This is a genomic window from Pseudomonas sp. QLc11A, assembly GCF_052112305.1.
GTDB lineage: Bacteria > Pseudomonadota > Gammaproteobacteria > Pseudomonadales > Pseudomonadaceae > Aquipseudomonas > Aquipseudomonas laurylsulfatiphila.
In genome coordinates, this window is the sequence record NZ_JAVAJJ010000005.1 from 230,687 (window position 1) to 286,331 (window position 55,645).

The following is a 55,645-nucleotide window of genomic DNA, read 5'->3' on the forward strand; positions in this document are numbered from 1 at the left end:
TCTGCCTGTCGCCGGAACGTGGCAGGACCCGCGTTCACCGCTGGTAACTCCGGACAACGGCACGCTGTCGCTCACCGGACAAATCCCCGATGGCCCGTTACAGATCCGCTATCGTGAAGGGGGAGAGGTCATGGCTTTGCCAGGCCGCGGCCATCGGGACCTGAAACGTTTGCTCAATGAAAGCGCTGTACCGTCCTTCGTGCGCGGCAGATTGCCGCTGCTCTACAAAGACGGGCAATTGCTGGCGGTAGCGAACCTCAACGGGCTCGATGGCGGTGCGATCGGTAACTGGCATTTGCATTGGCAGCCACTGAACGAAGATCAAGGTTTGAGCTGAAAGGGGCTTTCCGGTAGACTACGCTCCCTTCTTGATACAACTTCTGTGGATTCGCCTGAATTGCAGGAGTTGCCGATTACCAAGCAGTCTTTGCTGGGCGATTCCAAAAAATGTGTAGCGAGCAACGAACCGGTGATTCATTTCCCGGTCTGTCCCAACGCGGCGGTTTTTTTGAAAGGTGCACTGTGATTAATGCAGGTGATCGGGGGCTTCGGCCTTCCTTCGCTTTCCCCGGCGGCTCGGACCGCTTTAACGCAGACTTCTAGGGTTTTTCATGACGCGCTACATATTCGTCACGGGCGGTGTTGTTTCTTCATTGGGGAAAGGCATTGCATCGGCATCATTGGCGGCCATCCTGGAGGCGCGGGGACTTAAGGTCACCATGCTGAAGCTGGACCCGTACATCAACGTCGACCCGGGCACCATGAGCCCGTTCCAGCACGGTGAAGTGTTCGTCACACACGACGGCGCCGAGACCGACCTGGACCTGGGTCACTACGAGCGGTTCATCCGCACGACCATGACCCAGAACAACAACTTCACCACCGGCCGTGTCTACGAACACGTCCTGCGCAAAGAGCGCCGTGGTGACTACCTGGGTGCAACCATCCAGGTGATTCCGCACATCACCGACGAAATCAAGCGCCGCATCATCAAGGGTGCCGGCGACGCTGACGTGGCAATGGTCGAGATCGGTGGCACCGTGGGTGACATCGAGTCGCAACCGTTCCTCGAAGCGATCCGCCAACTGCGTTTCGAAGTCGGCGCCAAGCGCGCGATGCTGATGCACCTGACACTGGTGCCGTACATCGCCACTGCCGGTGAAACCAAAACCAAGCCAACCCAGCACTCGGTGAAGGAACTGCGTTCCATCGGCCTGCAACCAGACGTGCTGGTCTGCCGCTCCGACCACCCGATCGATGTGTCGTCGCGTCGCAAGATCGCGCAGTTCACCAACGTTGAAGAGCGTGCGGTGATCGCGCTGGAAGACGCCGATACCATCTACAAGATCCCGGGCATCCTGCACTCCCAGGGCCTGGACGATTTCGTCGTCGAGCGCTTCGGCCTGCAATGCGGCGGTGCCGATCTGTCCGAGTGGGAAGCCGTGGTCGACGCCAAGCTCAACCCTGAGCACGAAGTCACCATCGCCATGGTCGGCAAGTACATGGAGCTGCTGGACGCCTACAAGTCGCTGATCGAAGCGATGAGTCACGCCGGCATCAGCAACCGTACCAAGGTCAACCTGCGCTACATCGATTCCGAAGACATCGAGAACCAGGGCACTGCGCTGCTGGAAGGCGTCGACGCGATCCTGGTGCCTGGCGGCTTCGGTCTGCGTGGCGTTGAAGGCAAGATCACTGCCGTTCAATACGCTCGCGAAAAAAAGGTTCCATACCTGGGCATCTGCCTGGGCATGCAAGTGGCCGTAATCGAGTTCGCACGTAACGTGATGGGCTGGAAAGACGCCAACTCCACCGAGTTCGATCGTGCAAGCGGTCACCCGGTCGTGGGCCTGATCACCGAGTGGGAAGATGCCACCGGCGCGGTCGAAACCCGTACCGAAGCTTCCGATCTGGGCGGTACCATGCGCCTGGGCGCGCAGGATTGCCTGCTGGAGCCGGGTTCCCTGGTTCACGGCTGCTACGGCAAGGACGTGATTGTCGAGCGTCACCGTCATCGCTACGAAGTGAACAACAACCTGCTGCCGCAAATCATGGAAGCCGGTTTGAAAATCTCCGGTCGATCCGGGGATGGCGCACTGGTTGAAGTGGTTGAAGCACCGGATCATCCATGGTTCGTCGCTTGCCAGTTCCACCCTGAGTTCACCTCGACGCCACGCGACGGTCATCCGCTGTTCAGCGGTTTCGTCAAGGCCGCGTTGGCTCAACACCAGAAGAAGGCGTAACCCCGATGGCACAGAAGATCATCCGCGTCGGCGACATCGAGATTGCCAACGACAAACCCATGGTGCTGTTCGGCGGCATGAACGTGCTGGAAAGCCGTGACATGGCCATGCAGGTTTGCGAAGAGTATGTGAAGGTCACCGAAAAGCTCGGTATCCCTTACGTGTTCAAGGCCAGTTTCGACAAGGCCAACCGGTCTTCTGTGACCTCCTATCGTGGTCCGGGCCTGGAAGAAGGCATGCGCATCTTCCAGGACATCAAGCAAGCCTTCGGCGTGCCGGTCATCACCGACGTTCACGAGCCTGACCAGGCCGCCGTCGTCGCTGAAGTCTGCGACATCATCCAGTTGCCGGCCTTCCTGTCGCGCCAGACCGACCTCGTGGTCGCGATGGCCAAAACGGGCGCCGTGATCAACATCAAGAAAGCCCAGTTCCTCGCGCCTCAGGAAATGAAGCACATCCTGAACAAGTGCGTGGAAGCGGGAAATGATCAGTTGATTCTCTGCGAGCGTGGTTCGAGCTTCGGCTACAACAACCTGGTCGTCGACATGCTCGGCTTCGGCATCATGAAGCAGTTCGAATACCCGGTGTTCTTCGACGTGACCCATGCGCTGCAAATGCCTGGCGGTCGCTCCGATTCCGCCGGCGGTCGTCGCGCCCAGGTCACCGACCTGGCGAAGGCCGGTATGAGCCAGTCGCTGGCCGGCCTGTTCCTGGAAGCCCACCCGGATCCGGACAACGCCAAATGTGACGGTCCTTGCGCCTTGCGCCTGGACAAACTGGAGCCATTCCTGGCCCAGCTCAAAGCCCTGGACGAACTGGTGAAGAGTTTTCCGACGGTAGAAACCGCGTAATCCTCAATTCTCCGGTAAAGTACCGCACGATTTAATGCTCAGGCCCTCGAGCCTGAGCCTTGTCGTCTGCAAGACTGCCCGCTGCACCTCGCTTGCCGACGACCAAAGATTTCCTACAGCTGCGTCGTTTTCGTCAACTTTGGAGTGTTTACAACAATGGCTAAAATCGTCGACATCAAAGGTCGTGAAGTTCTCGACTCCCGTGGCAATCCCACCGTGGAAGCGGATGTGCTTCTCGATAACGGCATCATCGGCAGCGCCTGCGCGCCGTCCGGTGCTTCCACTGGCTCGCGTGAAGCGCTCGAGCTGCGTGATGGCGACAAGAGCCGTTACCTGGGCAAGGGTGTTCTGAAGGCCGTAGCCAACATCAATGGTCCGATCAAGGACCTGTTGAAAGGCATGGACCCAAGCGACCAGAAAGCGCTCGATCTGGCAATGATCAAGCTCGACGGTACTGAAAACAAAGGTTCCCTGGGCGCCAACGCGATCCTCGCCGTTTCCCTGGCTGCCGCCAAGGCCGCCGCACAGGACCAGGACCTGCCGCTGTACGCTCACATCGCCAACCTGAACGGCACCCCGGGTGTCTACTCGATGCCGGTTCCGATGATGAACATCATCAACGGCGGCGAGCACGCCGATAACAACGTCGACATCCAGGAATTCATGGTTCAGCCGGTTGGCGCCAAGTCTTTCTCGGAAGGTCTGCGCATGGGCACCGAGATTTTCCACCACCTCAAAGCCGTACTGAAGGCCCGTGGCCTGAGCACTGCCGTCGGTGACGAAGGTGGTTTCGCGCCGAACCTGGCTTCCAACGAAGACGCTTTGAAAGTGATCTCCGAAGCCGTGGCCAATGCCGGTTACAAGCTGGGCACCGACGTGACCCTGGCCCTGGACTGCGCGGCCAGCGAATTCTACGAAGACGGCAAGTACAACCTGTCCGGCGAAGGCCAGGTGTTCACCGCCGAAGGTTTCGCTGACTACCTCAAAGGCCTGACCGAGCGTTACCCGATCATCTCCATCGAAGATGGCCTGGACGAGTCCGACTGGGCTGGCTGGAAGATCCTCACCGACAAGATCGGCGAGAAGACCCAACTGGTAGGCGACGACCTGTTCGTGACCAACACCAAGATCCTGAAAGAAGGCATCGACAAGAAGATTGCCAACTCGATCCTGATCAAGTTCAACCAGATCGGCACCCTGACCGAAACCCTGGAAGCCATCCAGATGGCCAAGGCTGCCGGTTACACCGCCGTGATCTCGCACCGCTCCGGCGAAACCGAAGACTCGACCATTGCCGACCTGGCCGTGGGCACCTCGGCTGGCCAGATCAAGACCGGTTCCCTGTGCCGTTCCGATCGCGTATCCAAGTACAACCAACTGCTGCGTATCGAAGAGCAGTTGAATGGCAAGGCCAAGTACAACGGTCGTGGCGAATTCCGCGGCTGAGTAGGTACATGGTAAAAAAGACACCGGATTGTGTCGGAAAAATCGCTACAGCGACGTTTTTGCCACTAATCTGATGCCTTATATGCACAAGCCTGGTTCTTCCAGGCTTCGTGCTATCAGAAGCTTCACGTTTGGCATGGCTGTCTTTTTTCACTGGATACCTGATATTCGATGCGCAGTCCCAATTGGTTGTTCCTCATTCTGCTTTTGTTGCTGGCTGGCTTGCAGTACCGCCTGTGGGTGGGAAACGGCAGTCTGGCGCAAGTGGCCGAGTTGACGCAGCAGATCGCGGATCAGCAAGCTGAGAACCAGGCATTGCTGGAGCGCAATCGGGTAATGGACGCCGAAGTCAGTGAGTTGAAAAAGGGCATGGAGACCGTTGAAGAACGGGCTCGCCATGAGTTGGGCATGGTCAAGGATGGTGAAACCCTTTACCAGTTGGCGCAATGAGCCAGACGTTACCGGCCTTCTGGGCCGTGATTCCTGCCGCGGGCGTCGGTGCCCGTATGGCCGCGGACCGTCCCAAGCAATACTTGCAATTGGGCGGGCGCACTATTCTCGAACACAGCCTCGGCTGTTTCCTTGATCATCCTTGCCTTAAAGGCCTGGTGGTCAGTCTTGCTGTCGACGATCCTTATTGGCCGAACCTGGCGTGTGCCAGTGACCCGCGTATTGTCCGGGTCGAGGGCGGTTCCGAACGTTCCGGATCGGTGCTCAATGCCTTGCTGCACCTGCATGCGCAGGGCGCTGATAATGAGGATTGGGTACTGGTTCACGATGCCGCACGGCCGAACCTCAGTCGTGACGACCTGGACAAGTTGTTGGCTGAACTGGCTGACGACCCTGTCGGCGGACTGCTGGCGGTTCCGGCACGGGATACGCTCAAGCGGGTCGACAAGCACGGTCGTGTGCTCGAAACCGTGGATCGCAGTGTGATCTGGCAGGCCTACACGCCGCAGATGTTTCGCCTTGGGGCATTGCATCGGGCGTTGGCTGACAGCCTGGTGGCGGATGCCGTCATTACCGACGAAGCTTCGGCCATGGAGTGGGCCGGTTCGGCACCACGCCTTATCGAAGGGCGGTCTGACAATCTCAAGGTCACGCGTCCTGAAGATCTTGAGTGGTTGAGACAGCGGTGGGCCAATCGTCACTGATTGACATTGGTTTTGTGCTGCCCCCAATCGCGAGCAAGCTCGCTCCCACAGTGGACGGGGGTCGAACACAAATCTTGTAAACGCCAGCAAAACCTGTGGGAGCGAGCTTGCTCGCGATAGCGGTAGTCTGGGCACCGGCATCTTGTTGACACGCCAGTTAGCTTCGGTATTCCGGCCTTTCAGCCAACCCCTCCTTCAAAAAATCCACCAACTTGCGCACCTTCGGCGACAAATGCCGTTGCTGTGGATAAAGCGCCCAAACCGCGGTGTTCGGCGGTTGATGCGCCTCCAGCAACGAAATCAATGCGCCGCTCTTCAAATGCTCCAGCACGTAATAGTCCGGCAGCTGACACAACCCCACGCCCTGTAGCGCCGCGTCCAGTACGGCTTGCCCACTATTGCAGCGCCAATTTCCCTGGACTCGCTGGGAAAATTCCCGCCCGTTCTGCTCCAGTTGCCAGAGATCCGAACTGCCGATAAGGCAGTTGTGGCGACTGAGTTCCGACAGGCTGTGCGGCCGGCCGTAGCGCTCAATGTAGGAGGGTGATGCGCAGAGAAACATGCGCCGTGGCGCGAGGCGGGTGGCAACCAGCCGTGAATCCTGCAAGCGCCCGAGGCGGATCGCCAGATCGAGGCCATCATGTACCAGGTCGAGTTGCCGATTGGTCAATTCGATATCGATGCGCAGTTGCGGATACAGCCCCATGAAACGGGTCACCAACGGCACGATGAAGCGTTCACCGTAAGCCACGGCGCACGTCATGCGCAGCATGCCTTTGGGCTCGCTGGTCAAGTCACCCACCGCGCGCAGTGCCTCTTCGCGGCCGTCCTGCAAGCGTTGGCAATGCTGCAGGAAAGTTTGCCCGGCCTCGGTCAGCGCGACCCGGCGGGTACTGCGGTAGAGCAAACGGGTTTGCAGGCGCTCTTCGAGGCGTACGATTTGTCGACTGATATGGGAGGAAGAAACCCCCAGGCGCTCCGCCGCAGCGGTGAACTGGTTGCACTCGGCGACAGCGACAAACTCGTCGATCCCTTCCCAGCGGTTTTCGGACATCGATGATTATCCCTGTATGGCAATAATATTTTGCATTTGCGTCGATTATTCATCGGTTGGCCATGTATTACACTCCTTGTCTCGTTTTTATTCACTGGAGAGTCATCATGATCAAGTCGCGCGCCGCCGTTGCCTTCGAGGCCAAGAAGCCCCTCGAAATCGTTGAAGTCGATGTCGCCATGCCCAAGGCCGGCGAAGTCTTGCTGCGCGTGGTGGCCTCCGGTGTCTGCCATACCGATGCCTACACCTTGTCCGGCGCTGATCCGGAAGGCATCTTCCCGTCGATCCTCGGTCACGAAGGCGGGGCGATCGTTGAAGCCGTCGGCGAGGGTGTGACCTCCGTGGCGGTAGGCGACCATGTGATCCCGCTGTACACCCCGGAATGTCGCCAGTGCAAATTCTGCCTGTCAGGCAAGACCAACCTCTGCCAGGCGATTCGCGCGACCCAGGGCAAAGGCTTGATGCCAGACGGCACTTCGCGTTTTTCCTACAAGGGCGAAACGATTTTCCACTACATGGGTACTTCGACCTTCTCCGAGTACACCGTGCTTCCGGAGATTTCCGTTGCGAAAATCGCCAAGGAAGCGCCACTGGAAAAAGTCTGCCTGCTGGGCTGCGGCGTCACTACCGGTATCGGCGCCGTGCTCAACACAGCCAAGGTCAAACCGGGTGATACCGTGGCCATTTTCGGCCTCGGCGGCATCGGTCTGTCGGCCGTCATCGGCGCGGTCAAAGCCAAGGCTGCCCGCATCATCGCCATCGACATCAACCCGGCGAAGTTCGAGATCGCAAAACAGCTGGGTGCAACCGATTGCGTGAACCCTAAAGACTTCGATCGTCCGATCCAGGAAGTCATCGTCGACATGACCGACGGTGGCGTCGACTTTTCCTTCGAGTGCATCGGCAATGTGCAACTGATGCGCGCGGCACTGGAGTGCTGCCACAAGGGCTGGGGCGAGTCGGTCATCATCGGTGTTGCCGGTGCCGGCCAGGAAATCTCCACCCGTCCGTTCCAGCTGGTCACCGGCCGCGTCTGGCGCGGTTCGGCGTTCGGTGGTGTGCGTGGCCGTACCGAGTTGCCAAGCTATGTGGAAATGGCCGAGACCGGTGAGATCCCGCTGGATACCTTCATCACCCACACCATGGGCCTGGAAGATATCAATAAGGCGTTTGACCTGATGCATGAAGGAAAAAGCATCCGCTCCGTCATTCATTTCTGAGGTCTGTCATGAGCCTGGAAAACATCTCCTGCCAGAAAAGCTTCGGCGGCTGGCACAAGCGCTATCGCCATCGCTCCGACGTGCTCGGCTGCGACATGGTGTTCGCCGTCTATCTGCCGCCGCAGGCGGAGCGGGGCGGCAAGCTGCCGGTGTTGTACTGGTTGTCCGGCCTGACCTGCACCGACGAGAACTTCATGCAGAAGGCCGGCGCCATGCGCATGGCCGCCGAGTTGGGGCTGATCATCGTCGCACCGGACACCAGCCCTCGCGGTCCTGATGTGCCGGGCGATCCGGATGGTGCCTGGGACTTCGGCCTCGGCGCCGGGTTTTACCTGAACGCCACCCAGGAACCCTGGTCGCGACACTATCGGATGCATGACTACGTTGTGCAGGAATTGCCGACATTGGTTGAAGCCCATTTCCCGGCGTCGGACAAGCGCGGCATCAGTGGACATTCCATGGGCGGCCACGGCGCGCTGGTCTGTGCTTTGCGCAACCCGGGACGTTATCGTTCGGTATCGGCGTTCTCACCCATCAACAATCCGATGGATTGCCCGTGGGGGCACAAAGCCTTCTCCCGCTACCTGGGAGAGGACCGTTCGAAATGGCGTGAATGGGATGCCTGCGCGTTGATTGTCGAGGCCGATGAAAAGCTGCCGCTGCTGGTCGACCAGGGAGATCGCGACGATTTTCTTGCCACCCAGCTCAAGCCGGAAGCCTTGCAGCAGGCGACCAAACTGGTCGGTCATCCGCTGACGTTGCGCCTGCAACCGGGCTATGACCACAGCTATTTCTTCATCGCCAGTTTCATCGATGAGCACTTGCGGCATCACGCGCATGCTCTGGTTGGCTAATGCAGGTAGAATCACGCCCTGACAAAAATCGGGGCGTTTTTTTTATGCGTATTGGCCACGGCTATGATGTGCACCGTTTCGCTGAAGGCGATTTCATCACTCTGGGCGGTGTGCGCATTGCACACAGCTTCGGGCTGCTCGCCCACTCAGACGGTGACGTCCTCTTGCACGCCTTGAGCGATGCCTTGCTCGGCGCTGCGGCGCTGGGTGACATCGGCAAGCATTTCCCGGATACCGACCCGCAATTCAAGGGCGCCGACAGCCGTGCGCTGTTGCGTCACGTCGTCGCACTGGTCCATGCCAAGGGCTGGAAAGTCGGCAACGTCGACAACACCATCGTCGCCCAGGCGCCGAAAATGGCCCCGCATATCGAATCGATGCGCGCGCTGATTGCCGCGGATCTTCAAGTAGAGTTGGATCAAGTGAACGTGAAAGCTACCACCACCGAAAAGCTCGGCTTTGTCGGTCGCGAAGAAGGCATTGCCGTGCACTCTGTTGCCTTGTTGCTGCGCGCATGAACGAAATGCAATTGCTCGGCCCGAGGGCTTACGGTGAGGCTCTCGGCACGGCGGTCCTCAAGGCGATCGCGGAAGACTTCCAGGTCGACGAAGTCCTCGACATTCCCCTCAGTGGCGAAGGCGAACACCTGTGGATATGGGTGGAAAAGCGCGGCCTGAATACTGAAGAAGCGGCGCGCCGGATTGCCAAGGCTGCGGGTGTGCCCTTGCGTACCGTCAGTTATGCCGGGCTCAAGGACCGTCAGGCGTTGACTCGCCAGTGGTTCAGCGTGCAGCTGCCGGGCAAGGCCGACCCTGATTTGACAGCCGCGGAAAACGATACGCTGAAGATCCTCAAGACCGCCCGCCACAAGCGCAAGCTGCAACGTGGCGCGCACTCGGCCAACGGCTTTACCTTGCGCCTGACGCAGTTCGCCGGTGACAAGGCTGCGCTTGAAGAGCGCCTGCAACTAATCGCCAAACAAGGCATCCCCAATTATTTCGGCGCCCAGCGTTTCGGCCATGACGGCGGTAACGTCGTCGATGCTCGCGCCTGGGCCGCGCGCAAGGCCCTGCCGGAGCAGCGTAACGTACGCTCGCGGCTGCTCTCCACGGCGCGCAGTTTTCTGTTCAACCAGGTATTGGCTGCACGTGTCGCCGACGGCACCTGGCAGCGTGCCCAGGTGGGCGATCTGCTGGCATTTACCGACAGCCGCAGCTTTTTCCCGGCAGGTGAAGCCGAGTGCAGCGACCCGCGCCTGGCAATTCTCGATCTGCACCCGACCGGTCCGCAGTGGGGCGAAGGTGACTCGCCGGCCCTGGGGGTTGTCCATGAACTGGAACAGGCCATCGCCGAACGCGAAGCGGATTTGCGTGATTGGCTGATCAACGCCGGTATGAGCCACGAACGTCGCATCCTGCGGCTGCCCATTGGCGGTTTGACGTGGCATTATCCCTCGCTGGACATTCTGCAACTGGAATTCGTCCTGCCGGCCGGATGCTTCGCCACCGTATTGGTGCGCGAGCTTGTTGATCTGGTGCCGGTGGGGCAGACGGACAGCCCATGCGTATTCTGATTTCTAACGACGATGGGGTAACAGCACCCGGTCTCGCCGCGCTTTATGCTGCGCTGGCGGATTACACCGAGTGCGTGGTTATCGCCCCGGACCAGGACAAGAGCGGCGCCAGCAGTTCGCTGACGCTCGACCGTCCGTTGCACCCGCAAACCCTGGCCAACGGCTTTATCAGCCTCAACGGCACGCCAACCGATTGTGTGCACCTGGGCCTCAACGGCCTGCTGGAGCGCGAAGCGGACATGGTGGTTTCCGGTATCAACCTGGGCGCGAACCTGGGGGACGATGTCCTGTATTCCGGCACGGTGGCGGCGGCCCTTGAGGGGCGTTTCCTGAAACACCCTTCGTTTGCCTTTTCGCTGGTCTCACGCCAGGTAGAGAACCTTCCCACAGCTGCCCATTTCGCGCGCAAACTGGTTGAAGCCCATGCTGACCTGGATCTGCCACCGCGTACGGTACTGAACGTGAACATTCCGAATTTGCCGCTCGATCGCATCCGCGGTATCCAGTTGACCCGCCTGGGCCATCGAGCCCGTGCCGCGGCACCGATTAAAGTGGTAGATCCGCGAGGCAAGTCCGGTTACTGGATCGCCGCGGCCGGAGATGCCGAGGACGGTGGACCGGGTACCGATTTCCATGCAGTGATGCAGGGTTATGTGTCGATCACGCCGTTGCAACTGGATCGCACCTTCAATGATGCCTTCAGAAGTCTGGACGGCTGGCTGGAGGGGCTGCGCTGATGGGTCGCGAACAAGACGATATGCTGCGTCGCGGCATCGGCATGACCTCCCAGCGAACCCGGGAGCGGCTGATTCAGCGCCTGTACGAAGAAGGCATTTCCAACGCCAGGGTGCTGGAGGTCATTCGCCGGACCCCGCGTCACCTGTTCGTCGACGAAGCGCTGGCGCACCGTGCCTATGAAGACACTGCGCTGCCGATTGGCAACAACCAGACCATCTCCCAGCCTTATATGGTGGCGCGCATGAGCGAGCTGCTGCTGGAGGCCGGTCCCCTCGACAAGGTGCTGGAAATCGGCACCGGGTCGGGTTATCAGACGGCAGTGCTGTCGCAACTGGTCGAGCGTGTGTTCTCGGTCGAGCGCATCAAGGTTCTGCAGGATCGGGCAAAGGAACGTCTGGTCGAACTGAACCTGCGCAACGTGGTGTTCCGCTGGGGCGATGGTTGGGAAGGCTGGCCGGCGCTGGCGCCGTACAACGGGATTATCGTCACCGCCGTGGCGACTGACGTGCCCCAGGCATTGCTTGACCAGTTGGCTCCGGGAGGCCGAATGGTGATCCCGGTCGGGGCCGGCGAAGTCCAGCAATTGATGCTGATCATCCGCGAGGAACAAGGTTTTTCCAGGCATGTTCTGGGAGCTGTGCGCTTCGTGCCATTGCTCAATGGGCCATTGGCCTGAGCATTTGTTTCGGCGCGCTGAATTCTCTTCGATTGCCTTTGTCTTACAGCGGTATCGATTGTTTCAACGGGATTCATCTTCAGGCAGCAAACGTGTGCGCGACAGCGATTCGCCACATTAAAGGTAAAGCGTGCACGGCCCGTTATACTTGCGACAGTTCATGCCGGACTCCGGTATTTAACATTTTCAGCCACCACAGAGGGAGCGGCGGGTGAGTCTCACAGTCATTGCGCAGCGTATGAGTAAAACGAGCTTTCAGCGCCTGGTGACTGGCCTTGTATTGAGTACATTGCTGGTCGGTTGTTCCAGCAACAAATCCAGTGATGTTCGTGTCGTGGACCGCAACAATGCGGCGGCTCAGCGTCCAGCCGTGACCACCGGGCAATACGTGGTGCGTCCCAAGGACACCCTGTTTTCCATTGCTTTCCGTTACGGCTGGGACTACAAGGCCCTTGCAGCCCGAAACAATATTCCCGCGCCCTACACCATCCGTCCGGGTCAGACGATTCGCTTTGATGGTCGTACCGGTTCAACGTCGACGGCTGTGGTCAGTTCGTCCAGTTCAACGCCTTCGTCGTCGAGTAAAACCACGGTCATCCGTCGTTCGGCAAACGGTACGACTACCAGCACAACGACAGTTGTACCGTCCGTCGCGAACAAACCTGCCCCCGCTCCGTTACCTCCTCCGGGGCCAGCCCCGACCGGCTGGGGATGGCCATCTAATGGCATTCTGATTGGAAAATTCTCTTCAAACGGTAGTTTGAATAAAGGAATTGATATCGCCGGAGATTTGGGACAGCCTGTTTTAGCTGCGTCTGATGGGACGGTGGTATATGCCGGGAGTGGCTTAAGGGGCTACGGCGAATTAGTGATCATCAAGCACAGTGAAACCTACGTTAGTGCCTACGGACATAACCGCAGGCTGTTGGTTCGGGAGGGGCAGCAGGTCAAGGTCGGACAGACAATTGCCGAAATGGGGTCAACGGGTACAGACCGGGTGAAACTGCATTTTGAGATTCGCCGCCAGGGTAAACCTGTAGATCCGCTGCAATTCCTGCCACGTCGTTGATCGCTTACCAGCCTGTTCCGTCGCGTAGAGGGGACAGGCTCCAGCGTTGCCAGGGAGAGAGGCGCCGCTTGAGCTTGAGGTCGAACTCACCAAAGGACTATAACAATGGCTCTCAGTAAAGAAGTGCCGGAGTTTGACATCGACGATGAGGTTCTCCTGATGGAGAGCAGCATTGATACGGATTCGATGTCGAATGATGAAGGGGCGGCTCCACCTTCCGTTCGTGCCAAATCCAAACACTCCGCATCGTTGAAACAACACAAGTACATTGACTACACGCGGGCACTCGATGCCACGCAGCTGTATCTCAATGAAATTGGTTTTTCTCCCCTCCTATCACCCGAAGAAGAAGTTCATTTTGCGCGCCTGTCGCAAAGTGGCGATCCGGCCGGGCGCAAGCGCATGATCGAAAGCAACCTGCGACTGGTGGTGAAAATCGCCCGACGCTATGTCAATCGTGGGCTGTCGCTACTGGACCTGATCGAAGAGGGCAACCTCGGCTTGATCCGGGCGGTGGAGAAGTTCGATCCGGAACGCGGTTTCCGTTTCTCGACCTACGCGACCTGGTGGATTCGCCAGACCATCGAACGTGCAATCATGAATCAGACCCGGACCATCCGGCTGCCGATCCATGTAGTCAAAGAGCTGAATGTGTACCTGCGGGCTGCGCGGGAACTGACGCAAAAACTCGACCATGAACCCTCACCCGAAGAAATCGCCAACCTGCTGGAAAAACCGGTGGGAGAGGTCAAGCGTATGCTCGGCCTTAACGAGCGTGTTTCCTCCGTTGACGTCTCGCTGGGGCCGGATTCGGATAAAACCCTGCTCGACACCCTGACTGACGACCGCCCGACCGATCCATGCGAACTGTTGCAGGACGACGACCTGTCCCAGAGCATCGATCAATGGCTCTCGGAACTGACCGACAAGCAACGCGAAGTGGTTGTACGCCGCTTCGGCCTGCGCGGTCATGAAAGCAGCACCCTTGAAGACGTCGGCCTGGAAATCGGCCTGACCCGCGAGAGGGTCCGGCAGATTCAGGTGGAAGGCTTGAAGCGGCTGCGCGAGATACTGGAAAAAAATGGTCTGTCGAGCGAGTCGCTGTTCCAATAAGGCACTCACTGCGATGGCATGAAAAACCCCGACTGGCTCGGGGTTTTTTATTGCCTGACCAGTAGACCGAATCCCCTCGGGATTTCGGTTTTGTGCTGTAAGCCCAGGCTTACACTTGCGTAAGTGTTCGTTATTTTTACACCCTGGCAATCGTCCATGTTGAACGCCTTTCGTTTTTATCTTTTTGATTTATATGGCTATTTTTTATTATTAATGACGTGTGACAGTTGGATTACGCGCCAAGGGGCGATTGATCCGGGAGTGAAAAGCTCTAGTATTCAGGTTGTGTCAACGGACAGACACGTCCTTCAAGGATGAGGGATAGGGAAATCGCAGGACGCGATTCATCAGGACGATGAAAAGGAACACAGGGAATAGGGAAAAAATGTGGGCGGGTCAAACCGCCCCTTTTTTTGCCTGCAGAAAAGCAAAAAGGCCCTTGTGGGGCCTTTTTCGCGAACGCGGGGGTAATCAGCGTTCGAGGTCTGCGATCTTGCCTGGCTTGCCATCCCATTCTGCGGAATCGGGCATTGGATCCTTGCGTTCGGTGATGTTCGGCCAGATATCGGCCAGCTCAGCGTTCAGCTCGATGAAGTTCTCCATGCCGGCCGGAACCTCATCTTCGGAGAAGATAGCCACGGCAGGGCATTCAGGTTCGCACAGCGCGCAATCGATGCACTCATCCGGGTGAATCACCAGGAAATTCGGGCCTTCGTAAAAGCAGTCCACCGGACAGACTTCTACGCAGTCGGTGTACTTGCACTTGATGCAGTTGTCGGTGACGACGAAGGTCATTTCTAATTTTCTCCTCAGGCGCGGCTTGCTGCGCCCCTTCTCGTAGGGGTCGCCAGGTTTGGGAGCGATAGTCTGCTGGCCAGGCTATTAGCCAGCAGCATCCCAAACCGCGCGAGATTCTAACAGCTTGCAAGCCGCTGCGTTAGATCCGTGTCTTCAGTGTATAGAGCATTTCGAGAGCACGACGTGGTGTCATGTCGTCCAGATCGAGCTTGGCCAGTTCCTCCAGCACCGGGTGTGGCAGGCTGGCAAACAGGTCGCTTTGCTGTGGAACCGCCGGTTTACCTTTGGCAGGTGCTGGCGACTCATGGGGCAGTGCGGTGTCTTCCAGGCGGCTCAAATGCTCGCGGGCACGGGTGATCACCTCACTTGGTACGCCCGCCAGCTGCGCGACCGCCAGGCCGTAACTCTGGCTGGCCGGGCCGGGCAGCACGTGGTGCAGGAACACGATGCGTTCATTGTGCTCGGTGGCATTGAGGTGAACGTTGGCCACCAGCGGCTGGGCCTCCGGCAGGACGGTCAGTTCGAAGTAGTGGGTGGCGAACAGCGTGTAGGCACGCAGATGCGCCAGGCGTTCGGCCGCCGCCCAGGCCAGCGACAGGCCGTCGAAGGTGCTGGTGCCGCGCCCGACTTCGTCCATCAACACCAGGCTGCGCTCGGTGGCGTTGTGCAGAATGTTCGCGGTTTCGCTCATTTCCACCATGAAGGTCGAGCGCCCGCCAGCCAGGTCATCGCTGGAACCGATCCGGGTGAAGATGCGATCGACCAGCGACAATTCGCAACTGGCCGCCGGCACGAAGCTGCCGATATGCGCCAGCAGCACAATCAGAGCGGTCTGACGCATGTAGGTGGATTTACCGCCCATGTTCGGGCCGGTGATCACCAGCATGCGGGTGTTGTCGTCCAGGCTCAGGTCGTTGGCCACGAACGGCGTGGTGAGCACTTGCTCGACCACCGGATGGCGGCCCTGGCTGATGCGCATACACGGCTCACTGACGAAGCGCGGGCAGTTCAGGTCGAGGTTCAGTGCACGCTCGGCCAGGTTGCTCAAGACGTCCAGTTCGGCCAGGGCGCCGGCGGTGTCCTGCAAGGGTGGAAGTTGGGCGATGAGGTCTTCGAGCAGTGCTTCGTACAGCATCTTCTCGCGGGCCAGGGCGCGGCTCTTGGCTGACAATGCCTTGTCTTCGAACGCCTTGAGTTCCGGCGTAATGAAACGCTCGGCGCCTTTGAGCGTCTGGCGGCGAATATAGTCGGCCGGTGCCGACTCAGCCTGCTTGCTTGGCAGCTCGATGAAGTAACCGTGAATGCGGTTGTAACCGACCTTCAGGTGCGACAGGCCGGTGCGGGCCTTTTCCCGTGCCTCGAGGTCGATCAGGAATTGTCCGGCGTTTTCGCTGAGCGATTGCAGTTCGTCGAGTTCGCTGTCGTAGCCGGTTTTCAGTACACCACCGTCACGAATGACCGCGGGCGGGTTGTCGATGATGGCCTTCTCCAGCAGTGCCGCCAGCTCCGGGTAGGTGCTGGTGATGCTGGCGAGTTGCTGGAGGTGCGGGGCTTCAAGCTCCGTCATTGCCACTTGTAGTTCGGGCAGTGCGCCGAGGGCGTCACGCAAGCGGGCGAGGTCGCGCGGGCGGGCATTGCGCAGGCCGATCCGCGCAAGAATCCGCTCGATGTCGCCGATTTCCTTGAGCTGCGGTTGCAGTCTCTCGAAGCGGTAACCGTCGAGCAGGCAGGTGATCGAGGTCTGGCGCGCCAACAGCACCGTCAAATCGCGTAACGGGCGATTCAGCCAGCGGGTCAGCAGGCGGCTACCCATGGCCGTCTGGCAACGGTCCACCACCGATTGCAGGGTATTGTCGCGGCCCCCGGCCAGGTTGGTGTCGAGTTCCAGGTTGCGACGGCTGGCGCCATCGAGCACCACGGTGTCGTCGAGGCGTTCATGACGCAAGCTGCGCAAGTGAGGCAGGGCAGTGCGCTGGGTTTCCTTGGCGTAAGCCAGCAGGCAACCGGCGGCGCCGATGGCCAGCGTCAGGTTTTCGCAGCCAAAGCCTTTGAGGTCCTGGGTCGAGAATTGCTGGCACAGGCTTTTGAGCGCTGAATCGCGCTCGAAATCCCATGGCGCACGGCGACGCACACCGCGGCGTTTTTCCGCCGGCAAATCCTTGGGCCAGTCATCCGGGATCAGCAGTTCCACCGGGTTGACCCGCTCCAGCTCCGCCAGCAGATTTTCCCACCCCTTGATTTCCAGCACGCTGAAGTTGCCACTGGTGATGTCCAGCACCGCCAGACCGAACAGGCGCTCGTCACCCAGAACGGCAGCGATCAGGTTGTCTCGACGCTCATCCAGCAGCGCCTCGTCACTCACCGTCCCCGGTGTGATGATGCGCACCACCTGCCGCTCCACGGGCCCTTTGCTGGTGGCCGGGTCACCGACCTGCTCGCAGATCACCACCGATTCGCCAAGCTTCACCAGTTTCGCCAGGTAACCTTCGGCGGCATGGTAAGGAATCCCGCACATCGGAATCGCCTGCCCCGCCGACTGCCCGCGGGCGGTCAGGGTGATGTCCAGCAACTTGGCGGCCTTCTTCGCGTCTTCATAGAAGATCTCGTAGAAGTCGCCCATGCGGTAGAACATCAGCTGGTCCGGGTGCTGGTTTTTCAGGCGCCAGTACTGCTGCATCATCGGGGTGTGGGAGGACAGGTCGGAGACGGCTTTATTCATCGGATTGTCAGGAAGCTCGTTGAAATAGGTGGGGCAAAAGCGGGGCAACGGCCGGGCTTTTCCGCGATGGGCGCAAGGTTACCATGGGCGCTCTACCCGACGCAGGCATCGCGGCCGGGTGACCTCTTTTACGATGCAAAAAACAGGTCATGCATCGATTATGCAATTGGGCATTTGTCTTCTGCGAAAATAACCAGCACTATGCGCGTTATGCACAAACGCAACGTATCTACTGTCTTAAGAGTATTGCTCGATCAGCACGGGATCTCCCCCATGGAGCTTCACCGTCGTACCGGCGTGCCTCAATCCACGCTCTCGCGTATTCTCAGCGGGAAGATCGTCGATCCTTCGGATCGGCACATTTCGAAAATTGCCGACTATTTTTCCGTGAGCACCGACCAGTTGCGCGGTCGCGCGGACGTCGCGCCCGTCACCAATGCCGGGCGCGCTCCTGTGCATTCGGAACTCAAGGATATCAGCCTGTGGGACGACGATACCCCTGTCGATGACGACGAGGTGTCGGTCCCCTTTCTTCGCGAGGTTGAATTGGCCGCAGGATCGGGAAGATTCGTCATCGAAGAAAGCGAGCGCTCTAGCCTGCGTTTCGGCAAACGTAGCCTGCGCCATAACGGCGTACAGTTCGACCAGGCCAAGTGCGTGACAGTGCGGGGCAACAGCATGCTGCCGGTACTGCGCGATGGCGCCACGGTCGGGGTCAATGCTGGCAAGTGCGGCATTGGCGATATCGTTGACGGCGACCTTTATGCAATCAATCACAACGGCCAACTTCGGGTAAAGCAGCTTTATCGCCTGCCGACCGGGATCCGTCTGCGCAGCTTTAATCGTGATGAACACCCGGACGAGGATTACACCTTTCAGGACATCCAGGAGGAGCCGATTGTTATCCTCGGACATGTCTTCTGGTGGGGCATGTACGCCCGCTGACACCCCCTGCGTTCAGATGAAACCCGCTTCCTGAGCGGTTTTTTTTCGTTTGCTGAAAGCATCGGATTGTCTCCTTGTATGCGTTTACGCATTGACTGAATATGCACAAATGCATAATCTTGTTGCCTATCCATTCAAGAACACGGTATGACCGTTCACTCAAGGAGGCATGAAATGACCGCTGAGCAATATGCGTTGCTGGACATGCCTCTTTGGCTGGTCATCAGCCTGCCAATACTCGGTGGCGTTACCGGTGAAATGTGGCGTGCCGATAAAGAGGGCGTTCGTGGCTGGCCCCTTATCCGGCGCCTGAGCCTGCGGTCTGGCTCCAGCATGATCTGCGGCGCCTCGGTCATCATGTTGCTGCACGCCGCCAATATTTCCATTTGGGCTGCTTGTGCAGGCGGTTGTTTGGCGGCGATGGCCGGGACTGACGTGGTTTTGGGTTTGTATGAGCGTTGGGCGGCCAAGCGCATGGGCGTCAGTCAAGTTCCATCCGGCGACGTCGAAGATTGAATCCTCGGCAGGCCTTTTCCAGAGCCTCTGGTTCTTTACATTTTGATCGCTCCAGTCGCTTGCAAGTGCGGTCTGCTGGTGTACGGTTAACCCATTCCGCCCATCAGGAGATGACCGTGAAAGTAATCACTCAACTCGCCGCTGACCTTGGCAGGCAACTGCAGGTTCTCAATGCCCACGTTTCCACGGCCGAGTCCTGCACCGGAGGCGGGATCGCCGAGGCGATTACCCGTATTCCCGGCAGCTCGGCGTGGTTCGAGGCCGGTTATGTCACCTACTCCAATCTGCAGAAGAACCTGCAACTGGATGTTCCTGTGGAGTTGTTCACCACGGTGGGGGCGGTCAGTCGCGAGGTGGTCGAGGCAATGGCCAGGGGCGCGCAGGAGAAAAGTCGTGCGTATTTTTCCGTGGCGGTCAGTGGCGTAGCCGGGCCGGACGGTGGTTCGCCGAGCAAGCCGGTGGGGACGGTTTGGCTGGCCTGGGGTGTGGGCGAGCGAGTGTTCAGCGAGTTGCAACACTTCGCCGGTGACCGCGACGAGGTGCGCCGACAAACGGTGAAGGCCGCGCTAGAGGGGCTGCTGCGCTATGCCACGGCAGAAATCTCAAATCAGGGGTAGGCGATCCGGAATCGCTGTGGAATAATACTGGCTACTTATACAGGTGTTGGCCGTCAGGCCTTATTGATTACGTGAGGACTTTAATGGACGACAACAAGAAGAAAGCCTTGGCTGCGGCCCTGGGTCAGATCGAACGTCAATTCGGCAAGGGTGCCGTAATGCGTATGGGCGATCAGGACCGTCAGGCGATCCCGGCCATTTCCACTGGCTCTCTGGGTCTGGACATTGCTCTTGGCATCGGCGGTCTGCCAAAAGGCCGTATTGTTGAAATCTACGGTCCTGAATCTTCCGGTAAAACCACGCTGACCTTGTCCGTGATCGCCCAGGCTCAAAAAGCCGGCGCGACCTGCGCATTCGTCGACGCCGAACACGCCCTCGACCCTGAGTACGCCGGCAAGCTGGGCGTCAACGTTGACGACCTGCTGGTTTCCCAGCCGGACACCGGCGAGCAGGCCCTGGAAATCACCGACATGCTGGTGCGTTCCAACGCGGTTGACGTGATCATCGTCGACTCCGTGGCCGCCCTGGTGCCAAAGGCTGAAATCGAAGGCGAAATGGGTGACATGCACGTGGGCCTGCAAGCTCGCCTGATGTCCCAGGCTCTGCGTAAAATCACCGGTAACATCAAGAACGCCAACTGCCTGGTGATCTTCATCAACCAGATCCGCATGAAAATCGGCGTGATGTTCGGTAGCCCGGAAACCACCACCGGTGGTAACGCTCTGAAGTTCTACGCATCGGTTCGTCTGGACATCCGTCGTACTGGCGCGGTGAAGGAAGGTGATGAAGTCGTTGGTAGCGAAACCCGCGTCAAGGTCGTGAAGAACAAGGTAGCTTCGCCGTTCCGTCAGGCCGAGTTCCAGATTCTTTACGGCAAGGGCATCTACCTCAACGGTGAGATGATCGACCTGGGTGTTCTGCACGGTTTCGTTGAGAAGTCCGGCGCCTGGTATGCCTATGAAGGCACCAAGATCGGTCAGGGCAAGGCCAACTCGGCCAAGTTCCTGGCGGACAACCCGGAAGTCGCGGCAAAGCTGGAGAAGCAACTGCGTGACAAGCTCCTGTCCCCGGCATCCGTAGCAGACGCCAAAGCTTCTGCGGTCAAAGAGACCGAAGACGACCTGGTTGACGCTGATATCTGATCGAAGCGATGACCGCCGTACTCGATACACTCGTCGCGGTGCGGCGAACCGCAATGGACCTGCTCGCACGACGCGAGCACGGTCGAGTCGAGCTGACGCGTAAACTGCGTCAGCGCGGCGCCCTCCCTGAAATGATCGAAACAGCACTCGACCGGTTGACGGAAGAGGGGTTGTTGTCTGAAACCCGTTACCTCGAAAGTTTTGTTTCCTATCGTGCCCGTTCCGGTTATGGCCCTTTACGCATTCGTGAAGAGTTGAGCCAGCGCGGCCTGCAGCGCACCGATATTGAACTTGCCCTGCGTGAGAGCGGTATCGACTGGCAGGAGCAACTGGCCGACACCTGGCGACGTAAATTCTCCGGGCAATTGCCGGCAGATGTCCGGGAGCGCGCCAAACAAGGCAGGTTCCTGGCGTATCGGGGATACTCCATGGAAATGATCAACCGCCTGTTCAGCGGTCGAGGGATGGACGACTGAACTGAAACGGCCTGCTATTTCGATAGCGGGCCGTTTTTTTTATGCCTCACGTAACCTTTGACGACTCCCGCGTGCGTTGTTGTGCCTGGGATTTTGATTGTGCCCAGTTTTCCGGCAGGTTGATGTAGTCCACAAGTTCGCGCAGGCGGCCATGATTGCGGGCGTTGAAGTTGAAGACCAGTCGCGCCAGATGGCTGAATTCGGCTTCGTCGTGTTCCTCACCGCTGTAAGTGTGCTGATGGAAATGATCACTCAGGCACAGGTCGGCGAAAGCCTCCTGCATGTATTCGAGTGCCTGGTCGTTGAGTGAGTGATTCATGCGAATCAGGAACTGATGCTTGAGCCAGCGACTGGAGTGGAAGTTGCCGTAGAACTGGTTGATGTGCTCTACCGCTTCTTCGACGTTGTAGACCAGTCTCACCAGCTTCATGTCAGTGGGCAGGATGTAGTGGTTTTCCTCCAGTTGCTGGTGAATGAAGTCCAGTGCGCCTTGCCAGAATTTACCGCCCGGCGCGTCGAGCAGCACCACGGGCACCAATGGGCTCTTGCCGGTCTGAATCAGCGTCAGCACTTCCAGGGCTTCATCCAGCGTGCCAAAGCCGCCCGGGCACAGCACCAGGGCATCGGCTTCCTTGACGAAGAACAGCTTGCGGGTGAAGAAAAAATGGAAGGGCAGCAGGTTGGTCGTGCCGTCGACAGTGGGGTTGGCATGCTGCTCGAAGGGCAGGGTGATGTTGAACCCCAGGCTGTGTGTCAGGCCGGCTCCCTCGTGGGCGGCGGCCATGATGCCGCCACCGGCGCCGGTAATGACCATCATGTCCGAGCGCGCCAGAGCGGCGCCGAGTTCCCGGGCCATCCTGTAGAGCGGATGTTCCATGGGGGTACGGGCCGAGCCGAAAACCGTGACCTTGCGCCGTCCCTTGAATTGTTCGAGCACGCGGAAGGCCTGTTCCAGTTCGCGCAGGGCTTGCAGGGTGATTTTGGCGTTCCAGCGGTTGTGGTCTTCCTGGGCCATGCGCAGCACGGTCAGGATCATGTCACGGTAGATCGGGATATTCGGGCTGTTGGGTGAAATCAGCTTGAGTTGTTCTTCGACCTTGCTGAGGAGGTCGTGGCCGCTTTCTTCAAAATGACGGCTCAGGAGGTCATTCGGTTGGTAAGGCATTCAACTTCTCCTTCTGCACAGAACCTTCGGCCCGACAACGTACGCCGCGCCACGACACTTCATGTGTCGCTGTCTGCCCAGGCCCATGCCTGGGCGATCTACTTGACCCGAAAGGCATCGGATCATCCAAACAGGTTCTGTTTTTCCCTTGGATGAAAGAAACAATCGCACAATACGACAAGCGACGGCCAGCCCCTTTCCAGCCCTGAAAAAGTGAAGGTGGATACCTGAAATTTAGACCTTCACAATGATTTGCGCTGATTGATCATTGCGCCACAACGTCTTTGCTGGCAACCGCTTATTGACGATTTGCAAGGTGGTTTCACCGCTCGTCTGATCAGGCGTCGCGTGTGCCGCACTCTGATTTACTAAGTTACAGGTGCCACACGACAACTTTGCGTCAACGGCAGGACGCACGGTATATGCAGTTCAAGGATTTAATCGCTCAAACATGAGTGAAGTGCAGGGAGGCGGGAAACCATGGCCAGAGTCGTTCTGGAGGTCGATACGCAACTGTATCGATTGTTGAAGTCATCAGCCGAGGCCAATCATTTGAGCCTCGAAGAGGAGTGCTGCCGGCGTTTGCGTGGCGGCGAACGCCGTTCGCATTACTTGCAGGCGCTGCTGGCAGAATTGCGCGCCGAGGATGAACAGCGGCGCGCCAATTCCCGGTGATTACTTTTTCTTCTTGGCCGGTTGCAGGCAATCCGATTCCTGGAAGCTTGCGGAACCAACCGGACGGTTGGTCTTCACCTCGGTGAAGTCGTAACGCATGATCGCGCCCTTGGCCATCAGCTTGCGAAACCCTTCGTTTCTGCAGACAGAAGCACCCAACTGGAAGTACACAGCCTTCGGGTCTGCACGCATCTTGTCGGCGTGGCTGCTCTGCACGCTCAGGTGGTTGATCAGCTGTTTGCCTTCAACGGTGTAGCCTTGATCGAGTATGTCTTCGTTGATCGCTCGAGGAGTGCCGACGCTGCTCTGGGTGGCGACGTTTTGCAGCATTTTGTTCAGTTCCGTGTCTTTCAAGGACGCAGCCTGGGCATTGAGGGACGACGCCAGCAAAATAGCCGCGGTAGGAACGATAAGGCGCAGCATGAAACTCTCCTGGTTCAGTGATGGGGGTTTGACCCGTCACGTGACTGTGCGTTCAGTGGCGGCGAATTATAGGGGAGGCGGGCTGGACGGTACAGGCTTGCACCGGGCGGTCTGGTAAACTGCTGGCACTTTTTACCCTGTCGAGTGTTTTTCGTGTCGAGTTCCCTTCTCTGTGGGCGTTGCCCGCTATGAGCCCCACCCCCGCGCGCTTTGCCTTGAATGCCGTAGCCCGCTTGCGCGATCAGCGTGAGGAGGAGGGCATCAAGCCGATTCAGGCCCGTGGCTGGCGTGCGCCGCGTTGCCGTGACTGCCGGGTGATCGAGAGCCACTGCCTGTGCGCATGGCGTCCGCAGGTCGCGACTCGCTCTGGTGTATGCCTGATCATGACCAACAAGGAAGTGTTCAAGCCGAGCAACACCGGTTGGCTGATCGCCGACGTGGTCCCTGACAACCACGCCTTCATCTGGTCCCGTACGGAGGTCGATCCGAAGTTGCTGGCGCTGTTGTCCGATCCGCAATGGCAGCCGTACCTGGTGTTTCCGGGTGAATATGTCGAGCCTGAGCGGGTGACAAACAGTGTGGATGTCGATGGCGCGAAGCGTCCGTTGTTCATTCTGTTGGACGCGACCTGGACCGAAGCGCGGAAGATCTTTCGCAAGAGTCCCTATTTCGATCGATTGCCGATCCTCAGCCTGCTGCCCGAAAAACTCTCGCGCTACCGGTTGCGCCGCTCGACCCGCAGCGAGCATCTGTGCACGGCGGAAGTGGCGGCGCTGTGTCTCGACCTTGCGGGCGATGTCGACGCAGCCTCGGCGCTGGATGCCTACTTTGATGTGTTCAGCCAGCATTACCTCGACGCCAAACATCAGTTGGACATGAACGTTTCGACCCCGGCGCATGCCGAGTTGATGCCCTATGTCCAGTCGGTCACTCCATGGGTGGACTGATTGTTGCTCATACTGCGATAAACTGTACCGGGCATGCTGCTTGACCACCCTGGCTTCGCTGGGCATGCTTGGCGCCGATCAGGGTGCGGCCAGCGTTTGCAATGGCTTTTTTTGCGTTGAGCGTGCCTTGTCAGTGCAGCTCCATGGCTGTGCCTTGAGGTGCTTTGGCGAGGTCCGAATGCATCGGGCGTCCCCTGAAAAACAGGATCACTTGAAAAATGGCCACATACGAAATCCTGATTGCCGATGACCATCCGCTGTTTCGTAGTGCCTTGCATCAAGCGTTGACCCTGGGCCTTGGCCCGGATGTCCGTCTGGTGGAGGTGGCGAGCATTGCCGAACTGGAAGTCCGCCTGACGGAAAAGTCCGACTGGGATCTGGTACTGCTGGACCTGAACATGCCGGGGGCCTACGGTTTTTCCGGGCTGGTCCTGCTGCGCGGTCAGTACCCGCAGATTCCGGTGGTCATGGTCTCGGCCCAGGAAGAGCCGACCATCATGGTCAAGTCCCGCGAATTCGGCGCCAGTGGCTTCATTCCCAAATCCAGCGACTTGAGTGTGATCCAGAAAGCCGTGCGTGCGGTCCTCGATGGCGATGTGTTCTGGCCACCGCAGGCGTTCGAAGCGGTCAGCGTCTCGGCAGAGGCCAAGGCCGCCAGCGAAGGCCTTGCCAGTCTGACGCCGCAGCAATTCCGCGTGCTGACCATGGTCTGCGAAGGCTTGCTGAACAAGCAGATCGCCTACGAGTTGAGTGTTTCCGAGGCGACTATCAAGGCGCACGTGACCGCGATTTTCCGTAAACTGAATGTGCGGACCCGGACCCAGGCTGCGCTGCTCTTGCAACAACTTGAGTCAACTTCCAGCCTTTAAAGGCTGGCAACTTCACGCTTTTTTGACTTTGGTTGAACTAGCTTTCCCACTTCCTTTTTTGTCAGTTGCCCACTCTATGTCACCTTTCAAAGGCCAGACCGGTCTGAAACGTATTCTCAATGCCTCCGGTTATTCGCTGGATGGCCTGCGCGCAGCCTTCACCGGCGAAGCCGCTTTTCGGCAACTGGTATTGCTCAACGTCATCCTGATTCCCTTGTCGTTCTTCCTGAATGTCAGCCGGGTCGAACAGGCGTTGTTGATCGCGGTCTGCCTGTTGGCGTTGATCGTCGAGTTGCTCAATTCGGCCGTGGAAGCGGCCATCGACCGCATTTCCCTTGAACGGCACCCGCTGTCCAAGAATGCCAAGGACATGGGCAGTGCCGCCCAGTTCGTGGCATTGAGCATGATTGCCCTGGTGTGGGCGGTCATCCTGCTCTAAGCGATCGTCGGCAGCACGATCTCGTCGCTGCGCTGAACCCCGGCGGTGAAGGCGCGGCACAGATCGAGGAATTCGCGCATCGCCGAGGTCTGATATTTCTGTTTATGCCAGATGAAATAAAACTGTCGCGCCAGATCCAGATCCGGCGTTTCGACAGGCACCAGGCTGCCGCGGCGAAATGCGTCGCGCAAAGCCAGCCGGGAAATGCAGCCAATTCCCAAACCTGACTCCACCGCGCGCTTGATCGCTTCGGTGTGCTCAAGCTCCAGACGGATATTCAAAGCAGAACGGTGATGACGCATGGCTTGATCGAAGGTCAACCGTGTGCCGGAACCCTGTTCGCGCAAGATCCAGGCTTCGTGGCTCAATTCGTCCATGGTGGCCGTGCCGCGCTTGGCCAGCGGATGCTGAGGGGCGCAAAATACCACCAGTTCGTCCTCGACCCAGCTTTGCACTTCGATGTCCGGGTGACTGCAGTCGCCTTCGATCAGACCCAGGTCAATTTCATAGTGGGCCACCTGCTGCACAATATTGGCAGTGTTCTGCACATGCAGCTTCACCTGGCTTTCCGGATGGCGCTGCATGAAGCTGCCGATCAGCAGGGTGGCCAGGTAATTGCCGATGGTCAGGGTCGCGCCCACGGCCAGCGAGCCGAAACCGGACTTGCCGTTGAGCAGGTCTTCGATTTCCTTGGCCTGGTCCAGCAGGGCGACCGCTTGCGGCAATAGTTGTTTACCGAGGGCGTTCAGGCTCAGCCGTTTGCCGGCGCGGTCGAACAGTTGGCAGCTGCACTGGCGCTCCAGTTCGGTGATCGAGGTGCTCGCCGCCGATTGCGAGAGGTTGAGCAGGCCCGCAGCACGGGACACGCTTTCCTGCTGGGCGACAGCGACGAATACTTGAAGTTGACGGAGAGTAAATCGCATATCGATATAACCGATAACCCTTATCTTAATAATCCATTTAACAGATATTGTCTCTGCCTTTAGAATGCGATGCAATTGCGCAGAGCTGGCTTTCTTGCAGAGCACACCGAACACGCGCAGACCAATCTCCAGGAGTCCCACGTACATGAGCAACATGAACCACGAGCGTGTCCTCAGTGTTCACCACTGGAACGACACTCTGTTCAGCTTCAAGTGCACCCGTGATCCGGGCCTGCGCTTCGAGAACGGTCAGTTCGTGATGATCGGCCTGCAACAGCCCAACGGCCGCCCGCTTATGCGCGCTTACTCGATTGCCAGCCCGAACTGGGAAGAGCATCTCGAGTTCTTCAGCATCAAGGTGCCTGATGGTCCGCTGACTTCGCAGTTGCAGCACCTGAAGGAAGGCGACGAGATCATCATCAGCAAGAAGCCTACCGGCACGCTGGTGCTGGATGACTTGAAGCCAGGCAAACATTTGTACCTGCTCAGCACCGGTACCGGTCTGGCGCCGTTCATGAGCGTCATCCAGGACCCGGAAACCTACGAGCGTTTCGAAAAAGTGATCCTGTGCCACGGCGTGCGTTACGTCAACGAAGTCGCTTACCGCGAGTTCATCACCGAGCACCTGCCGCAGAACGAATTCTTCGGCGAAGCCCTGCGTGACAAGTTGATCTACTACCCGACCGTGACCCGCGAGCCGTTCGAGAACGAAGGTCGCCTGACCGACCTGATGCGCAGCGGCAAGCTGTTCAGCGACATCGGTCTGCCTCCGATCAACCCGCAGGACGACCGCGCCATGCTGTGCGGCAGCCCGAGCATGCTCGACGAGACCAGCGAAGTGCTGAACAGCTTCGGCCTGAAGGTTTCGCCGCGGATGCGCGAGCCGGGTGACTACCTGATCGAGCGTGCGTTCGTAGAGAAGTGACCGCAGGTCACGTTGTAGGAGCGAGCCTGCTCGCGATGGAGGTCAACGATAACGCGGGAAGCTTGATACCCAGCGGCGTCCTCAGGTTTTTCGCGAGCAGGCTCGCTCCTACAGTAGATTTGCAGCCCATCTGAAAAGCCCGCATGACTTGGGAAGGTCATGCGGGCTTATTCGATTCCGGCGTTCAGCCCTTTGCAGGAATGACTTCCAGGACGCGGATCAGCTCCGGTGTCGGGTAGTGCCAACGCACATCCAGATCCCAGAACTGCGCGCCGTATTCCCGCTCGGGTGCCGGCGTTTGATAGGCCGGGCGTGGGTCTTGCGCCAGGCATTGCTCGATCAGCTCAACCAAAGGCTCATCAAGGCGCCGGGCATGCTCGTGAGCCTGCAGCAGTGCTGAGTCCGTCCACTGCACGGGAATCAGCTGCGGCGCAGCGCTGGCGATGCTGTTGGCGGCTGTATCGACGATGTCGGCGTAGGGTACGTAGGGCTTGATATCGAGAATCGGCGTGCCATCAAGCAAATCGATGCCCGAGATCCACAGGCGGTTGGCTTCGACCCTGTCCAGTTTCACCACTGATTGCCCGATGCCATTGGGGCGGTGGGTGGCGCGGGTGGCAAACACACCCATGGATTTATTGCCGCCGAGGCGAGGGGGGCGGACCTTCAGGCGAGGCTTTTCTTCCAGGGCCTGGTGGAACAGGAACAGCAGCCACACGTGGCTGACCTGCTCCAGGCCCTGCACTGCATCCCCTTGATCGAACGGAGCCACCAGTTCCAGTACCCCACGGGCAGCCGGGGCCAGTTGTGGCTGGCGCGGAATGGCGAACTTCTCCTTGAAGCAGGAGCGTACGAAGCCGATGGGGGAAACGCTGTAGGTCATGGTTTGAGGTCGAGGCGGGAAGAGGGGGGCATGATAACTCACGTGACCTCTAGCCCGGTGGCGCCTGTCAGTCCGTCATCGCGGGCAAGCCACGCTCCCACAGGTTTTGTGATCGACACAAATTTTGTGTGCGCTCTAGAACCCTGTGGGAGCGTGGCTTGCCCGCGATGGGCGCGCCGCCGATCTACAGACTGAATCCGCCATCCAAAGGAATGATATTCCCGGTCATATAGGCTCCGGCCGTACTCGCCAGACTGATCGCCAGCGCCGCCATCTCTTCCTCGCGGCCCCAACGCTTCATGGGAATCAGCGCCGTATCCTCAGCCAATGCCTGTTCATCATCGCCAATGTGCCGGGTCATCTTGCTCGGAAAGCGACCCGGGGCGATCACATTGACATTGATGTGCTGGCTCACCAGTTCGCGCGCCAGAATCCTCGACAGTTGATGCAGCGCCGCCTTGCTCGGCCCGTAGGCATAAGCCTGTTCGCCGAACGATGAAATCCCGGCCACCGAACCAATGTTGATGATCCGCGCGGGATTCTGCGCTGAACCGGCCTTGCGCAGCAGGGGCAGCAATTGCTGGATACAGTTGAATACCGATGTCACGTTGAGCTGCATGACTTTTTCCCAGCCCTTGATCGGGTAGCTCTCCAGTGGTGCACCCCAGGTGGTGCCGGCATTGTTCACCAGGATGTCCAGTTGGGAAATCTGCTCGCCCAGGCGTGTGGCCAGTTGCAGGACGCCCTCTTCGGTGGCGAGGTTGGCCACCATGGCGTGGCAGTGTCCGAGCGCTCCGAGTTCGTCGGCGGTTTGCCGGCAGGTTTCGGCGTCGCGGGCGCAGATGTACACGGTGGCGCCCGCCTCGACGTAGGCCTTGGCGATCATCTTGCCGATACCACGGGTGCCGCCGGTCACCAGGGCGGTGCGGCCTTGCAGGGAAAAGTAGGGATGCATGGCGAATCCTGAGAACTGAGGTCTTTACACCCTAGTCGTCAGCCGCGGTCAGCGGAGCCACTATTTCGAAGAGAATGAGGGGGCATTCGGCCTTGTAGGAGCTGGCCAGCGATGGTCGCTAACGATAACGCGTGTTTGCTGGATAATCGCGGCGTTGTCGAATCCATCGCGAGCAAGCTCGCTCCTACAGGGAACGGTTTACTGCGGGCGCACTCGCAGAGTCAGCCCCTTGAGGAAATTGCGCAGCAACTGGTCGCCGCACGGGCGATAGTTGGTGTGGCCGAACTTGCGGAACAGCGCGCTCAGCTCAGGCTTGGACACCGGGAACTCGGCGGCCTTGAGGATCGCGTGCATGTCGTCTTCTTTCAGCTCGAATGCGACCCGCAGCTTTTTCAGGATGATGTTGTTGGTCACCGGCACTTCGATCGGCTGCGGCGGACGGCTCTCGTCCTTGCCGCGCTTGAAGATCACCAGGCCGTCGAGGAAATGTGCCATGACTTCGTCGGGGCAGCGTACAAAGCCTTCCTCGTCTTCCTCTTTCTTGTCGAGATAGGTCACCAGGTCTGCCAGGGTCACGTCCAGGCCGCCGAGCTTGATGATCTCGATGACTTTCTTGTCGCTGATGTCGAGCATGTAGCGCACGCTGCGCAGTACGTCGTTATGAATCATGTGTGCAGTCCTGATAATTCAGCTATGGGTGCCGCCGAAAACAGCAGCACCGAAAAGTGTGGCGGCGCGGGAAGCCTTAGAACTTCTCTTTGCCGGACAAGTAGCGCCATTGCCCCACGGGCACTTTGCCGATGGACACGCCGCCGATGCGGATGCGGCGGATGGCGACGACCTTCAGGCCGACGGCCTGGCACAGCAGGGCGATGATGCCCGGTTGCGGGTTCTTCATGGCAAAGCGCAGGCGGTTTTCGTTCTGCCAGCTGGCCTTGACCGCCGGCAATTCCTTGCCCTTGTAGGTCAGGCCATGGTTCAGACGGTTGAGGCCGTGAGCCACCATCTCGCCTTCAACCTCGACCACATACTCTTGCTCGATCTTGTTGGAGTCGGCGGTGAGTTTGCGCAGGATTTTCCAATCCTGGGTGAACACCAGCAGCCCGCTGGCGTTGGCCTGCAGGTCGGTGCTGGCGGTCAGTCGCAGGAAGTGCCCACGCAAGGGGCGCTTGCCGTAGCGGTGTTCTTCGCTCAGGGTCTCGGCGCCGAGGGTGGCCATGGCGGTGTCTGCGTCCATGCCGGCCGGCACGTTGAGCAGCAGGGTCACCGGTTCTGGCGCGGTGGCCTTGGCTTCTGGATCAAGCTCGACTTTCTGGGTGTCGACCTTGAATTGCGGCTCGTCGATGACCACGCCGTCGACGGTGACCCAGCCGCCCTCGATGAACAGCTCAGCCTCCCGACGGGAACAGCCGACGAGTTCGATGAGGCGTTTGGAGAGACGAATCGGGTCAGTCATGTCAGGGCCGTAACAAAAAGGGGTGGGCATTGTACCTGCCTGGCGCCGGTTAATCCCGGTTCCATTTACGCAGTGAGGCTTTTTGTGGGAGCGAGCCTGCTCGCGAATGCAATCTGTCAGTTGACATCAATGGTGTCTGACACACCGTCTTCGCGAGCAGGCTCGCTCCCACATCTGGTTCGTGTTTGTGTCAGCCGTGCTGTGAACGTTTGTGGCTTTGACGCATACGCATGTGCAACAACGGATACGGCTGTCCCATGCCATCGACTTCCGAGCGACCGATGACCTCGAAACCCTGTTTGAAGTAAAAGCCGAGGGCTTGCGGGTTCTGTTCGTTGACGTCCAGTTCATCGGCGTTCAGGTGTTCCAGGGCATAGCGCAACAATTTCTTGCCCAGGCCCTGGCCGCGATGGTCGGGATCGATGAAGAGCATTTCGATCTTGCCGGCCGCGACGCCGGCGAATCCGGTGATGCGCTGGCTCGAATCCTTGGTGCAGATCAGCATCACCGAGTCGAGGTAGCGGGTCAGCACAAGGTTTTTCAGCAGTTTGATGTAGCTGTCGGGCAGGAAGTCGTGGGTGGCGCGCACCGAGGCCTCCCAGACCCGGGTCAATTCTTCGTAGTCGCCGAGTTTCGGCGTGTGGATGACCGAATGCTGACGCATGCCCGTCTGCCTCTTATGCAGTGGTTGATAGGAATCCTTCCATGTGCAAACGATAGTCGTAAAAAAGCCCCGCATCTCGTCAAGAGAGCGGGGCTTTTTGTATTTTTTACGACTAGATCTGTTCAGCCCACAGGTCGTATTCGTCGGCGTCGGTCACTTTGCACCAGACCTTGTCGCCTGGCTTGAGGTTGCTGCCGTTGTCGATGAATACGTTGCCGTCGATTTCCGGGGCATCGAAGAAGCAGCGGCCAACGGCGCCTTGCTCGTCGACTTCATCGACCAGCACTTCGATCTCGCGGCCGATGCGCATTTGCAGGCGCGCCGAGCTGATGGCCTGCTGGTGCGCCATGAAGCGCTCCCAACGGTCCTGTTTGACGTCGTCCGGGACGACTTCCAGGTCCAGGTCATTGGCTGGTGCGCCTTCAACCGGCGAGTACTGGAAGCAGCCGACACGGTCGAGCTGGGCTTCGGTCAGCCAGTTCAGCAGGTACTGGAAGTCCTCTTCGGTCTCGCCCGGGAAGCCAACGATGAAGGTCGAACGGATGATCAGGTCCGGGCAGATTTCGCGCCAGTTCTTGATGCGTGCCAGGGTCTTGTCTTCGAAGGCCGGGCGCTTCATCGACTTCAACACCTTCGGGCTGGCGTGCTGGAACGGGATGTCCAGGTACGGCAGGATCTTGCCGGCGGCCATCAGCGGGATCAGCTCGTCAACGTGCGGGTACGGGTAAACGTAGTGCAGGCGAACCCAGACGCCGAGGGTGCTCAGGGCTTCGCAGAGTTCGGTCATGCGGGTTTTCACCGGCGCGCCATTCCAGAAACCGGTGCGGTATTTCACGTCGACGCCGTAGGCGCTGGTGTCCTGGGAGATCACCAACAGCTCCTTGACGCCGGACTTGACCAGGCGCTGGGCCTCGTCGAGCACGTCGCCCACCGGACGGCTGACCAGTTTGCCGCGCATCGACGGGATGATGCAGAAGCTGCAGCTGTGGTTGCAGCCTTCGGAGATCTTCAGGTAGGCGTAGTGGCGCGGAGTCAGCTTGATGCCTTGTGGCGGCACCAGGTCGATCAGCGGGTTGTGGTCCTGGCGTGGCGGCACGACTTCGTGCACGGCGTTGACCACTTGCTCGTACTGCTGCGGACCGGTCACGGCCAGCACGCTCGGGTGCACGTCGCGAATGTTGCCTTCTTCGACGCCCATGCAGCCGGTCACGATGACCTTGCCGTTTTCCTTGATGGCTTCGCCGATCACTTCCAGGGACTCGGCCTTGGCCGAATCGATGAAGCCGCAGGTGTTGACGACCACGACGTCGGCGTCCTGGTAGGTGGACACGACGTCATAGCCTTCCATGCGCAGCTGGGTAAGGATGCGCTCGGAGTCGACCAGTGCTTTGGGGCAACCCAGGGATACGAAGCCAACCTTTGGATTGGCCGGCGCAGGAGTGGTGGACATGTCTAACCTCGGTATTTTGTGACGCCGCTTGCCGGGCAGGGCAAAACCGACGGACGGGCGCTTGAACTGCGCCTCTGATCAAAAAGTGCGCAATTCTAGCGATGAGTCGCTCACTTGACCAGCTTTATGCAGGGAAATGCGACGAGTGCTGCGCTATGCTTCGCGCCGTTACGCTTTACTGGTTTTTTACAGTCAACTAAACGTCTGTAACTTGATGTAAAACAGCGCATGCTGCACGACAAAGCATAGTGGCTCTTTCAAAGAAGCCCGGGTCTGAGAAGTAGGAGTGGTGGATGGGTCAGGCAAGTAGTCAGGCTGCCGGTGCCGAGCATTCGGCAGTTAAGCCGATCGGCATGCTGGTCGCAGCAGTCGGGGTGGTTTATGGCGATATCGGCACCAGTCCGTTGTACACCCTCAAAGAAGTGTTCTCCGGTGGCTATGGCGTGCCCGTCAATCATGACGGCGTGCTGGGGATTCTGGCGCTCATTTTCTGGTCGCTGATCTGGGTCGTGTCGATCAAGTACATGATGTTCGTACTGCGTGCTGACAACCAGGGCGAAGGCGGGATCATGGCCCTGACCGCACTGGCCCGGCGGGCGGCGGCGGGCCACGCGAAGTTGCGCACGTTGTTGGTGGTTTGCGGGCTGATCGGTGCGGCGCTGTTCTATGGCGACAGCATGATTACCCCGGCGATTTCCGTGCTTTCAGCGATTGAAGGCCTGGGTCTGGCATTCGAAGGCATCGACCATTGGGTGGTGCCATTGTCGCTGGTGGTGCTGGTGGCGCTGTTTCTGATCCAGCGTCACGGCACGGCGCGCATCGGTATTCTGTTCGGGCCGATCATGGTCACTTGGTTCCTGGTGCTGGGTGCACTGGGCGTCTATGGCATCAGCCAGCATCCGGAAGTCCTGGAAGCGATGAACCCGGTGTGGGGTGTGCGTTTCTTTATGGTCCACCCGGGCATGGGTGTGACGATTCTCGGCGCCGTGGTACTCGCGCTGACCGGTGCCGAAGCGCTGTACGCGGACATGGGCCACTTCGGTCGCAAGCCGATCGCTCGAGCCTGGTTCATCCTCGTGCTGCCGGCGCTGGTGCTGAACTACTTCGGCCAGGGCGCGCTCCTGCTGGGTGATCCGGAAGCTGCCCGTAACCCGTTCTACCTGCTGGCACCGAGCTGGGCATTGATCCCGCTGGTCGGCCTGTCGACCCTGGCCACGGTGATTGCCTCGCAAGCGGTGATTTCCGGTGCGTTCTCCCTGACCCGTCAGGCGATCCAGCTCGGTTACATTCCGCGCATGCATATCCAGCACACGTCCAGTGCCGAACAGGGCCAGATCTACATCGGTGCGGTGAACTGGGCGTTGATGGTCGGCGTGATTCTGCTGGTGATCGGTTTCGAATCCTCCGGCGCCCTGGCCTCGGCCTACGGCGTGGCAGTGACGGGCACCATGCTGATGACCACTATCCTGGTGTCCGCGGTGATTCTGCTGCTGTGGAAGTGGCCACCGGTCCTTGTGGTGCCGATCCTGTTAGGTTTCCTGCTGGTAGATGGTTTGTACTTCGCCGCTAACGTACCGAAAATCGTTCAGGGCGGTGCATTTCCGGTGATCGCCGGTTTCGCGCTGTTTGTGCTGATGACCACCTGGAAGCGCGGCAAGCAGTTGCTGGTCGAGCGCATCGATGAGGGTGGTTTGCCGCTGCCGATCTTTATCAGCAGCATCGCGGTACAACCGCCCCATCGCGTTCAGGGTACTGCCGTGTTCCTCACGGCGCGGCCGGATGCCGTGCCCCACGCGCTGTTGCACAACCTGCTGCATAACCAGGTGCTGCACGAGCAAGTGGTGCTGCTGACGGTGGTGTATGAAGACATTCCGCGGGTGCCGCCGACGCGGCGCTTCGAGGTGGATGCCTACGGCGAAGGTTTCTTCCGGGTGATCCTGCACTTCGGCTTCACCGACGAACCGGACGTACCGAAGGCGTTGAAGCTGTGTCACCTCGATGAACTGGACTTCAGCCCGATGCGCACGACTTACTTCCTCAGTCGCGAAACGGTCATCGCTTCCAAGCTCGAAGGCATGTCGCGCTGGCGTGAGGCGCTGTTTGCCTTCATGTTGCAGAACGCCAATGGCAATTTGCGCTTCTTCAATCTGCCGCTGAACCGGGTGATTGAGTTGGGGACGCAGGTCGAGATGTAAGCCTCATCAAAAAGCCCCCGTTGCCATTGTGGCAGCGGGGGCTTTTTTGTGGACGGTCGCTGGATACTTCAGAACCTCTGTGGGAGCGAGCTTGCTCGCGATGGCGGTGCCACATTCAACAGAAATGCTGACTGATCTACCGATATCGCGAGCAAGCTCGCTCCCACAGGGGATGTGTGGTGTGTGGTGTGTGGTGGAATGAAAAAGCCCCCGCTACCGTGAGGTAGCGAGGGCTTTTTGCAGGCTGTCAGATCACTCTGCAGCCGCCGTTTCCTTCACCTGCCGCTTCTCGATCACCTCCACCAGACGCTTGGCCAGCGCCGGGTAGTTCTCGTCGAAGTGGTGGCCGCCAGGCAGCTTGATGGCTTCGCCCACCGCCGTCTTGTCGGTGCAGCCACTCTCGTCGGTTTCTTCTTCTCCGTAGATGCACACCACTTTGGCGGCTGGCAGCTTGGCCATTTCCGGGCCGGTGGCGGCTTCCTTGCCGGCGTTGCCGAGCCAGCCTTCGACTTCGATTTCGAAGCTGCCGGTGCGGGCGAAGGCCAGCAGGATGATCGCGTCGACGCGCTGCTGTTCCGATTCGGCCAGGCGGTTGTAGATCGCCGGCAGTACGTCGGCACCGAACGAATAGCCGGTCAGGATGAAGCGCTTGGTGCCCCATTTCTGCCGGTAGTGCTGCATCAGTTCGGTCAGGTCCAGTGCGCTTTGCTCAGGGCTCTTGTGCTGCCAGTAGTAGCGCAGGGTGTCGATGCCGACCACCGGGTAGCCGATCTTGGCCATCTCGCCCGCCACGTCGCGGTCGAGGTCGCGCCAGCCGCCGTCACCGGACAGGAACAGGGTCACGGTGTCCCTGGCCTGGCCGGCTGGCACTTCGACCACCGGAATCTGCAGGCCGCCAGCGGCTTTGTCGCCGCCGACGAGGATCTTGCGCAGTTCGTTGTTCAGTACTTGCGGCAGGTTGATGTCGTAGTCGCTGATGCTGGTTTCGGCGTTCGGCTGATCACGCACGAAGCCGGCACTGGTGTCGTCCGGGTTATCGTTCCACGCGACCAGCCAGTGACCGTGGGCAGCGCTTTTGGGCAGCAGGTGAGTGCAGCCACCCTTTTCCAGGGCCAGGTCGACCGAGACGGCCTGGGCCTTGTCATTCTTCTGCTCGGACAACCAGCGCCAGGCCAGCACGGCACCCGGGCCGATGCCGCTGACCAGGGTTGCCGGGCCTTCGAGTTCTCTCAGGCCCGATTGCAGGGCGCGACTTTGCAGCAGGCAGTCCTTGGGCAGGATCACCTGGACAATCTGCGCCGAGCCACTGCGGCTCAGGGTCATCAATTGTTTGTCGCTGAGTTTCTGGTCTTCGTTGACCGCCACCAGCACCTGGGCGCGTGGCGTGGTGCCGGGGATGACACGGGTCATCGCCGCACCGTCGGTCGGGGTCAGCCATTCGAGGGTCGGTTCCGGTGCCGGGCGTTTCAGGTACCAGAAACCGCCAGCGAGAATCAGGGCCACTATCACCAGTGTGCCCAAAACATACCGCAAGGAGCGTTGAATCATCAGCGTTTCACCAATCCGGTCAAGCCACCCGCGATCAGGGCGGCAGTGTCGGCCAGCGCAACCAGCGGATCGAGTCCGGCGGGCACGGCCATATAACGGGGTTCCCAATCAGGCTGGAACTTGTCTTTGAAGCGGCGCAAGCCCTGGAAGTTGTACAGCTGCTCACCACGGCGGAATACCATCGAGCCCAGGCGCTGGGTCAATGGCGCGCCGCGACGGGGTTGCAACCCCGACAACGGCACCATGCCCAGGCTGAAACGCGCGTATCCATGGTTTTTATAATGTTGAATCAGGCCGACCATCATGAATTCCATGGTCAGCTTCGGCGCGTCCGGGTGCGCGCGCATCAGGTCGAGGCTGGCCAGGTCATGGCCGTAGGTCTCGAGCAAGTTGGCGAACGCCACCGGGCGTCCTTCGAAGCGAATCACGGCAATGCGGAAATACTTGAGGTAGTCATCGCTGAAACGGCCCAGCGAAAAGCCTTTCTCGCGGACGTTCTTGCCGGTCAGCCAGGCATCGGAAATCACCTTGAGTTCATCCATCGGCGCCTGGCCCGGTTCGAAGATCTCCAGGGACAGGCCGTCACGGGTGCCGCGGTTCCAGGTGTAGCGCAGGTCCTTCATCTCTTTGCCCTTGGCTTCGAGATCAAAACGCTTGAGATCGACCCGGGCTTCTTCGCCGAGCTTGATCGCGGTCAGGCCGATGTCCATGTAGTACGGCAGGTTTTCCGCGCGTACCTGATAGAACACGGGGCGGGCGTGGTGGATGTCGCACAGGTCGCGGAACTGCCAGATCATTTCCGCCCGTTGCTGGCCCGGGCCGATCGGGTCATACAGCGCCACCAGGCTGCGGCCGCGACGGGCGTACATCAGGAATGCCTCGTCGTTGGGGTGGAACAGCAGCGCTTTGTCACCGGTCAGGGCCAGGCCGCCATCGGGTTGCGCGGAGGCCATGAGGATCTTGCTGGCGCGCTCCAGCTCCTCGGGTGTCGGCAGGTGAATGACCGGGCGCGCGGTGCGCAGCAACCAGGTCAGCGACACCACGACCAGCAGCACGGCAGCCCCGAGCAGCGAACGCAGGCCGCGAGGGGCATCGGCGTCCAGAGTGAATTGCCACCAGAGTTGATGACTGTACGGAACGTCCTGATAGGCGAACAGCAGCAACCAGATCGACGCCCCGAGCACGCACAGGCTGGCCACCAGGTACAGCGGCGAGAACGGTACTTCGGTCAGGCGGCTGGGGCGGTAGAACGAGCGGCGGAATACCCCGAGCAGGCTCGCCGTCAGCACCATCAGGCTGGCTTCTTCCCAGTCGAAACCCTTGAGTAGTGAGAGCAGGGCGCCGACCAGCAACAGGATGGTGGTCAGCATCCACGCGGCCGACAACCGGCGGCGCAGGCCCTGGGCCAGCAACAGGCAAAGCACGCCGACCAGGCTGGCGCCGAAGTGCGAAGCGTCGACCAGTCGATGGGGGATCAGAAAGCCGATGTGTTCCAGGCGGGTGTCGATTTCCGGGGTGACGCCGGAGAACAGCAGGACCACACCGGACAGAAACACCAGCACCGCCAGTATCGGCGCCGCCAGGCCTGAGGCCGCGCGCAATGTCTGGCGGGTCTGGAACAGGCGCTGACCTTCGTTGACCAGCAACAGCAGGCAGGCCACCAGCAAGGGCAGGACCACGTAGATCAGGCGATAGAGCAGCAGGGCGGCCGCCAGTGGCGCAGCCCCCAGGGTGTCGGAAAAGGCCGCCAGCAAGATCGCCTCGAACACCCCGACACCGCCCGGCACATGACTGAGCACACCGGCAGCCAAAGCCAGCAGGTACACCAGAAGGAACGCACCAAAGGGCGGTGTTTCCGGCAGCAACAGATAGAGCACCGTTGCGGCGGCGGCAACGTCAAGGGCGGTGATGATCAATTGCAGGAACGTCAGGCGGGTCCCGGGCAGGCGCAGGGTGCGGCGCCCGATCCTGACCAGCAGGTTGTCCGGGTAAGGCTGTTCCGGCAGTCGGCGACGGTAGATTCCGATGGCCAGCACCGAAAACAGCACGAGCACGGCGCTCGCCACTACGCCAAGCAATGTCTCGGAGAGTCCCAGGGCGGTGGACGCGGCAGGCAGCTCGCTGAGCGTCGCCAGGGCGGCCAGCGGCGGCAGGGCGCAACCCAGCGAGAGGCTGGCGAACAGCGTCATGCGGGCGACTTCAGCCGCTCCCAGGCCATGACGGGCATAGAGGCGATAGCGAACCGAGCCGCCCGACAACATTGAAAGGCCGATGGCGTTGCCGATGGCAAAGGCCGTGAAGCCGCCCAGTGCCAGTGTGCGCGGCGCCAGGTTCACCTCGGCATAGCGGCTGGCCGACCATTCGTAGCCAAGCAAAATGATGAAGCCCACCACGGTTGCGCCCAATGCGCCCAACAAGGCAGGTTTCGGAACTTCGAGGATCGAGTCGTGCAGCGCGTAAAGGTCGAGCTCGCTCAGCAGGTGGCGACAGGCAATCAACGCGATCGCGAACAACAGCAGGGTGATCGCCAGGCCAATGGGTTGGCGGTATTTGCTCAATCGATCAAGCAGGTGCAAACGCTCAGCCTTGATCGGTTGTGTCGCTGTGACAGTGTCTTGTGAATCAGACGAGTTGGCGCGCATCAATCACCTCTTGGATTGTGCGCGACAGGATGGGGGTATCCAGCCAAGTTACCAATCCCTGTAGAAAAAAATAATCACAAATATTAACGCCGGTCACCGGGCGGCGGGGACGGCGCGACATCAGTCGTGAGGGCTCCAGCCTGCGATTGAGCATAGTCTGAACCCGGCGCATGGGGGGCCCCAAACGGCTTGCTGCACAGTGACAGATCATTGTTGCGAAAGGACTTTTTCAACAGATACAAAAAAGGCCACTCTTTCGAGTAGCCTTTTTTGATGTTTGGTTGCGGGAGCCGGATTTGAACCGACGACCTTCGGGTTATGAGCCCGACGAGCTACCAGACTGCTCCATCCCGCGTCTGTGTGGCGGCATTCTATAGAGATACGCCGGGGTGTCAACCGTTAATCCTGAAGCAGGTCAAATAAACGTTGAATTGCGGCAAACGGACGCAGCGATGGCCTAAGTTTCGGAATTAGAACGATTTCCAGTTTTGGCGTCGCTGAGTGTCTAGACCTTGGTTTGACGCAGGGCGCTACAAAACAGGTGCGCACAAAAAAGGCCACTCTTTCGAGTAGCCTTTTTTGATGTTTGGTTGCGGGAGCCGGATTTGAACCGACGACCTTCGGGTTATGAGCCCGACGAGCTACCAGACTGCTCCATCCCGCGTCTGTGTGTCGGCATTCTATAGAGATACGCCGGGGTGTCAACCTTCAATTCAGATAAAACCTGTTCATCTTCAATCGGTTAGCTTGCCGATGAGCGGATTGGTCAGCCTGTGAGGCAGGCGGGGCAAGGCCTGCAGCTCTATCGGGAATGTTTTTCTGATTGAAAAAATAAATTTACCAACGACATTTCCCACGCGTCAAAAAGAACATTCAGACTACTGGTGCTATATACAGGTGTCGGTGAGATACTGGATGTCCGTCACACCAACACGCCTTTTCCTTGCCATGAACTCTGCTTTGCCATGACCCAGCGAAAGATCATCCACGTCGACTGTGACTGTTTCTACGCCGCCATTGAGATGCGTGACGACCCGCGTCTGGCCGGCAAGCCATTGGCGGTGGGCGGCTCGGCGGACCGGCGCGGAGTGATCGCGACCTGCAATTACGAGGCGCGGGCGTACGGGGTGCGTTCGGCGATGTCCTCGGGGCATGCCTTGAAGCTGTGCCCCGACCTGACCATCGTCAAGCCACGCATGGATGCCTATCGAGAAGCCTCCAGGGAAATCCACACGATTTTTCGCGATTACACCGAGATCATCGAGCCGCTCTCGCTCGACGAGGCGTACCTCGATGTGTCGGACAGCGCGCATTTCGCTGGCAGTGCAACGCGAATTGCCCAGGACATCCGGCGTCGGGTCTCCAATCAGTTGCACATCACCGTGTCGGCAGGCGTGGCGCCGAACAAGTTTCTGGCCAAGATTGCCAGTGACTGGAAAAAGCCCAACGGGCTGTTCGTCATCACTCCGGACCAGGTCGAGGACTTTGTCAGTGGCTTGCCGGTGAGCAAACTGCACGGGGTCGGCAAAGTGACCGCCGACAAGCTGGGCAAGCTGGGAATCACGGATTGCCTGCAATTGCGCGAGTGGGACAAGTTGGCGCTGGTTCGTGAGTTCGGCAGCTTTGGTGAGCGACTCTGGAGCCTGGCCCGTGGGATTGATGAACGTGTGGTGCACAACGACAGTCGTCGTCAGTCAATCAGTGTCGAAAATACCTACGACGTTGACCTGCCGGACCTGAAGAGTTGCCTGGATAAGTTACCCGAGCTGCTGGAGACCCTGGCCGGTCGCATGGCGCGAATCGACAGCAGTTATCGTCCGGGCAAGCCATTCGTCAAAGTGAAATTTCACGACTTCACGCAGACGACATTGGAGCAGGCCGGGGCAGGGCGGGATCTGGGGAGTTATCAGTTGATGTTGACCCAGGCCTTCAATCGTGGCGGTAAAGCGGTGCGGTTGTTGGGGGTCGGTGTGCGCCTGGAGGACTTGCGGGGCGGGTTCGAGCAGATGGAGTTGTTTGAGCGGTAGTTGGGTGGTGAATTTGCGGGCCTCTTCGCGAGCAGGCTCGCTCCCACAGGGGATTTGAGTGTTCACAAATCCAATGTGGGAGCGAGCCTGCTCGCGAAGCTTTTTGGCTCTTAGTTCAGTCCCGGATTCGCCACCAGTCGCTCGCCATTGCGGGCCAGCGACTTCAGGAACTCGGTCTGCAATTCTGGATCGTTGCGCGTCAGCTCGATCAGGCTCTGTTCCAGCTCACTGGCTTCTTCTTCAAGACCCAGCTCCGACAGGCGTTTGACCCGGTGGACCCACTGGCTGACTTCGTCGCCTTCGAGATCGTCATAAATCAGCCCGTGGGCTTCATAGAGCTTGCTGCGCAAGGTGCTGCTGACGGCCAGAGTGGCATCGGTGTGCACGTTGTCCTGGGCAGCCTCAACACGAATCAGCAAGCGGCTCAGATGATTGATGTCATGTTCGGCGAACGGGTTATCCAGCAGATTCAGACGCAACACGCCGTTTTTGTCGGTGGTCAGTTCGAAGGTTTCCTTGCCGGCCTTGACCTCGACCGGGCGCTCGCTCCAGGGCAGGCTTGAGTACTCCGTGCGTTTGTCGCGCTGGACTTCATCAATACCGGCCAGGTTCTGCTGCGCGCGGCCATGGGACTGCACGTTCATGAACGGGTTGAGCCCGGCGAAACCGTAGCTCAGCCAGTCCTTGGTCACGCTGTCCGGCAGATTGCCGAGGGCGAACACATTGACCACGTTGGCACCGACACCCGCCACCACGGCCACCGCGCCCAGCGGGATTTCGTAGATCTCCCGCCAGGGCTGGTACGGCGTATAGCGGTCGTAGTGACGCGTGACTTCGTACTCGGTGACTTCGAAAGTCTTCTGCTCGTGGATTTTCACCCGCCGTTGCGGCAGCTCAAGCACCTTGGGCTCACCGACATCGATCTGCAGGCTGTGATCGAGCAGTTTGCGCTCGACCCGTTCCTCGTGCTCGCTGCGTTGTGACATGTGATTGGCACAGCCGCTGACCAGCAGGGTGCCGCACAAGGCGGCACCACCGAGGCCTAAGGTGTTTCGCTTGAACATGACGTCTCTATATCTGCTATCAGCGGCGGATGCGGGCCTGAAGGAAAGACAGCACGTCGGCGACCGGCAGCGCTTGTGCGTCGGCCTCGGTACGGCTCTTGTATTCCAGGTTGCCTTCGGCCAGGCCGCGGTCGCTGACCACGATCCGGTGTGGAATGCCGATCAGTTCCATGTCCGCGAACTTGATGCCCGGGCTGGTTTTCTTGTCACGGTCGTCCAGCAGCACTTCGAAGCCGGCAGCGGTCAGTTCCGCGTACAGCTTGTCGGTGGCTTCGCGAACCTGCTCGGTTTCGTAGCGCAGCGGCACCAGGGCAATCTGGAACGGTGCGAGCGTGTCGCTCCAGATGATCCCGTTTTCGTCGTTGTTCTGCTCGATGGCAGCCGCCACCACGCGAGACACGCCAATGCCGTAGCAGCCCATTTCCAGGGTGACCGGCTTGCCGTTCTCGCCCAGTACTTCGCACTTCATCGCTTTGCTGTACTTGTTGCCCAGCTGGAAGATGTGCCCGACTTCGATGCCGCGCTTGATTTCCAGGGTGCCTTTGCCGTCAGGGCTCGGGTCGCCGGAAACTACGTTGCGCAGGTCGGCAACGGTCGGAACAGGCAAGTCGCGCTCCCAGTTCACGCCGAAGTAGTGTTTGTCGTCGATGTTGGCACCGATGCCGAAGTCGCTCATCAGTTCGACCGAGCGGTCGATGATGATCGGCAGCGGCAGGTTCAACGGGCCGAGGGAACCGGCGCCGGCGCCAATGGCTTCGCGCAGTTCGCTTTCCGAGGCCATGACCAGAGGGCTGGCCACGCCTGGTTGGTTGGCGGCCTTGATTTCGTTCAGCTCATGGTCGCCACGGATGATCAGGGCAATCAGCTTGCCTTTCTCTTCGGCGTGCACCACGAGGGTCTTGATGGTTTTCTCGATCGGCAGGTTGAAGCCTTCGACCAGTTGCGCAATGGTCTTGGCGTTCGGGGTGTCGACCAGACGCAGTTGTTCGGTCGCAGCGGCGCGCGCGGTTTCCCGTGGCACGGCTTCGGCTTTCTCGATGTTCGCGGCGTAGTCGGAGCCGTTGCTGAACACGATGTCGTCTTCGCCGGACTCGGCCAGCACGTGGAACTCGTGGGAACCGGCACCGCCGATGGAGCCGTTGTCGGCTTCAACAGGGCGGAACTTCAGGCCCAGACGGGTGAACACGTTGCAGTAGGCCTGGTGCATGCGGTCGTAGGTGACCTGCAGCGAAGCCTGGTCAGCGTGGAACGAGTAGGCGTCCTTCATGATGAATTCGCGGCCGCGCATCAAGCCGAAGCGTGGGCGGATTTCGTCACGGAATTTGGTCTGGATCTGGTACAGGTTGATCGGCAGCTGCTTGTAGCTGCTCAACTCGTTGCGCATCAGATCGGTGATGACTTCTTCGTGGGTCGGGCCGGCGCAGAAGTCGCGGCCGTGACGATCCTTGAAGCGCAGCAATTCAGGGCCGTACTCCTCCCAGCGCCCGGATTCCTGCCACAGCTCGGCCGGTTGCGTGCTCGGCATCAACACTTCGAGAGAGCCGGCGGCGTTCATTTCTTCACGAACGACGGCTTCGACCTTGCGCATTACCCGCAAGCCCATCGGCAGCCAGGTGTACAGGCCCGAGGCAAGCTTGCGGATCATGCCGGCGCGCAGCATCAGCTGGTGGCTGATCACGACCGCGTCGGAAGGCGTTTCTTTTTGTGTGGCGAGCAAAAATTGACTGGTGCGCATGGTTGGCCGTTATCGATTGCTGATGACGAGAAATGACGGAGCATTGTACGGGCGAGATCCGCTGGCGTACAGGCGTGCGGTCGGTGGTGTGGCAGGAGGGCGCGATTCACTCGGCCCTCCGCGATTCTTCCTGCAGTAAAAACCTACGATTCTTCGGCTACCGGTGTCTGCACCGGTTCCGGGGTGGGTGTCGGGCCTGCGCGGCGGTTCTCCTGGAACCAGTGCAAGGCGATCAACAGCAGGGTCGGGACGCCCAGCAGGGCGGTAATCAGGAAGAAATCGTGATAACCGAACTTCTCCACCATGACCCCGGAGTAGCCGCCGATCAGGCGTGGCAGCAGCAGCATGATCGAGCTGAGCAAGGCGTACTGGGTGGCGGAGAACTTGAGGTTGGTCAGGCTCGACAGGTAGGCCACGAAGGCCGAGGTGGCCAGGCCTGAACTGAAGTTGTCCAGGGAGATGGTCAGTACCAGCATGTTCAGGTTGGGGCCCATGTCGGCGAGCATCAGGAACAGGATGTTGGTCGCCGCGGATGCGATGCCGCCGATGAACAGGATTGGCAGGATGCCGAAACGCACGATCAGCAGGCCGCCCATGCCGGCGCCGACCAGGGTCATGATCAGGCCGAAGATTTTGCTCACGCTGGCGATCTGGTCCTTGGTGAAGCCCTGGTCGATGTAGAACACGTTGGCCATCACGCCCATGACCGTATCGGACATCCGATAGGTGGCGATCAGGCCGAGCAACAGCAGCGCTTGCCAGCGGTATCGCAGGATGAAGTCGTTGACCGGCGTCAGCACCGGCGCCAGGCCGCGACGGCCCATGGCCGAGAGGCACAGGGCGGTGAGCGTGATGTAGAGGATGGCCCTCAGGAGTGCGCGGTCTTCGAGCAGCAGGTCGAGCAGGCTCACACCTTCGAACAGTACGCTGGCGAAGTCGGTGTTGTAGAGCTGGGTGAACATGGCTGGCACGGACACCAGCAAAATGATCAGCACGAACACCGAGGCCAGTTGATGCATGAAGCTGTAGCGCCCGGCCTGCAGTTGTGTGCGCAGCGGCACGGGTGGTTCGCGCATGAACAGGGACGTCAGCAGGGCCGGGACCATCAGTGCGCCGAACAGGATGTAAGTACCGGCCCAGGCCGAATGCTTGTAGTTGAAACCGGTGGAGCCAAAGCCTTCGGCGAAGTACAGCGCGCCTGCGGTGGCCAGTAGCGCAGCGACCCGGTAACCGGACATGTAGCTGGCGGCCAGGGCGGCCTGGCGATTGTCTTCGGCGATTTCCAGGCGGTAGGCGTCTACTGCAATGTCTTGCGTCGCTGATGCGAAAGCGACGACCACGGCAATGGCGATCAGCCAGGACAGATGTTTTTGCGGGTCGCAGAAACCCATCCCGATCAGGCCCAGGATGACCAGTGCCTGGGACAATACGAGCCAGGATCGTCGTCGGCCGAGTTTGCCGAGCAAAGGCAGTCGCCATTGGTCGAGCAGGGGCGACCAGACCCATTTGAAGGCATAGGCCAGGCCGATCAGGCTTGCATAGCCAATGGTTTCACGCGCCACGCCGGCTTCACGGAGCCAGACCGAAAGTGTCGAAAACACCAGCATGTAGGGCAGGCCGGCAGCGAAGCCAAGCAGCAACAGCACGAGTGTCGAAGGGCTGGCATAAGCGGCGAGCGCGGCGCGCCAGGTTTTACGGGGCATGGGCTGGAGTCTGCCTCAAGAAATACGGAAACAAAGCGCGCACTCTAACCGCTGTGCTCTACCGGACGCCAGCCATGGCGCTGAATATCAACACGATTATTCAGGACACTGATGCCCTCCATGCGTAATCGTGCGCGCTGCTCATCACCTGAAGGGCTGCCGACCGGCAGGCTGATACGCCCGTTTGCGCCCAGAACGCGATGCCAGGGCAGCTTGCTGTCGCTCGGCAATTGGCTGAGTGTACGGCCTACCCAGCGAGCGGCGCGACCCAACCCTGCAAGCTCGGCCAGCTGGCCATAGCTGACGACTTTGCCCTCGGGAACTTGCGCCAGAGTCAGATACAGCGCCGTGCGTCGGATTTGCGCTGCGCTCTCGGGTTCATCGGTTGGATCGGTCACGTCCGTCAGTCCTGAAGAAGTCTGCTTTACCGTCTGTAGAGTAATTCCTGTACGGGCGCTTGAGAAATGAACTCAACAGAAATAGCCGGGTCAGTCCTTGTCAGGGCCTTATTCCTGCGGATAATGCCGATTTTTTTCGCAATCCCGAGCCTGTATTTTGCTTATGTTGTCCAGATCCCTGCTATGTCTCGCTGTCCTTGGCGCCTCCACTCCCTTGCTAGCCGATACCGTGTGGTTGAACAACGGTGACAAGCTCAGTGGCAAGATCACGCTGTTCGATGGCGGCAAGCTGCTGATCCAGACCGAGTATGCCGGTGCGGTGACGATCGACTGGAAGCAGGTCAAGACTCTGGACAGCGATCAGGAGTTGCTGGTCAAGCAGGATGCCTACACGGGTGAGAAATCCAGGTCGCTGAAAGCGGCGGACGCCGGCAAGGTCACGCTGGCCAATGGCGATGCACCGAAGACCGTCGAACTGGCGAGCATTCAGCAGATTCTCAAGCCAAAACCGGTGGTCGAGGATCTGGTGTGGAAAGGCAATGTCGATGTCGCGCTGGATTATCAGCGGGCGGAAAACGATACCGATGACTACGACATCGATTTCAAGACCAGTGCGCGCCACGGTCGCTGGCGGCATACCGCCGAAGGCGAATACAACCGCGAGTTCCAGGACGACGTGGTGACCACGGACAACTGGCGGGCCGAGTACTCCATCGACCGGTTCCTGACCGAGCAATGGTTCTGGCAGGGACGCCTGGTGTACAAGCGCGACAAGGTCGAAGACCTTTCCCGTCAACGCACCGTTGGCACGGGTCCCGGATATCAGTTCTGGGATAACGAACTCGGGGCGTTCTCACTGGGGTCGCTGGTCAACCGCACGGACTATGATTTCTCCGATGGCAGCAAGGAAAATTTCTACGCCCTGGCCATGACGTGGGACTACAACCGCTACCTGATCGGCAAGCGTGTCGAGTTCTTCACCAATGGTGAGGTCGCCAAGCCGCTGTCGGGTGTGGCCGACTACGCACTCGATGCCGAGATGGGGTTGCGCTACAAGGTGACTGACTGGGCTTCGCTGAACCTGAAGGCGGAGCGGGACATCATCAGCGGTACCGACGATGCGGATCTGGACAAGACGCGCTACACCGCAGGGTTTGGCGTGACCTGGTAAGGCACTAAAAGATCGCAGCCTGCGGCAGCTCTGTAGGAGCCGCCGCAGGCTGCGATCTTTTTTACCTGTGAAAAACACACAGGCACAAAAAAGCCCCGCTGTTGAGGGCGGGGCTTTTTACTAAAGCAAGTACAAGTTAGATAACTTGAACTTCTTCAGCTTGCATGCCTTTCTGACCGCGGGTAGCGATGAAAGAAACCTGTTGGCCTTCTTTCAGGCTTTTGAAGCCGTCGGACTGGATAGCTTTGAAGTGAACGAACAGGTCGTCACCGGATTGTGGGGTGATGAAGCCGAAGCCTTTTTCATCGTTGAACCACTTAACGGTACCGGTTTGGCGATTAGACATGGTGTAACTCCTTGAACAAAGATAACTGCGACTCAGGAAGAACCCTGGCCGAGACTGAGTGCAAAGAGCAGGAAAAATTCTTGTAGATGGTTGGATCGAAATTCAACATATCGTGTAGAGATTCTCAGTGACACAAGCAGCACAGTGACGCCACCTTAACCCTTTTTCCGGGACGTGCCAATGCTTCTTGCGAAGGTTTCTCTGTTTTAAGGATCGGCGGTGTGACGGTTCGTCGCCAACGCGCGTAATTCCTGCCTGTTCGGCGAGAATTTCACCCCGGACTTTGAACCCGGCGGCGCGCCCGGTAAGATGCCGGACAGAATTTTTCGACCTCGCAATTCAGGACACCCGCCATGAGCATCAAATCGGACAAGTGGATTCGCCGCATGGCGCAGGAACACGGCATGATCGAGCCTTTCGTCGAGCGCCAGATGCGCGGCAGCGACGATAGCCGTGTGATCTCCTACGGCGTGTCGAGCTACGGCTACGACGTGCGTTGCACCAATCATTTCAAGGTGTTCACCAACATCAATTCGGCCATCGTCGACCCGAAGAACTTCGATGCCGGCAGTTTCGTCGACATCCACAGCGACGTGTGCATCATTCCGCCGAACTCCTTTGCCCTGGCCAGCACCGTCGAATACTTCCGCATTCCGCGCAATGTACTGACCATTTGCCTGGGTAAAAGCACCTACGCGCGCTGCGGCATCATCGTCAACGTCACACCGCTCGAGCCTGAGTGGGAAGGTCACGTGACCCTGGAGTTCTCCAACACCACCAATCTGCCGGCGAAAATCTACGCCAACGAAGGCGTGGCGCAAATGCTGTTCCTTGAGTCGGACGAAGAGTGTGAAGTGTCCTACAAGGACCGTGGCGGCAAGTATCAGGGCCAGCGTGGCGTGACCCTGCCGCGCACCTGAGTCAACCGTCTGACAAATGTCGGGAATTCCTGAGCGGGGGTACACTCTATGGAGTGTACTGTTCCGATCCGCGCAAGGCGGGTCGGGCCATCGCCCAGGAGTGCCGAATGAAGATCGATCCGCGAATCAGTGCCGAACTGGCAAGGCTTGAACCCAATCAGGTTGGCGTTCTGGCCTGGTCCTTGTTGGCACATCCGCCCGTCAGCATGGCAGGGGGCATTCCCGGCCAGCCTGATCCTGATACCCCGAACGAGCAACCCAACGAACCGGGAGAGCCCACCCTGCCGGATGAGCCACCGCCTGCGCCTGTTGCCTGATTTTCGATCTCCGCCATTCATGGCCGGTGAACGGCGGTGGTTGTCTTCAGCAAGCAGGTTTGCGTCTGTTTTTTGCCATTCACGAACGTAGAGTCTGAATCGGCCTGCACATATTCGGAAGTAACTGTGTCTGTCGTCGAAACCAATCGACGGGTATGGCCGTGGTTCCATCTGTGAGCTGCGTGCCCGGCCGTTGGCAAAGGGGGCGCCAGTCAGTTAACGACGAATATGAAAAGGAACATTCAGATGAGTGCAAATCGATCGGGACATATGAGTGCCGATGTCATCTCGACAGACGGCTCCATGCAGTTTCGCGTAACGGATGGACTCGATTTTTATCAGCGGTCAAACATTCATCGCATTGAGGCGGATAACGGTCAGGGGACAGCCTTTTACGTGTATTTGCCGATGGGAATCCAGAGTGGCGGTTTCAGCCTGGGGCTCACCGAGGGATCGCCCATGGTCATCCATGTGAGCGGCAACTCGGAGGCAGAGCTTTATCCAGGAACGCTCGAGTTGACGGTGGGAGGTGACGCGCAGTTTGCCGGACGCTTCAGCGGGACGGACGCTAATGGTCTGCAAGTGAGTAATGGCAGTTTCAGGTTGGAAAACGAAGCGACGGCATAACGGTTGACGGATGTTGGAAGCCGGGCAAGCCGGCTTCCACTCTTCCTGTCGGTGGTTATTTCAGGTTGCCACTGAGGAACTGCTTCAACCGCTCGCTTTTCGGATTGCCCAGCACGTCTTCCGGCGCGCCTTCTTCCTCCACCAGGCCCTGGTGCAGAAACAGTACCTGGCTCGATACTTTGCGGGCAAAGCTCATTTCATGGGTCACCATGATCATGGTTCGGCCCTCTTCGGCCAGGCCCTGGATCACCTTGAGCACTTCGCCCACCAGTTCCGGGTCCAGCGCCGAGGTCGGTTCGTCGAACAGCATGACTTCCGGTTCCATGGCCAGTGCGCGGGCAATCGCTACCCGTTGTTGCTGGCCGCCGGACAGGAATGCCGGGTACTGGTCCGCCACACGGGAGGCCAGCCCTACCTTGTCGAGGTAGCGCCGGGCGCGGTCCTCGGCTTCTTTCCTGTCGCAGCCCAGCACCCGGCGCGGCGCCATGGTGATGTTTTCCAGCACCGTCATGTGGCTCCACAGGTTGAAGTGCTGGAACACCATGGCCAGGCGGGTGCGAATCCGCTGCAGTTCATCGGCATCGGCCACGTGCATGCCGTGACGATCCTTGATCATGCGGATGTTCTGCCCGTCGAGGCTCATGGCGCCGTCGTTGGGTTGTTCCAGGAAGTTGATGCAACGCAGAAAGGTACTTTTACCCGAGCCACTGGCGCCGATCAGGCTGATGACGTCGCCGGTCTTGGCCTTGAGCGAAACACCTTTGAGGACTTCATGGTCGCCATAGCTTTTATGCAGGCCTTCGATGGTCAATTTGTACATGGGGCGTGCATCCTCAAGGCGAAAGTAGATAGCCGCTGCGATAGGCTTCGGTGCCCGCGACGTGGGCGATCACCATGCCGGCAGTGGCCATGCGGCGCAGCGAGCGGGCGTACATCAGCCCGGCGGCGGAGCAGTGAACGGGAGTGACGCGGTCGTTGATCGGATCAATGACCTCGGCGATCAGTTGCCCCGCTTCCAGGTATTGCCCCGGCAGTGCGGTGAACACCAGCAGCCCGCCAGCAGGCGTGGCTACCGGTTCTACACCGGCCAGCGGTGTCGCCGGATAGGGCAGGTCGGGCAGGGGGGCGGATTCGCCGGCGATCGCGCCGAAATGGATCAGGTAATCGATCAGTGCCTGGCAATCACGGTTCGCCAGCGGATGATTGACGTCGCCCTGACCGCGCAATTCGACGGTCACCGAAAAACTGCCCGGTGGAATGTCGAAGTGTTCGCCGAAGCGCTCTTTCAACTGCCACCACAGCAGGGTGAAGCATTCATCGAACGACTGGCCGCCAGAGTCCGTCGCCAGCAGGCTGGCTTCGGCGCCGATGTAACGGGCCAGCGGCTCGACCTGCGGCCAGGCCTCCGGGGTGGTGTACAGATGCGCGACCGCTTCGAAGTCGCAATGCAGGTCGAGCACCATGTCGGCGTCGCAGGCCAGTCGTTGCAGGGTCAGGCGCTGGGATTGCAATTGGGTGTCGGCAGTCTGTCGGGCCAGCGCTTCGCGCAGGCTGCTGCGGATCAGTTGCCGGTTGTGCTGCGGATCGTCACCGAGCTTGCCCTCGATCGTGTTGCCGACCTCTTCACTGAGGTCGAGGAACCAGCGGTTGAAGTTCTGGCCGCTTTCCAGTTCGTAGCGGCCCAGTGGTACATCCATCAGCACCTGTTCCAGACCCACCGGGTTGGCGATGGGTACAAGCACGATTTCGCTGCGCAGGCGACCGGCGGCTTCCAGCTCTACCAGGCGTTGCTTGAGGTGCCAGGCCACCAGCATGCCGGGCATTTCGTCGGCGTGCAGAGAGGCCTGGATGTAGATCTTGCCGTTGGCCGGTTGTGGGCCGAAGTGAAAACTGTGGATCTGTCGTGCGGTCCCCGGCAGCGGGGCCAGCAGGTCATGTTTCTGGTGGCGCATCTGTTGTTCCTGAAGCAGGTTGAGACCTAGTGGGTCGGCCCGAGGAAGGCCAGCCATCGGCGTTCGGCAAGGCGGAACAGGCCGACCAGTGCAAAAGTGACGGTCAGGTAGATCAGCGCGGCGATGCCGAACGACTGGAAGGTCAGGAATGTCGCCGAGTTGGCGTCCCGCGCGACTTTCAGGACGTCGGGGATGGTCGCGGTGAAGGCCACGGTGGTCGAGTGCAGCATCAGAATCACTTCGTTGCTGTAGTACGGCAACGAGCGACGCAGGGCCGACGGCATGATCACGTAGGCATACAGCTTCCAGCCTGTCAGGCCGTAAGCCTTGGCCGCTTCCACTTCACCGTGGGCCATGCTGCGGATTGCCCCGGCGAAAATCTCCGTGGTGTAGGCGCAGGTGTTCAGAGCGAAGGCCAGGATCGTGCAGTTCATCGCATCGCGAAAGAATGCGTCCAGTACTGGCTGGGCCCGAATGGTGGCCAGGCTGTAGATCCCCGTGTAACAGATCAGCAACTGGATATAGAGCGGCGTGCCACGAAACAGGTAGGTATAGAACTGCACCGGCCAACGGATGTAGAGGTGCGGCGACACACGGGCGATGGACAGCGGGATCGACACGATAAAACCAATGAAGATCGACGCGCTGAGCAGCCACATCGTCATGGCCAGGCCAGTGATGTTGTTGCCGTCGCTATAGAGAAAGGGTTTCCAGTATTCCTGCAGAAGTTCGATCATCGTACGGCCTCCCGGGTACCGGCGGAGTAACGACGCTCAAGCCAGCGCAGGATGATGTTGGACGCGCTGGTGATCACCAGGTAGATCAATGCTGCAAGCACCAGGAAGTAAAACAGCTGATAGGTGCTTTTGCCGGCGTCCTGGGCGGCCTTGACCAGGTCGGCGAGGCCGATGATCGACACCAGGGCGGTGGCCTTGAGCATCACCATCCAGTTGTTGCCGATCCCCGGCAGGGCATAACGCATCATCTGCGGGAACACCACGATCCAGAAACGCTGGCCGCGCTTGAGGCCATAGGCGGTGGCCGCTTCAACCTGACCCCGTGGGACGGCGAGGATCGCGCCACGGAAGGTTTCGGTGAAATACGCACCGTAGATGAAGCCCAGGGTAATGACCCCGGCACTGAACGGGTTGATCTCGATGTATTCCCATTCCATGTAATCGGTAAAGGAGGTCAGCCAGGTTTGCAGGCTGTAGAAGATCAACAGCATCAGGACCAGGTCCGGAACGCCGCGAATGAGGGTGGTGTAGAACTGGGCAGGCACGCGCATCAGTTTGACTTTTGACAGCTTGGCACTGGCGCCGAGCAGCCCGAGCAGCACGGCCACCAACAGCGACAACGCCGACAACTTGATCGTCATCCAGGTGCCTTGCATCAGCAGCGGACCGAAGCCCTTGAGGCTGAAGGCAGAGAGCCCCAGATTTTCTAATAGGTTTTCGAACATAAATCAGCAACCTGATCGGATGAAAAAAGCGCCCATCGCAAGATGGGCGCCGGGCATTATTTGCCGCTGTACAGATTCAGATCGCCAAAGTGTTTCTTCTGAATGGTGGCGTAGGTGCCATCATCGTGTAACGCTTTGATACCTTTATCCAAAAGTGCTTTCAGCTCGGTGTTACCTTTCTTAATGCCGATCGCGGTTTTGGCTGGCAGCAGTTCGCTGTCGACAGGCTTGCTGACTTCGTAGCCTTCACCTTTTGGTGACTTCAAGAAGCCCAGTTCGGCTTGCAGCATGTCCTGGATCGCTGCGTCGAGACGGCCGGAAGTCAGGTCGGAATACACCTGATCCTGATTCTGATAGGCCTGGGTTTTTACGCCGGCCTTGTCGAGAACGGCTTTGGCGTAGGCTTCCTGGATGGTGCCTTGCTCGTAGCCTACGGTTTTGCCCTTCAGCGAAGCGATGTCCTCGGTCAGGCCGGAGCCTTTCTTGAACACATAGGCGGTTGGGCCGGAGAACAGCTCGCTGGAGAAGTCGATGACTTTTTCACGGGCTTCGGTAACGGTCATCGACGAGATCACGCCGTCGAATTTGTTGGCTTTGAGGCCAGGGATCATGCCATCGAAGTCACTTTCGACCCACTTGCACTTGACCTTCAGTTCGGCGCAGATCGCGTTCCCCAGATCGATGTCGAAGCCTACCAGGCTGCCATCGGCCGCTTTCGACTCGAACGGTGCGTAGGAAGGGTCAACGCCGAAACGCAGTTCTTTGTATTCTTTCGCCATGGCGGAGCCAGCAGCCATGCACAATGCCAGTGCAGAAAGGGTCAGCAATGCTTTTTTCATTATTCAATCCCTAAAACCAATATGAGCGCTTGTGGCGCAGAATTATTGTTACTGGAAAGCGTAAGACATGTTGAAAGTAGCAATTTCCGAACCAGAGTGCCGAACAAGCGTTTTAAAAGGTGTCTGGAAATAACCGGAGACAGATTTATGCACGAAAACGGGCGCAGGGAAATGGCTGCACCAGTGCGACTCAAAAAGAAAAATATTTGAGGATGAATAGAGGGGTAGCTGAGCAGATTTGCAAGCACCTGTACCCTGGGGTTGCCAGCGGTAGATCGGCAGGCCAAAGGTCGACTCGGTGACTTGTCAGCTATGAGGTTGGCGCGGGGCGAGAAGTACTATCGGGCTTTATGAGTGGATGAAAACCAGTGTGGGAGCGAGCAAGCCCGCTCCCACAGGGATCAGCGTTACTTGCCGGGTGTCAGTGTCAGTCGATTCTTGCCATAGGCCTTGTCGAAGTTTTGCGGCTGCATCGGCAGGCTCATGTACTGGCCCTTGAGCCAGGGTTCGATGCTGTTGAGGTAATTCGCACTGGCCGGGTTGCCGGACTGACCGGTGCCGTTCTGTGCCATCAGCGGTTCGGACTGGCCGAAGTCGACGATAAAGCGCATGGCGGGCGCCAGCGTGGTGTTGAAGTCCTGGCCCCAGGCGAACGCGGCGGTGTTGAGTGTGGTGTGATCGCCACCGGCTGGTAGCGGACCGCGTACCGTCTGGCCGCTGCTGTTCTTCCATTCATAGCGGTGCAGTTTGCCCCACTGCCAGGCTTTGTGATCGCCGCCCAACTGGCTGTCGCCTGCGCTGATCGCTGCAGCGAGGCTGCGCGCGAGGATGGCCGGTTTGTCTTCTTTGTGTGCGGTGCGCACGTCATCCCAGAACGGGCTGTCCTCACGCCCGAGCAAGTGATCGGCCTGGGCTGCGTAGGACAACTTGCCATTGGCGACAAAGGCCTTCCACGCCGGACTGCCTTCCGGGCCCAGTTCGTCGAGGAAGATCTGCCGGGTGCTTTCCTGCAGGAACAGTTCGTAGATGGCCGCATCGGTGGAAGTCGGGCTGAGCTTGCCATCGAACGCCATCAAGCGGCTGTAGGCTTCGTGTGCCTTGGCGCGATCGGCCGTCGGCAAGGCGTCCATGGCTTGTTTGAGTGGCTGGGCCATGCCTGGCGTTTCGAACATTTTCTTCAGCTTGGCAGCGAAGGTCGTGGTCTGGTCGTACTGCATGGCGATCAGGCTGCGGCTGTCGTGTTTGCCTGCGCCGGCCAGTTCGGCCAGACGCTCGCCGCGCTCCGGAGCGGCCCAGGAATTGGACAGCTGCATGCCGTAGCCATGGGGGATGACCCGCTGATTGGCGGTGCCGAGCCAGCCTTGGGCCGGGTCCTGGTCGTACGGGTGCAGCATCGGGTCGGCATAACCGTCCCAGTCATATCGACCTTCCCAACCCGGCGAGGGCAGCAGGCCTTCGCCTTCGCGGCGGTTCGGGTAGCGGCCGGTGACCTGCCAGCCGATGTGGCTGGCGTCGGCAAACACCAGGTTCAGTGCGATGGCGCGGATTTCGCGGCTGGCATCCGATGCTCTCTCGGCGCTCTGGGCGCGGGACAGGTCGAAGAACGCGTCCAGGGTCTTGTCGTCAGTGAAGTTCGGCATCTGCAAGGCCAGGCCGAAACCATTGGCCAGCATGGTGCCCTGGGCGCTGTTGAGCAGCGGGCCATGGCGGGTTTCGTACAC

General features: G+C 59.4%; 55 protein-coding genes and 2 tRNA genes (2 of these 57 cut by a window edge). 30 read left to right on the forward strand and 27 right to left on the reverse strand.

Going from position 1 to position 55,645, the window contains the following annotated elements; translation table 11 throughout:
- From tilS to ispD, 6 genes are all read left to right on the forward strand, one after another.
- On the forward strand, nucleotides 1-337 hold the end of the coding sequence (tilS, locus tag Q8X48_RS10410) for a tRNA lysidine(34) synthetase TilS (protein WP_407800663.1). Its footprint begins 992 nt before the window's first position; the window shows 337 of its 1,329 coding nt (coding positions 993-1,329); the start codon falls outside the window, past its left edge; it ends in the stop codon at nucleotides 335-337.
- Nucleotides 338-611: 274 nt separating this feature from the next.
- Nucleotides 612-2,243, forward strand: a complete 1,632-nt coding sequence (locus Q8X48_RS10415; RefSeq protein ID WP_407800664.1) for a CTP synthase — start codon at nucleotides 612-614, stop codon at nucleotides 2,241-2,243.
- 5 nt (nucleotides 2,244-2,248) lie between these two features.
- Nucleotides 2,249-3,094, forward strand: coding sequence for a 3-deoxy-8-phosphooctulonate synthase (gene kdsA / locus Q8X48_RS10420; protein ID WP_007970708.1), 846 nt, complete (start codon nucleotides 2,249-2,251; stop codon nucleotides 3,092-3,094).
- 156 nt (nucleotides 3,095-3,250) lie between these two features.
- Nucleotides 3,251-4,540 carry a phosphopyruvate hydratase gene (eno, locus tag Q8X48_RS10425; RefSeq protein ID WP_015093774.1) on the forward strand — a complete coding sequence of 430 codons (1,290 nt, stop codon included), beginning with the start codon at nucleotides 3,251-3,253 and terminating at the stop codon, nucleotides 4,538-4,540.
- Nucleotides 4,541-4,711: 171 nt separating this feature from the next.
- The gene (gene ftsB, locus Q8X48_RS10430) at nucleotides 4,712-4,990 is read left to right on the forward strand and encodes a cell division protein FtsB (RefSeq protein WP_007970710.1); all 279 of its coding nucleotides are present in this window, start codon (nucleotides 4,712-4,714) and stop codon (nucleotides 4,988-4,990) included.
- Nucleotides 4,987-5,694, forward strand: coding sequence for a 2-C-methyl-D-erythritol 4-phosphate cytidylyltransferase (gene ispD, locus Q8X48_RS10435; protein ID WP_007970712.1), 708 nt, complete (start codon nucleotides 4,987-4,989; stop codon nucleotides 5,692-5,694). Before ftsB ends, ispD begins: the two co-directional genes overlap by 4 nt.
- A 157-nt stretch (nucleotides 5,695-5,851) precedes the next feature.
- Here the strand turns inward: ispD and Q8X48_RS10440 are convergent, their stop codons facing one another.
- Nucleotides 5,852-6,748, reverse strand: a complete 897-nt coding sequence (locus tag Q8X48_RS10440) for a LysR substrate-binding domain-containing protein (RefSeq protein ID WP_102674598.1) — start codon at nucleotides 6,746-6,748, stop codon at nucleotides 5,852-5,854.
- A 107-nt stretch (nucleotides 6,749-6,855) separates the two neighbouring features.
- Here Q8X48_RS10440 and Q8X48_RS10445 point away from each other — a divergent pair, with 107 nt between their 5' ends.
- From Q8X48_RS10445 to rpoS, 8 genes are all read left to right on the forward strand, one after another.
- A complete protein-coding gene (locus tag Q8X48_RS10445; protein WP_126049674.1) occupies nucleotides 6,856-7,968 on the forward strand; it encodes an S-(hydroxymethyl)glutathione dehydrogenase/class III alcohol dehydrogenase in 1,113 nt (370 codons plus the stop codon).
- Nucleotides 7,969-7,976: 8 nt separating this feature from the next.
- Entirely contained in the window at nucleotides 7,977-8,822 is an 846-nt protein-coding gene (gene fghA, locus Q8X48_RS10450; protein WP_407800665.1) for an S-formylglutathione hydrolase, read from the forward strand.
- 44 nt (nucleotides 8,823-8,866) lie between these two features.
- A complete protein-coding gene (gene ispF, locus Q8X48_RS10455; RefSeq protein ID WP_007970721.1) occupies nucleotides 8,867-9,340 on the forward strand; it encodes a 2-C-methyl-D-erythritol 2,4-cyclodiphosphate synthase in 474 nt (157 codons plus the stop codon).
- Entirely contained in the window at nucleotides 9,337-10,395 is a 1,059-nt protein-coding gene (truD, locus tag Q8X48_RS10460; protein ID WP_407800666.1) for a tRNA pseudouridine(13) synthase TruD, read from the forward strand. Before ispF ends, truD begins: the two co-directional genes overlap by 4 nt.
- A complete protein-coding gene (surE, locus tag Q8X48_RS10465) occupies nucleotides 10,383-11,132 on the forward strand; it encodes a 5'/3'-nucleotidase SurE (protein ID WP_015093781.1) in 750 nt (249 codons plus the stop codon). The genes truD and surE overlap by 13 nt, the downstream gene beginning before the upstream one ends.
- Before the next feature lie 41 nt (nucleotides 11,133-11,173).
- Nucleotides 11,174-11,809, forward strand: a complete 636-nt coding sequence (locus Q8X48_RS10470; RefSeq protein WP_172435346.1) for a protein-L-isoaspartate(D-aspartate) O-methyltransferase — start codon at nucleotides 11,174-11,176, stop codon at nucleotides 11,807-11,809.
- A gap of 211 nt (nucleotides 11,810-12,020) precedes the next feature.
- A complete protein-coding gene (locus Q8X48_RS10475) occupies nucleotides 12,021-12,878 on the forward strand; it encodes a peptidoglycan DD-metalloendopeptidase family protein (RefSeq protein ID WP_015093782.1) in 858 nt (285 codons plus the stop codon).
- 105 nt (nucleotides 12,879-12,983) lie between these two features.
- On the forward strand, nucleotides 12,984-13,991 hold the full coding sequence (gene rpoS, locus Q8X48_RS10480) for an RNA polymerase sigma factor RpoS (protein WP_007990225.1): 1,008 nt from the start codon (nucleotides 12,984-12,986) through the stop codon (nucleotides 13,989-13,991).
- A gap of 471 nt (nucleotides 13,992-14,462) precedes the next feature.
- On the opposite strand, the gene fdxA is transcribed toward rpoS, so the two are convergent.
- Nucleotides 14,463-14,786 (reverse strand): ferredoxin FdxA, encoded by a 324-nt coding sequence (gene fdxA / locus Q8X48_RS10485; protein WP_007970729.1) that lies wholly within the window; start codon nucleotides 14,784-14,786, stop codon nucleotides 14,463-14,465.
- A gap of 142 nt (nucleotides 14,787-14,928) precedes the next feature.
- Nucleotides 14,929-17,508 carry a DNA mismatch repair protein MutS gene (gene mutS / locus Q8X48_RS10490; protein ID WP_095965052.1) on the reverse strand — a complete coding sequence of 860 codons (2,580 nt, stop codon included), beginning with the start codon at nucleotides 17,506-17,508 and terminating at the stop codon, nucleotides 14,929-14,931.
- A 210-nt stretch (nucleotides 17,509-17,718) separates the two neighbouring features.
- Between mutS and Q8X48_RS10495 the strand changes: the two genes are divergently transcribed.
- From Q8X48_RS10495 to recX, 5 genes are all read left to right on the forward strand, one after another.
- Nucleotides 17,719-18,453 carry a LexA family transcriptional regulator gene (locus tag Q8X48_RS10495; protein WP_407800667.1) on the forward strand — a complete coding sequence of 245 codons (735 nt, stop codon included), beginning with the start codon at nucleotides 17,719-17,721 and terminating at the stop codon, nucleotides 18,451-18,453.
- Nucleotides 18,454-18,627: 174 nt separating this feature from the next.
- Complete coding sequence (locus Q8X48_RS10500) at nucleotides 18,628-18,969, forward strand: phage holin family protein (RefSeq protein ID WP_407800668.1); 342 nt, start codon at nucleotides 18,628-18,630, stop codon at nucleotides 18,967-18,969.
- Between the two features lie 116 nt (nucleotides 18,970-19,085).
- A complete protein-coding gene (locus Q8X48_RS10505; RefSeq protein WP_126049686.1) occupies nucleotides 19,086-19,586 on the forward strand; it encodes a CinA family protein in 501 nt (166 codons plus the stop codon).
- Nucleotides 19,587-19,669: 83 nt separating this feature from the next.
- A complete protein-coding gene (recA, locus tag Q8X48_RS10510) occupies nucleotides 19,670-20,728 on the forward strand; it encodes a recombinase RecA (RefSeq protein ID WP_007971148.1) in 1,059 nt (352 codons plus the stop codon).
- 8 nt (nucleotides 20,729-20,736) lie between these two features.
- Nucleotides 20,737-21,204, forward strand: a complete 468-nt coding sequence (gene recX, locus Q8X48_RS10515; protein ID WP_095965054.1) for a recombination regulator RecX — start codon at nucleotides 20,737-20,739, stop codon at nucleotides 21,202-21,204.
- 46 nt (nucleotides 21,205-21,250) lie between these two features.
- On the opposite strand, the gene Q8X48_RS10520 is transcribed toward recX, so the two are convergent.
- Nucleotides 21,251-22,369, reverse strand: coding sequence for a TIGR00730 family Rossman fold protein (locus tag Q8X48_RS10520; RefSeq protein ID WP_015093788.1), 1,119 nt, complete (start codon nucleotides 22,367-22,369; stop codon nucleotides 21,251-21,253).
- Nucleotides 22,370-22,849: 480 nt separating this feature from the next.
- On the opposite strand from Q8X48_RS10520, the gene Q8X48_RS10525 reads away from it, so the two are divergent.
- Entirely contained in the window at nucleotides 22,850-23,044 is a 195-nt protein-coding gene (locus tag Q8X48_RS10525) for a hypothetical protein (RefSeq protein WP_007971153.1), read from the forward strand.
- Here Q8X48_RS10525 and Q8X48_RS10530 read toward each other — a convergent pair whose 3' ends face one another.
- Nucleotides 23,045-23,467 carry a quorum-sensing-regulated virulence factor family protein gene (locus Q8X48_RS10530; protein ID WP_007971154.1) on the reverse strand — a complete coding sequence of 141 codons (423 nt, stop codon included), beginning with the start codon at nucleotides 23,465-23,467 and terminating at the stop codon, nucleotides 23,045-23,047.
- 188 nt (nucleotides 23,468-23,655) lie between these two features.
- Between Q8X48_RS10530 and Q8X48_RS10535 the strand changes: the two genes are divergently transcribed.
- The 3 genes from Q8X48_RS10535 (at nucleotide 23,656) to Q8X48_RS10545 (ending at nucleotide 25,722) form a co-directional block, all read left to right on the forward strand.
- Nucleotides 23,656-24,414 carry a tRNA-uridine aminocarboxypropyltransferase gene (locus Q8X48_RS10535; protein WP_095965055.1) on the forward strand — a complete coding sequence of 253 codons (759 nt, stop codon included), beginning with the start codon at nucleotides 23,656-23,658 and terminating at the stop codon, nucleotides 24,412-24,414.
- Between the two features lie 218 nt (nucleotides 24,415-24,632).
- Nucleotides 24,633-25,283, forward strand: coding sequence for a response regulator transcription factor ErdR (erdR, locus tag Q8X48_RS10540; RefSeq protein ID WP_095965056.1), 651 nt, complete (start codon nucleotides 24,633-24,635; stop codon nucleotides 25,281-25,283).
- 76 nt (nucleotides 25,284-25,359) lie between these two features.
- The gene (locus tag Q8X48_RS10545; RefSeq protein ID WP_015093791.1) at nucleotides 25,360-25,722 is read left to right on the forward strand and encodes a diacylglycerol kinase; all 363 of its coding nucleotides are present in this window, start codon (nucleotides 25,360-25,362) and stop codon (nucleotides 25,720-25,722) included.
- On the opposite strand, the gene Q8X48_RS10550 is transcribed toward Q8X48_RS10545, so the two are convergent.
- Entirely contained in the window at nucleotides 25,719-26,645 is a 927-nt protein-coding gene (locus Q8X48_RS10550; protein WP_126049694.1) for a LysR family transcriptional regulator, read from the reverse strand. The two genes, Q8X48_RS10545 and Q8X48_RS10550, sit on opposite strands and share 4 nt — an antisense overlap.
- A gap of 145 nt (nucleotides 26,646-26,790) precedes the next feature.
- On the opposite strand from Q8X48_RS10550, the gene fpr reads away from it, so the two are divergent.
- Nucleotides 26,791-27,570 carry a ferredoxin-NADP reductase gene (fpr, locus tag Q8X48_RS10555; RefSeq protein WP_003443014.1) on the forward strand — a complete coding sequence of 260 codons (780 nt, stop codon included), beginning with the start codon at nucleotides 26,791-26,793 and terminating at the stop codon, nucleotides 27,568-27,570.
- A gap of 184 nt (nucleotides 27,571-27,754) precedes the next feature.
- On the opposite strand, the gene tsaA is transcribed toward fpr, so the two are convergent.
- The 6 genes from tsaA to rimO form a co-directional block, all read right to left on the reverse strand.
- Nucleotides 27,755-28,453, reverse strand: a complete 699-nt coding sequence (gene tsaA / locus Q8X48_RS10560; RefSeq protein WP_015093793.1) for a tRNA (N6-threonylcarbamoyladenosine(37)-N6)-methyltransferase TrmO — start codon at nucleotides 28,451-28,453, stop codon at nucleotides 27,755-27,757.
- Between the two features lie 184 nt (nucleotides 28,454-28,637).
- Complete coding sequence (locus Q8X48_RS10565) at nucleotides 28,638-29,408, reverse strand: SDR family oxidoreductase (RefSeq protein ID WP_126049698.1); 771 nt, start codon at nucleotides 29,406-29,408, stop codon at nucleotides 28,638-28,640.
- Between the two features lie 198 nt (nucleotides 29,409-29,606).
- Nucleotides 29,607-30,077: a DUF1456 family protein gene (locus Q8X48_RS10570; protein ID WP_007971161.1), complete on the reverse strand. Its 471-nt coding sequence runs from the start codon at nucleotides 30,075-30,077 to the stop codon at nucleotides 29,607-29,609.
- A 76-nt stretch (nucleotides 30,078-30,153) separates the two neighbouring features.
- Nucleotides 30,154-30,864: an rRNA pseudouridine synthase gene (locus tag Q8X48_RS10575; RefSeq protein ID WP_126049700.1), complete on the reverse strand. Its 711-nt coding sequence runs from the start codon at nucleotides 30,862-30,864 to the stop codon at nucleotides 30,154-30,156.
- Between the two features lie 190 nt (nucleotides 30,865-31,054).
- Entirely contained in the window at nucleotides 31,055-31,528 is a 474-nt protein-coding gene (locus tag Q8X48_RS10580) for a GNAT family N-acetyltransferase (protein WP_407800669.1), read from the reverse strand.
- Nucleotides 31,529-31,640: 112 nt separating this feature from the next.
- On the reverse strand, nucleotides 31,641-32,978 hold the full coding sequence (gene rimO / locus Q8X48_RS10585; RefSeq protein ID WP_025110809.1) for a 30S ribosomal protein S12 methylthiotransferase RimO: 1,338 nt from the start codon (nucleotides 32,976-32,978) through the stop codon (nucleotides 31,641-31,643).
- Between the two features lie 293 nt (nucleotides 32,979-33,271).
- Between rimO and Q8X48_RS10590 the strand changes: the two genes are divergently transcribed.
- A complete protein-coding gene (locus Q8X48_RS10590; RefSeq protein ID WP_407800670.1) occupies nucleotides 33,272-35,173 on the forward strand; it encodes a potassium transporter Kup in 1,902 nt (633 codons plus the stop codon).
- Nucleotides 35,174-35,425: 252 nt separating this feature from the next.
- Here Q8X48_RS10590 and Q8X48_RS10595 read toward each other — a convergent pair whose 3' ends face one another.
- The 4 genes from Q8X48_RS10595 to Q8X48_RS10610 form a co-directional block, all read right to left on the reverse strand.
- The gene (locus tag Q8X48_RS10595) at nucleotides 35,426-36,721 is read right to left on the reverse strand and encodes a virulence factor family protein (protein ID WP_095965062.1); all 1,296 of its coding nucleotides are present in this window, start codon (nucleotides 36,719-36,721) and stop codon (nucleotides 35,426-35,428) included.
- Nucleotides 36,721-39,363 carry a bifunctional lysylphosphatidylglycerol flippase/synthetase MprF gene (gene mprF, locus Q8X48_RS10600; protein ID WP_126049706.1) on the reverse strand — a complete coding sequence of 881 codons (2,643 nt, stop codon included), beginning with the start codon at nucleotides 39,361-39,363 and terminating at the stop codon, nucleotides 36,721-36,723. Before mprF ends, Q8X48_RS10595 begins: the two co-directional genes overlap by 1 nt.
- Nucleotides 39,364-39,641: 278 nt before the next feature.
- Nucleotides 39,642-39,718, reverse strand: a tRNA-Met gene (locus tag Q8X48_RS10605).
- Nucleotides 39,719-39,950: 232 nt separating this feature from the next.
- Nucleotides 39,951-40,027 (reverse strand) — tRNA-Met (locus tag Q8X48_RS10610).
- A 301-nt stretch (nucleotides 40,028-40,328) separates the two neighbouring features.
- On the opposite strand from Q8X48_RS10610, the gene dinB reads away from it, so the two are divergent.
- Complete coding sequence (gene dinB, locus Q8X48_RS10615) at nucleotides 40,329-41,390, forward strand: DNA polymerase IV (protein ID WP_015093801.1); 1,062 nt, start codon at nucleotides 40,329-40,331, stop codon at nucleotides 41,388-41,390.
- 110 nt (nucleotides 41,391-41,500) lie between these two features.
- Here dinB and Q8X48_RS10620 read toward each other — a convergent pair whose 3' ends face one another.
- The 4 genes from Q8X48_RS10620 to Q8X48_RS10635 form a co-directional block, all read right to left on the reverse strand.
- The gene (locus Q8X48_RS10620) at nucleotides 41,501-42,454 is read right to left on the reverse strand and encodes a hypothetical protein (protein WP_407800671.1); all 954 of its coding nucleotides are present in this window, start codon (nucleotides 42,452-42,454) and stop codon (nucleotides 41,501-41,503) included.
- 19 nt (nucleotides 42,455-42,473) lie between these two features.
- Entirely contained in the window at nucleotides 42,474-44,189 is a 1,716-nt protein-coding gene (locus Q8X48_RS10625) for a proline--tRNA ligase (RefSeq protein WP_126049712.1), read from the reverse strand.
- A 143-nt stretch (nucleotides 44,190-44,332) separates the two neighbouring features.
- Complete coding sequence (locus tag Q8X48_RS10630) at nucleotides 44,333-45,892, reverse strand: AmpG family muropeptide MFS transporter (RefSeq protein WP_095965067.1); 1,560 nt, start codon at nucleotides 45,890-45,892, stop codon at nucleotides 44,333-44,335.
- A gap of 44 nt (nucleotides 45,893-45,936) precedes the next feature.
- Nucleotides 45,937-46,290: an MGMT family protein gene (locus Q8X48_RS10635; protein ID WP_007971652.1), complete on the reverse strand. Its 354-nt coding sequence runs from the start codon at nucleotides 46,288-46,290 to the stop codon at nucleotides 45,937-45,939.
- A gap of 163 nt (nucleotides 46,291-46,453) precedes the next feature.
- On the opposite strand from Q8X48_RS10635, the gene Q8X48_RS10640 reads away from it, so the two are divergent.
- Entirely contained in the window at nucleotides 46,454-47,461 is a 1,008-nt protein-coding gene (locus tag Q8X48_RS10640) for a DUF481 domain-containing protein (RefSeq protein WP_407800672.1), read from the forward strand.
- A gap of 136 nt (nucleotides 47,462-47,597) precedes the next feature.
- On the opposite strand, the gene Q8X48_RS10645 is transcribed toward Q8X48_RS10640, so the two are convergent.
- A complete protein-coding gene (locus Q8X48_RS10645) occupies nucleotides 47,598-47,807 on the reverse strand; it encodes a cold-shock protein (protein WP_002554837.1) in 210 nt (69 codons plus the stop codon).
- A 353-nt stretch (nucleotides 47,808-48,160) separates the two neighbouring features.
- Between Q8X48_RS10645 and dcd the strand changes: the two genes are divergently transcribed.
- From dcd to Q8X48_RS10660, 3 genes are all read left to right on the forward strand, one after another.
- On the forward strand, nucleotides 48,161-48,727 hold the full coding sequence (gene dcd, locus Q8X48_RS10650; protein WP_007940589.1) for a dCTP deaminase: 567 nt from the start codon (nucleotides 48,161-48,163) through the stop codon (nucleotides 48,725-48,727).
- Nucleotides 48,728-48,834: 107 nt separating this feature from the next.
- Entirely contained in the window at nucleotides 48,835-49,044 is a 210-nt protein-coding gene (locus Q8X48_RS10655) for a hypothetical protein (RefSeq protein ID WP_033047523.1), read from the forward strand.
- Between the two features lie 246 nt (nucleotides 49,045-49,290).
- The gene (locus Q8X48_RS10660) at nucleotides 49,291-49,671 is read left to right on the forward strand and encodes a hypothetical protein (protein ID WP_407800674.1); all 381 of its coding nucleotides are present in this window, start codon (nucleotides 49,291-49,293) and stop codon (nucleotides 49,669-49,671) included.
- Between the two features lie 55 nt (nucleotides 49,672-49,726).
- Here the strand turns inward: Q8X48_RS10660 and Q8X48_RS10665 are convergent, their stop codons facing one another.
- The 6 genes from Q8X48_RS10665 to Q8X48_RS10690 all read right to left on the reverse strand — a co-directional run.
- Entirely contained in the window at nucleotides 49,727-50,491 is a 765-nt protein-coding gene (locus Q8X48_RS10665) for an ABC transporter ATP-binding protein (protein ID WP_095965070.1), read from the reverse strand.
- A 13-nt stretch (nucleotides 50,492-50,504) separates the two neighbouring features.
- Nucleotides 50,505-51,623: a succinylglutamate desuccinylase/aspartoacylase family protein gene (locus Q8X48_RS10670; RefSeq protein ID WP_407800675.1), complete on the reverse strand. Its 1,119-nt coding sequence runs from the start codon at nucleotides 51,621-51,623 to the stop codon at nucleotides 50,505-50,507.
- A 26-nt stretch (nucleotides 51,624-51,649) separates the two neighbouring features.
- Nucleotides 51,650-52,360 carry an ABC transporter permease gene (locus Q8X48_RS10675; protein WP_126049719.1) on the reverse strand — a complete coding sequence of 237 codons (711 nt, stop codon included), beginning with the start codon at nucleotides 52,358-52,360 and terminating at the stop codon, nucleotides 51,650-51,652.
- Complete coding sequence (locus tag Q8X48_RS10680; RefSeq protein WP_095965073.1) at nucleotides 52,357-53,085, reverse strand: ABC transporter permease; 729 nt, start codon at nucleotides 53,083-53,085, stop codon at nucleotides 52,357-52,359. Before Q8X48_RS10680 ends, Q8X48_RS10675 begins: the two co-directional genes overlap by 4 nt.
- A 56-nt stretch (nucleotides 53,086-53,141) precedes the next feature.
- Nucleotides 53,142-53,924, reverse strand: a complete 783-nt coding sequence (locus Q8X48_RS10685; protein ID WP_126049721.1) for a transporter substrate-binding domain-containing protein — start codon at nucleotides 53,922-53,924, stop codon at nucleotides 53,142-53,144.
- Nucleotides 53,925-54,331: 407 nt separating this feature from the next.
- Nucleotides 54,332-55,645 carry the 3' portion of a penicillin acylase family protein gene (locus Q8X48_RS10690; protein ID WP_407800676.1) on the reverse strand. Its footprint extends 1,137 nt past the window's final position, so 1,314 of the gene's 2,451 nt are visible here — the last part of the coding sequence; its start codon lies beyond the right edge, outside the window; it ends in the stop codon at nucleotides 54,332-54,334.

Bases quoted from the DNA above. Each gene is read 5' to 3' on its own strand.
- Q8X48_RS10580 (WP_407800669.1), bottom strand. From the start codon at position 31,528: ATGCGTCAGCATTCGGTCATCCACACGCCGAAACTCGGCGACTACGAA.
- dinB (WP_015093801.1), top strand. From the start codon at position 40,329: ATGACCCAGCGAAAGATCATCCACGTCGACTGTGACTGTTTCTACGCC.
- Q8X48_RS10445 (WP_126049674.1), top strand. From the start codon at position 6,856: ATGATCAAGTCGCGCGCCGCCGTTGCCTTCGAGGCCAAGAAGCCCCTC.
- Q8X48_RS10655 (WP_033047523.1), top strand. From the start codon at position 48,835: ATGAAGATCGATCCGCGAATCAGTGCCGAACTGGCAAGGCTTGAACCC.
- mprF (WP_126049706.1), bottom strand. From the start codon at position 39,363: ATGCGCGCCAACTCGTCTGATTCACAAGACACTGTCACAGCGACACAA.
- recX (WP_095965054.1), top strand. From the start codon at position 20,737: ATGACCGCCGTACTCGATACACTCGTCGCGGTGCGGCGAACCGCAATG.
- surE (WP_015093781.1), top strand. From the start codon at position 10,383: ATGCGTATTCTGATTTCTAACGACGATGGGGTAACAGCACCCGGTCTC.
- mutS (WP_095965052.1), bottom strand. From the start codon at position 17,508: ATGAATAAAGCCGTCTCCGACCTGTCCTCCCACACCCCGATGATGCAG.
- Q8X48_RS10550 (WP_126049694.1), bottom strand. From the start codon at position 26,645: ATGCGATTTACTCTCCGTCAACTTCAAGTATTCGTCGCTGTCGCCCAG.
- Q8X48_RS10525 (WP_007971153.1), top strand. From the start codon at position 22,850: ATGGCCAGAGTCGTTCTGGAGGTCGATACGCAACTGTATCGATTGTTG.
- Q8X48_RS10675 (WP_126049719.1), bottom strand. From the start codon at position 52,360: ATGATCGAACTTCTGCAGGAATACTGGAAACCCTTTCTCTATAGCGAC.
- Q8X48_RS10625 (WP_126049712.1), bottom strand. From the start codon at position 44,189: ATGCGCACCAGTCAATTTTTGCTCGCCACACAAAAAGAAACGCCTTCC.
- dcd (WP_007940589.1), top strand. From the start codon at position 48,161: ATGAGCATCAAATCGGACAAGTGGATTCGCCGCATGGCGCAGGAACAC.
- Q8X48_RS10590 (WP_407800670.1), top strand. From the start codon at position 33,272: ATGGGTCAGGCAAGTAGTCAGGCTGCCGGTGCCGAGCATTCGGCAGTT.
- Q8X48_RS10545 (WP_015093791.1), top strand. From the start codon at position 25,360: ATGTCACCTTTCAAAGGCCAGACCGGTCTGAAACGTATTCTCAATGCC.
- Q8X48_RS10665 (WP_095965070.1), bottom strand. From the start codon at position 50,491: ATGTACAAATTGACCATCGAAGGCCTGCATAAAAGCTATGGCGACCAT.
- fghA (WP_407800665.1), top strand. From the start codon at position 7,977: ATGAGCCTGGAAAACATCTCCTGCCAGAAAAGCTTCGGCGGCTGGCAC.
- ftsB (WP_007970710.1), top strand. From the start codon at position 4,712: ATGCGCAGTCCCAATTGGTTGTTCCTCATTCTGCTTTTGTTGCTGGCT.
- Q8X48_RS10595 (WP_095965062.1), bottom strand. From the start codon at position 36,721: ATGATTCAACGCTCCTTGCGGTATGTTTTGGGCACACTGGTGATAGTG.
- Q8X48_RS10500 (WP_407800668.1), top strand. From the start codon at position 18,628: ATGACCGCTGAGCAATATGCGTTGCTGGACATGCCTCTTTGGCTGGTC.
- Q8X48_RS10575 (WP_126049700.1), bottom strand. From the start codon at position 30,864: ATGACTGACCCGATTCGTCTCTCCAAACGCCTCATCGAACTCGTCGGC.
- Q8X48_RS10470 (WP_172435346.1), top strand. From the start codon at position 11,174: ATGACCTCCCAGCGAACCCGGGAGCGGCTGATTCAGCGCCTGTACGAA.
- Q8X48_RS10530 (WP_007971154.1), bottom strand. From the start codon at position 23,467: ATGCTGCGCCTTATCGTTCCTACCGCGGCTATTTTGCTGGCGTCGTCC.
- Q8X48_RS10680 (WP_095965073.1), bottom strand. From the start codon at position 53,085: ATGTTCGAAAACCTATTAGAAAATCTGGGGCTCTCTGCCTTCAGCCTC.
- rpoS (WP_007990225.1), top strand. From the start codon at position 12,984: ATGGCTCTCAGTAAAGAAGTGCCGGAGTTTGACATCGACGATGAGGTT.
- Q8X48_RS10520 (WP_015093788.1), bottom strand. From the start codon at position 22,369: ATGCCTTACCAACCGAATGACCTCCTGAGCCGTCATTTTGAAGAAAGC.
- Q8X48_RS10495 (WP_407800667.1), top strand. From the start codon at position 17,719: ATGCACAAACGCAACGTATCTACTGTCTTAAGAGTATTGCTCGATCAG.
- Q8X48_RS10535 (WP_095965055.1), top strand. From the start codon at position 23,656: ATGAGCCCCACCCCCGCGCGCTTTGCCTTGAATGCCGTAGCCCGCTTG.
- ispF (WP_007970721.1), top strand. From the start codon at position 8,867: ATGCGTATTGGCCACGGCTATGATGTGCACCGTTTCGCTGAAGGCGAT.
- ispD (WP_007970712.1), top strand. From the start codon at position 4,987: ATGAGCCAGACGTTACCGGCCTTCTGGGCCGTGATTCCTGCCGCGGGC.
- Q8X48_RS10670 (WP_407800675.1), bottom strand. From the start codon at position 51,623: ATGCGCCACCAGAAACATGACCTGCTGGCCCCGCTGCCGGGGACCGCA.
- eno (WP_015093774.1), top strand. From the start codon at position 3,251: ATGGCTAAAATCGTCGACATCAAAGGTCGTGAAGTTCTCGACTCCCGT.
- Q8X48_RS10620 (WP_407800671.1), bottom strand. From the start codon at position 42,454: ATGTTCAAGCGAAACACCTTAGGCCTCGGTGGTGCCGCCTTGTGCGGC.
- truD (WP_407800666.1), top strand. From the start codon at position 9,337: ATGAACGAAATGCAATTGCTCGGCCCGAGGGCTTACGGTGAGGCTCTC.
- Q8X48_RS10660 (WP_407800674.1), top strand. From the start codon at position 49,291: ATGAGTGCAAATCGATCGGGACATATGAGTGCCGATGTCATCTCGACA.
- kdsA (WP_007970708.1), top strand. From the start codon at position 2,249: ATGGCACAGAAGATCATCCGCGTCGGCGACATCGAGATTGCCAACGAC.
- recA (WP_007971148.1), top strand. From the start codon at position 19,670: ATGGACGACAACAAGAAGAAAGCCTTGGCTGCGGCCCTGGGTCAGATC.
- erdR (WP_095965056.1), top strand. From the start codon at position 24,633: ATGGCCACATACGAAATCCTGATTGCCGATGACCATCCGCTGTTTCGT.
- Q8X48_RS10630 (WP_095965067.1), bottom strand. From the start codon at position 45,892: ATGCCCCGTAAAACCTGGCGCGCCGCGCTCGCCGCTTATGCCAGCCCT.
- Q8X48_RS10415 (WP_407800664.1), top strand. From the start codon at position 612: ATGACGCGCTACATATTCGTCACGGGCGGTGTTGTTTCTTCATTGGGG.
- Q8X48_RS10440 (WP_102674598.1), bottom strand. From the start codon at position 6,748: ATGTCCGAAAACCGCTGGGAAGGGATCGACGAGTTTGTCGCTGTCGCC.
- tsaA (WP_015093793.1), bottom strand. From the start codon at position 28,453: ATGACCTACAGCGTTTCCCCCATCGGCTTCGTACGCTCCTGCTTCAAG.
- Q8X48_RS10645 (WP_002554837.1), bottom strand. From the start codon at position 47,807: ATGTCTAATCGCCAAACCGGTACCGTTAAGTGGTTCAACGATGAAAAA.
- fpr (WP_003443014.1), top strand. From the start codon at position 26,791: ATGAGCAACATGAACCACGAGCGTGTCCTCAGTGTTCACCACTGGAAC.
- Q8X48_RS10565 (WP_126049698.1), bottom strand. From the start codon at position 29,408: ATGCATCCCTACTTTTCCCTGCAAGGCCGCACCGCCCTGGTGACCGGC.
- rimO (WP_025110809.1), bottom strand. From the start codon at position 32,978: ATGTCCACCACTCCTGCGCCGGCCAATCCAAAGGTTGGCTTCGTATCC.
- Q8X48_RS10570 (WP_007971161.1), bottom strand. From the start codon at position 30,077: ATGATTCATAACGACGTACTGCGCAGCGTGCGCTACATGCTCGACATC.
- fdxA (WP_007970729.1), bottom strand. From the start codon at position 14,786: ATGACCTTCGTCGTCACCGACAACTGCATCAAGTGCAAGTACACCGAC.
- Q8X48_RS10685 (WP_126049721.1), bottom strand. From the start codon at position 53,924: ATGAAAAAAGCATTGCTGACCCTTTCTGCACTGGCATTGTGCATGGCT.
- Q8X48_RS10640 (WP_407800672.1), top strand. From the start codon at position 46,454: ATGTTGTCCAGATCCCTGCTATGTCTCGCTGTCCTTGGCGCCTCCACT.